This is a genomic window from Amycolatopsis sp. NPDC057786 (assembly GCF_042797905.1).
In the GTDB taxonomy this organism is placed as follows: Bacteria; Actinomycetota; Actinomycetes; order Mycobacteriales; family Pseudonocardiaceae; genus Amycolatopsis.
This window is the reverse complement of record NZ_JBHVKW010000012.1, coordinates 43974-99864: the sequence shown is the minus strand read 5'-3', so window position 1 is coordinate 99864 and position 55891 is coordinate 43974. Positions and strand designations below refer to the sequence as shown.

57 protein-coding genes and 1 riboswitch are annotated in these 55891 nt (G+C 68.8%); of the genes, 42 read left to right on the top strand and 15 right to left on the bottom strand.

Annotated features, from left to right (window positions below; translation table 11 throughout):
• Positions 1 to 113 precede the first annotated feature (113 nt).
• From rsmD to ACFVM3_RS10695, 14 genes are all read left to right on the top strand, one after another.
• The gene (gene rsmD, locus ACFVM3_RS10760) at positions 114 to 668 is read left to right on the top strand and encodes a 16S rRNA (guanine(966)-N(2))-methyltransferase RsmD (RefSeq protein WP_378437592.1); all 555 of its coding nucleotides are present in this window, start codon (positions 114 to 116) and stop codon (positions 666 to 668) included.
• Positions 669 to 720: 52 nt separating this feature from the next.
• Entirely contained in the window at positions 721 to 1203 is a 483-nt protein-coding gene (gene coaD, locus ACFVM3_RS10755) for a pantetheine-phosphate adenylyltransferase (protein WP_378437590.1), read from the top strand.
• Between the two features lie 99 nt (positions 1204 to 1302).
• On the top strand, positions 1303 to 1995 hold the full coding sequence (locus tag ACFVM3_RS10750) for a ribonuclease domain-containing protein (RefSeq protein WP_378437588.1): 693 nt from the start codon (positions 1303 to 1305) through the stop codon (positions 1993 to 1995).
• A gap of 67 nt (positions 1996 to 2062) precedes the next feature.
• Complete coding sequence (locus ACFVM3_RS10745) at positions 2063 to 2578, top strand: SigE family RNA polymerase sigma factor (RefSeq protein WP_378437587.1); 516 nt, start codon at positions 2063 to 2065, stop codon at positions 2576 to 2578.
• Positions 2578 to 3369: a hypothetical protein gene (locus ACFVM3_RS10740; RefSeq protein ID WP_378437585.1), complete on the top strand. Its 792-nt coding sequence runs from the start codon at positions 2578 to 2580 to the stop codon at positions 3367 to 3369. The genes ACFVM3_RS10745 and ACFVM3_RS10740 overlap by 1 nt, the downstream gene beginning before the upstream one ends.
• Before the next feature lie 126 nt (positions 3370 to 3495).
• Positions 3496 to 4221 carry a DivIVA domain-containing protein gene (locus tag ACFVM3_RS10735; protein ID WP_378437583.1) on the top strand — a complete coding sequence of 242 codons (726 nt, stop codon included), beginning with the start codon at positions 3496 to 3498 and terminating at the stop codon, positions 4219 to 4221.
• A gap of 255 nt (positions 4222 to 4476) precedes the next feature.
• The gene (locus tag ACFVM3_RS10730; protein ID WP_378437581.1) at positions 4477 to 5094 is read left to right on the top strand and encodes a YceD family protein; all 618 of its coding nucleotides are present in this window, start codon (positions 4477 to 4479) and stop codon (positions 5092 to 5094) included.
• 72 nt (positions 5095 to 5166) lie between these two features.
• Entirely contained in the window at positions 5167 to 5349 is a 183-nt protein-coding gene (gene rpmF, locus ACFVM3_RS10725; RefSeq protein WP_005160412.1) for a 50S ribosomal protein L32, read from the top strand.
• Between the two features lie 15 nt (positions 5350 to 5364).
• Entirely contained in the window at positions 5365 to 6111 is a 747-nt protein-coding gene (gene rnc / locus ACFVM3_RS10720) for a ribonuclease III (RefSeq protein ID WP_378437579.1), read from the top strand.
• 111 nt (positions 6112 to 6222) lie between these two features.
• Positions 6223 to 7578 carry a polysaccharide lyase 6 family protein gene (locus tag ACFVM3_RS10715; RefSeq protein ID WP_378437577.1) on the top strand — a complete coding sequence of 452 codons (1356 nt, stop codon included), beginning with the start codon at positions 6223 to 6225 and terminating at the stop codon, positions 7576 to 7578.
• Between the two features lie 141 nt (positions 7579 to 7719).
• Positions 7720 to 8580: a bifunctional DNA-formamidopyrimidine glycosylase/DNA-(apurinic or apyrimidinic site) lyase gene (mutM, locus tag ACFVM3_RS10710; protein ID WP_378437575.1), complete on the top strand. Its 861-nt coding sequence runs from the start codon at positions 7720 to 7722 to the stop codon at positions 8578 to 8580.
• A 67-nt stretch (positions 8581 to 8647) separates the two neighbouring features.
• Positions 8648 to 9088 (top strand): XRE family transcriptional regulator, encoded by a 441-nt coding sequence (locus ACFVM3_RS10705; RefSeq protein ID WP_378437574.1) that lies wholly within the window; start codon positions 8648 to 8650, stop codon positions 9086 to 9088.
• On the top strand, positions 9089 to 9646 hold the full coding sequence (locus ACFVM3_RS10700; protein WP_378437572.1) for a hypothetical protein: 558 nt from the start codon (positions 9089 to 9091) through the stop codon (positions 9644 to 9646).
• A complete protein-coding gene (locus ACFVM3_RS10695) occupies positions 9643 to 10827 on the top strand; it encodes an MAB_1171c family putative transporter (RefSeq protein WP_378437570.1) in 1185 nt (394 codons plus the stop codon). Before ACFVM3_RS10700 ends, ACFVM3_RS10695 begins: the two co-directional genes overlap by 4 nt.
• Here ACFVM3_RS10695 and ACFVM3_RS10690 read toward each other — a convergent pair.
• From ACFVM3_RS10690 to ACFVM3_RS10675, 4 genes are read right to left on the bottom strand one after another with little or no spacing between them, the layout of a single operon-like run.
• On the bottom strand, positions 10824 to 11174 hold the full coding sequence (locus ACFVM3_RS10690) for a DoxX family protein (protein ID WP_378437568.1): 351 nt from the start codon (positions 11172 to 11174) through the stop codon (positions 10824 to 10826). The genes ACFVM3_RS10695 and ACFVM3_RS10690 overlap by 4 nt on opposite strands.
• Before the next feature lie 27 nt (positions 11175 to 11201).
• Positions 11202 to 11891, bottom strand: a complete 690-nt coding sequence (locus ACFVM3_RS10685) for an ABC transporter permease (RefSeq protein ID WP_378437567.1) — start codon at positions 11889 to 11891, stop codon at positions 11202 to 11204.
• Complete coding sequence (locus ACFVM3_RS10680; RefSeq protein ID WP_378437565.1) at positions 11888 to 12775, bottom strand: ABC transporter ATP-binding protein; 888 nt, start codon at positions 12773 to 12775, stop codon at positions 11888 to 11890. Before ACFVM3_RS10680 ends, ACFVM3_RS10685 begins: the two co-directional genes overlap by 4 nt.
• Positions 12772 to 13149, bottom strand: a complete 378-nt coding sequence (locus ACFVM3_RS10675) for a GntR family transcriptional regulator (RefSeq protein WP_034323460.1) — start codon at positions 13147 to 13149, stop codon at positions 12772 to 12774. Before ACFVM3_RS10675 ends, ACFVM3_RS10680 begins: the two co-directional genes overlap by 4 nt.
• Positions 13150 to 13311: 162 nt before the next feature.
• Between ACFVM3_RS10675 and ACFVM3_RS10670 the strand changes: the two genes are divergently transcribed.
• The 3 genes from ACFVM3_RS10670 to aspS all read left to right on the top strand — a co-directional run bounded on the left by ACFVM3_RS10670 (position 13312) and on the right by aspS (position 16822).
• Positions 13312 to 13635: a PadR family transcriptional regulator gene (locus ACFVM3_RS10670; protein WP_034323457.1), complete on the top strand. Its 324-nt coding sequence runs from the start codon at positions 13312 to 13314 to the stop codon at positions 13633 to 13635.
• Positions 13632 to 14879 (top strand): DUF1700 domain-containing protein, encoded by a 1248-nt coding sequence (locus tag ACFVM3_RS10665; protein ID WP_378437563.1) that lies wholly within the window; start codon positions 13632 to 13634, stop codon positions 14877 to 14879. The genes ACFVM3_RS10670 and ACFVM3_RS10665 overlap by 4 nt, the downstream gene beginning before the upstream one ends.
• 689 nt (positions 14880 to 15568) lie before the next feature.
• Positions 15569 to 16822: an aspartate--tRNA(Asn) ligase gene (gene aspS, locus ACFVM3_RS10660; RefSeq protein WP_378437561.1), complete on the top strand. Its 1254-nt coding sequence runs from the start codon at positions 15569 to 15571 to the stop codon at positions 16820 to 16822.
• 51 nt (positions 16823 to 16873) lie between these two features.
• Here the strand turns inward: aspS and ACFVM3_RS10655 are convergent, their stop codons facing one another.
• Positions 16874 to 17398, bottom strand: coding sequence for a general stress protein (locus tag ACFVM3_RS10655; RefSeq protein WP_125673321.1), 525 nt, complete (start codon positions 17396 to 17398; stop codon positions 16874 to 16876).
• A gap of 227 nt (positions 17399 to 17625) precedes the next feature.
• On the opposite strand from ACFVM3_RS10655, the gene ACFVM3_RS10650 reads away from it, so the two are divergent.
• The 13 genes from ACFVM3_RS10650 (at position 17626) to ACFVM3_RS10590 (ending at position 33780) form a co-directional block, all read left to right on the top strand.
• On the top strand, positions 17626 to 18990 hold the full coding sequence (locus ACFVM3_RS10650; protein WP_378437559.1) for a glutamine synthetase family protein: 1365 nt from the start codon (positions 17626 to 17628) through the stop codon (positions 18988 to 18990).
• Complete coding sequence (locus tag ACFVM3_RS10645) at positions 18971 to 19684, top strand: gamma-glutamyl-gamma-aminobutyrate hydrolase family protein (RefSeq protein ID WP_378437557.1); 714 nt, start codon at positions 18971 to 18973, stop codon at positions 19682 to 19684. Before ACFVM3_RS10650 ends, ACFVM3_RS10645 begins: the two co-directional genes overlap by 20 nt.
• Positions 19681 to 21045 carry an aldehyde dehydrogenase family protein gene (locus ACFVM3_RS10640; RefSeq protein ID WP_378437555.1) on the top strand — a complete coding sequence of 455 codons (1365 nt, stop codon included), beginning with the start codon at positions 19681 to 19683 and terminating at the stop codon, positions 21043 to 21045. The genes ACFVM3_RS10645 and ACFVM3_RS10640 overlap by 4 nt, the downstream gene beginning before the upstream one ends.
• Positions 21046 to 21813 (top strand): 3-oxoacyl-ACP reductase, encoded by a 768-nt coding sequence (locus ACFVM3_RS10635; RefSeq protein WP_378437554.1) that lies wholly within the window; start codon positions 21046 to 21048, stop codon positions 21811 to 21813. It abuts the gene before it with no gap.
• 294 nt (positions 21814 to 22107) lie between these two features.
• Positions 22108 to 22482, top strand: coding sequence for a hypothetical protein (locus tag ACFVM3_RS10630; protein WP_378437552.1), 375 nt, complete (start codon positions 22108 to 22110; stop codon positions 22480 to 22482).
• A 188-nt stretch (positions 22483 to 22670) separates the two neighbouring features.
• Positions 22671 to 22764: riboswitch (glycine riboswitch) on the top strand.
• A gap of 145 nt (positions 22765 to 22909) precedes the next feature.
• Positions 22910 to 25741, top strand: a complete 2832-nt coding sequence (gene gcvP / locus ACFVM3_RS10625) for an aminomethyl-transferring glycine dehydrogenase (protein ID WP_378437551.1) — start codon at positions 22910 to 22912, stop codon at positions 25739 to 25741.
• 8 nt (positions 25742 to 25749) lie between these two features.
• Positions 25750 to 26841 (top strand): glycine cleavage system aminomethyltransferase GcvT, encoded by a 1092-nt coding sequence (gene gcvT / locus ACFVM3_RS10620; protein WP_378437550.1) that lies wholly within the window; start codon positions 25750 to 25752, stop codon positions 26839 to 26841.
• 16 nt (positions 26842 to 26857) lie between these two features.
• Positions 26858 to 27235, top strand: coding sequence for a glycine cleavage system protein GcvH (gene gcvH, locus ACFVM3_RS10615; protein WP_016336369.1), 378 nt, complete (start codon positions 26858 to 26860; stop codon positions 27233 to 27235).
• Position 27236: 1 nt separating this feature from the next.
• Positions 27237 to 28505 carry a serine hydroxymethyltransferase gene (glyA, locus tag ACFVM3_RS10610; protein ID WP_378437548.1) on the top strand — a complete coding sequence of 423 codons (1269 nt, stop codon included), beginning with the start codon at positions 27237 to 27239 and terminating at the stop codon, positions 28503 to 28505.
• Positions 28502 to 29503 carry a lipoyl synthase gene (lipA, locus tag ACFVM3_RS10605; protein WP_378437546.1) on the top strand — a complete coding sequence of 334 codons (1002 nt, stop codon included), beginning with the start codon at positions 28502 to 28504 and terminating at the stop codon, positions 29501 to 29503. Before glyA ends, lipA begins: the two co-directional genes overlap by 4 nt.
• A 16-nt stretch (positions 29504 to 29519) precedes the next feature.
• Positions 29520 to 30893 carry an L-serine ammonia-lyase gene (locus tag ACFVM3_RS10600; RefSeq protein ID WP_378437544.1) on the top strand — a complete coding sequence of 458 codons (1374 nt, stop codon included), beginning with the start codon at positions 29520 to 29522 and terminating at the stop codon, positions 30891 to 30893.
• A gap of 88 nt (positions 30894 to 30981) precedes the next feature.
• Positions 30982 to 31704, top strand: a complete 723-nt coding sequence (locus ACFVM3_RS10595) for a FadR/GntR family transcriptional regulator (protein WP_378437542.1) — start codon at positions 30982 to 30984, stop codon at positions 31702 to 31704.
• Positions 31705 to 31839: 135 nt separating this feature from the next.
• The gene (locus ACFVM3_RS10590; RefSeq protein ID WP_378437540.1) at positions 31840 to 33780 is read left to right on the top strand and encodes a transglycosylase domain-containing protein; all 1941 of its coding nucleotides are present in this window, start codon (positions 31840 to 31842) and stop codon (positions 33778 to 33780) included.
• 120 nt (positions 33781 to 33900) lie between these two features.
• Here the strand turns inward: ACFVM3_RS10590 and ACFVM3_RS10585 are convergent, their stop codons facing one another.
• Complete coding sequence (locus tag ACFVM3_RS10585) at positions 33901 to 34557, bottom strand: O-methyltransferase (protein WP_378437538.1); 657 nt, start codon at positions 34555 to 34557, stop codon at positions 33901 to 33903.
• Between the two features lie 32 nt (positions 34558 to 34589).
• A complete protein-coding gene (locus tag ACFVM3_RS10580) occupies positions 34590 to 35417 on the bottom strand; it encodes an ABC transporter ATP-binding protein (RefSeq protein WP_126733523.1) in 828 nt (275 codons plus the stop codon).
• Positions 35418 to 35546: 129 nt separating this feature from the next.
• On the opposite strand from ACFVM3_RS10580, the gene ACFVM3_RS10575 reads away from it, so the two are divergent.
• Positions 35547 to 36863 carry a PLP-dependent aminotransferase family protein gene (locus tag ACFVM3_RS10575; RefSeq protein ID WP_378437536.1) on the top strand — a complete coding sequence of 439 codons (1317 nt, stop codon included), beginning with the start codon at positions 35547 to 35549 and terminating at the stop codon, positions 36861 to 36863.
• A 26-nt stretch (positions 36864 to 36889) separates the two neighbouring features.
• On the opposite strand, the gene ACFVM3_RS10570 is transcribed toward ACFVM3_RS10575, so the two are convergent.
• From ACFVM3_RS10570 to ACFVM3_RS10560, 3 genes are all read right to left on the bottom strand, one after another.
• Complete coding sequence (locus tag ACFVM3_RS10570; protein ID WP_378437534.1) at positions 36890 to 38698, bottom strand: hypothetical protein; 1809 nt, start codon at positions 38696 to 38698, stop codon at positions 36890 to 36892.
• Positions 38699 to 38812: 114 nt separating this feature from the next.
• Positions 38813 to 40786: an SDR family oxidoreductase gene (locus tag ACFVM3_RS10565; protein ID WP_378437532.1), complete on the bottom strand. Its 1974-nt coding sequence runs from the start codon at positions 40784 to 40786 to the stop codon at positions 38813 to 38815.
• Positions 40787 to 40844: 58 nt separating this feature from the next.
• A complete protein-coding gene (locus ACFVM3_RS10560; protein ID WP_126733519.1) occupies positions 40845 to 41063 on the bottom strand; it encodes a hypothetical protein in 219 nt (72 codons plus the stop codon).
• Positions 41064 to 41260: 197 nt separating this feature from the next.
• On the opposite strand from ACFVM3_RS10560, the gene ACFVM3_RS10555 reads away from it, so the two are divergent.
• On the top strand, positions 41261 to 42484 hold the full coding sequence (locus ACFVM3_RS10555; protein WP_378437530.1) for an NAD(P)/FAD-dependent oxidoreductase: 1224 nt from the start codon (positions 41261 to 41263) through the stop codon (positions 42482 to 42484).
• A gap of 77 nt (positions 42485 to 42561) precedes the next feature.
• Here ACFVM3_RS10555 and ACFVM3_RS10550 read toward each other — a convergent pair whose 3' ends face one another.
• Positions 42562 to 43806: a Bcr/CflA family multidrug efflux MFS transporter gene (locus ACFVM3_RS10550; RefSeq protein WP_378437528.1), complete on the bottom strand. Its 1245-nt coding sequence runs from the start codon at positions 43804 to 43806 to the stop codon at positions 42562 to 42564.
• Positions 43807 to 44036: 230 nt separating this feature from the next.
• On the opposite strand from ACFVM3_RS10550, the gene ACFVM3_RS10545 reads away from it, so the two are divergent.
• The 6 genes from ACFVM3_RS10545 to ACFVM3_RS10520 are packed head-to-tail and all read left to right on the top strand — an operon-like array spanning position 44037 to position 50547.
• A complete protein-coding gene (locus ACFVM3_RS10545; protein WP_378437527.1) occupies positions 44037 to 44897 on the top strand; it encodes a fumarylacetoacetate hydrolase family protein in 861 nt (286 codons plus the stop codon).
• Entirely contained in the window at positions 44897 to 46198 is a 1302-nt protein-coding gene (locus ACFVM3_RS10540) for an enolase C-terminal domain-like protein (RefSeq protein WP_378437525.1), read from the top strand. Before ACFVM3_RS10545 ends, ACFVM3_RS10540 begins: the two co-directional genes overlap by 1 nt.
• Complete coding sequence (locus ACFVM3_RS10535; RefSeq protein WP_378437523.1) at positions 46195 to 46953, top strand: SDR family NAD(P)-dependent oxidoreductase; 759 nt, start codon at positions 46195 to 46197, stop codon at positions 46951 to 46953. Before ACFVM3_RS10540 ends, ACFVM3_RS10535 begins: the two co-directional genes overlap by 4 nt.
• A gap of 26 nt (positions 46954 to 46979) precedes the next feature.
• Entirely contained in the window at positions 46980 to 48017 is a 1038-nt protein-coding gene (locus tag ACFVM3_RS10530; protein ID WP_378437521.1) for a sugar ABC transporter substrate-binding protein, read from the top strand.
• Positions 48014 to 49534, top strand: coding sequence for a sugar ABC transporter ATP-binding protein (locus ACFVM3_RS10525; RefSeq protein ID WP_378437519.1), 1521 nt, complete (start codon positions 48014 to 48016; stop codon positions 49532 to 49534). Before ACFVM3_RS10530 ends, ACFVM3_RS10525 begins: the two co-directional genes overlap by 4 nt.
• Positions 49531 to 50547: an ABC transporter permease gene (locus ACFVM3_RS10520; protein ID WP_378437517.1), complete on the top strand. Its 1017-nt coding sequence runs from the start codon at positions 49531 to 49533 to the stop codon at positions 50545 to 50547. The genes ACFVM3_RS10525 and ACFVM3_RS10520 overlap by 4 nt, the downstream gene beginning before the upstream one ends.
• A gap of 109 nt (positions 50548 to 50656) precedes the next feature.
• Here the strand turns inward: ACFVM3_RS10520 and ACFVM3_RS10515 are convergent, their stop codons facing one another.
• Entirely contained in the window at positions 50657 to 51367 is a 711-nt protein-coding gene (locus tag ACFVM3_RS10515) for a FadR/GntR family transcriptional regulator (RefSeq protein WP_378437516.1), read from the bottom strand.
• A 106-nt stretch (positions 51368 to 51473) separates the two neighbouring features.
• Between ACFVM3_RS10515 and ACFVM3_RS10510 the strand changes: the two genes are divergently transcribed.
• From ACFVM3_RS10510 to ACFVM3_RS10495, 4 genes are all read left to right on the top strand, one after another.
• A complete protein-coding gene (locus ACFVM3_RS10510; protein WP_378437618.1) occupies positions 51474 to 51776 on the top strand; it encodes an L-rhamnose mutarotase in 303 nt (100 codons plus the stop codon).
• Positions 51773 to 52744 (top strand): aldo/keto reductase, encoded by a 972-nt coding sequence (locus ACFVM3_RS10505; protein ID WP_378437514.1) that lies wholly within the window; start codon positions 51773 to 51775, stop codon positions 52742 to 52744. The genes ACFVM3_RS10510 and ACFVM3_RS10505 overlap by 4 nt, the downstream gene beginning before the upstream one ends.
• On the top strand, positions 52741 to 53580 hold the full coding sequence (locus ACFVM3_RS10500) for an amidohydrolase family protein (RefSeq protein WP_378437512.1): 840 nt from the start codon (positions 52741 to 52743) through the stop codon (positions 53578 to 53580). The genes ACFVM3_RS10505 and ACFVM3_RS10500 overlap by 4 nt, the downstream gene beginning before the upstream one ends.
• 129 nt (positions 53581 to 53709) lie before the next feature.
• Positions 53710 to 53949 (top strand): hypothetical protein, encoded by a 240-nt coding sequence (locus tag ACFVM3_RS10495; RefSeq protein ID WP_378437510.1) that lies wholly within the window; start codon positions 53710 to 53712, stop codon positions 53947 to 53949.
• Positions 53950 to 54030: 81 nt separating this feature from the next.
• Here the strand turns inward: ACFVM3_RS10495 and shbA are convergent, their stop codons facing one another.
• From shbA to ACFVM3_RS10480, 3 genes are all read right to left on the bottom strand, one after another.
• On the bottom strand, positions 54031 to 54687 hold the full coding sequence (shbA, locus tag ACFVM3_RS10490; RefSeq protein WP_378437508.1) for an RNA polymerase sigma factor ShbA: 657 nt from the start codon (positions 54685 to 54687) through the stop codon (positions 54031 to 54033).
• A 250-nt stretch (positions 54688 to 54937) separates the two neighbouring features.
• Positions 54938 to 55240 carry a DUF202 domain-containing protein gene (locus ACFVM3_RS10485; protein WP_378437506.1) on the bottom strand — a complete coding sequence of 101 codons (303 nt, stop codon included), beginning with the start codon at positions 55238 to 55240 and terminating at the stop codon, positions 54938 to 54940.
• The gene (locus tag ACFVM3_RS10480) at positions 55237 to 55587 is read right to left on the bottom strand and encodes a YidH family protein (protein ID WP_378437504.1); all 351 of its coding nucleotides are present in this window, start codon (positions 55585 to 55587) and stop codon (positions 55237 to 55239) included. The genes ACFVM3_RS10485 and ACFVM3_RS10480 overlap by 4 nt, the downstream gene beginning before the upstream one ends.
• Positions 55588 to 55891: the final 304 nt, after the last annotated feature.

Sequence of the window (55891 nt, the reverse complement as noted above, 5' to 3'; positions counted from 1 at the left end):
CTAAACGCTTCTATCGCCTCCGAGGGCGAAGGACGACTCTACGCGAGCTGGGCGGCGGCATCACCAAGTCCCGGCCAACGTCACGGTGGAAGGCGTTGAGGCACGATGCACCCATGACCAGGATCGTGGCGGGGACCGCGGGCGGCAGGCGGCTGAAGGTCCCGCCGAAGGGCACGAGGCCCACGTCGGAACGCGTGCGCGAGGCGCTGTTCAACGCGCTGGAGGTCGCCGGCGAGCTGCAGGGGGCCCAGGTCCTCGACCTTTACGCCGGTTCGGGCGCGCTCGGGCTGGAGGCGTTGTCCCGCGGCGCGTCCGGCGCGCTGTTCGTCGAACACGACAGGCGCGCGGTCGAAGTGCTCAAGGGGAACGTCGCCGCGCTGGGCCTCGGCGGCACGGTCCGGGCCGGGACCGTCGAGTCCGTCGTCGCCGCTCCGGCGCCGGAAACGTTCGACATCGTCCTCGCGGATCCGCCGTACGCTGTCGATTCCACCCGTCTGGGGGAGGTCATGGCCGCGCTCGCGGACGGCCGATGGGTCACGGACGGCGCGCTGGTCGTGATCGAGCGGGCCGCGCGGGACGGCGAGCCGGGCTGGCCGCCGGGGTTCGAGCCGACGCGGACGAAGCGCTACGGCGACACCGCGCTCTACTGGGCCGAATATCAGGTGTGACGCAGAACGCGCAGAACGCGCAGGACGTTCCTCACCTTGGTAGCGTCCGCGCATGCGGCGTGCGGTCTGTCCCGGGTCCTACGACCCGGCCACCAATGGACATCTCGACATCATCGAGCGGGCGGCCAAGCTGTTCGACGAGGTCGTCGTCGCGGTGGGGGTGAACAAGAGCAAGAAGGGCCTGTTCACCACCGAGGAGCGGATGGACATGCTTCGCGAGATCACCGCGAAGCTGCCGAACGTCCGCGTCGATTCGTGGCAAGGACTCCTGGTCGACTACTGCCGCGAGAACGACATCATCGCGGTCGCGAAGGGGCTGCGGTCGGTCAGCGATTTCGACTACGAGCTTCAGATGGCGCAGATGAACCGCGAGCTGACCGGGCTCGAAACGCTGCTGATGGCCAACAATCCGGCGTACGGGTTCGTGTCGAGCTCGCTGGTCAAAGAGGTCGCGGCGCTCGGTGGCGACATCGAGCACCTGGTGCCCCCGATAGTGTTCAAACGCCTCTCGGAGAAGTACTCCGACCGAGGTTGACCCGAACGGCCGAAGCCGTTGGTCTGGTGCCGGTGAGCGGCGATGAAGAGTTCATCTCGGCGCCTTCTGGTGAATACACGATCGGGTTACGGTCCGAAAATGACCAACAAACGATCGCGGATCGCCGCCGCGCTGCTCGTTCTGCTTGTCACCTTCTTCGGCGGGCTGAGCGCCGCGCAGGCCACGGCCGCCCCCGTCTCGATCCAGCAGAACCCGTGCGGGGATCTCACCGGGTTCAAGCACGTGTCGCTCTCGTCGTTGCCCGCCGAGGCGACGACGACCTACGACCTCATCCAGAAGGGTGGCCCGTTCCCGTACCCGGACAAGGACGGCACGGTCTTCTCCAACCGCGAGAACATCCTCCCGAAATGCGCGTCGGGCTATTACCGCGAGTACACGGTCCCGACGGCGGGTTCGCCCGATCGCGGTGCGCGCCGCATCGTCACCGGTAACGCAGGCGAGCACTTCTACACCGCCGACCACTACAAGACCTTCTCCGTGATCGACGCCGACGGCACCCCGGCGCCGTCCTGCGGCGACACCTCGAAGCTGACGAAGATCGGCTACTCGACGCTGTCCTCCGCGGCGAAGTCCGTGGTGGACAAGGCCCGCGGTGGCGCGACCGGCACGGTCTACGAGAACCGCGAAGGTGTGCTGCCGAAGTGTGCCGCCGGCTACTACCAGCTGTTCCCGGTGGGCACGAGCGACCGCGTGATCTCCGGCAAGGGCGGCGAGATCGTCTACACGCCGGACCGCTACGCGACCTTCAAGCTGGTGAATCTCGCCGGCTGACCCGTCCGTGCAACATTCCGTGCCTCCTCGTCCGTGAGATACACCGGAACACGGACGAGGAGGCACGATGCGGTCTGGGGACGATGCGAGCTTCAGGGAGTTCGCCAGGGACAAGGCGCTACCGCTCAGGCGGACGGCGTATCTGCTCTGCGGCGACTGGCATCTCGCGGAGGATCTGGTCCAAACCGCGCTCATCAAGCTCTACCGGGTCTGGCCGAAGGTCCGCCGGAAAGGGCCCGTCGACAACTACACGAGGCAGATCCTGATGCGCTGCTGGCTCGACGAGCGGCGACGACCATGGCGGAGCAGAGAGAACCGCGACGGCGTCGTCCCCGAAGAGCCCGTGGCCCCGGCTGATTCCGGGATCTCGGATTCGCTGCTTCGCGCCCTCGCCGAGGTTCCCCCGAAACAGCGCGCCGCCGTCGTGCTGCGCTACTGCGCCGACCTCCCGGTCGCGGAGGTCGCCGTCGCGCTGCGCTGTTCGGAAGGGACGGTCAGGAGCCAGGCCGCGCGAGGACTCGACGTCCTCCGCGCGGCCCTGCAGAGACAGCACGACGAGGCTGTCTCCGGGAGGAGCGTGTGATGGACGAACTCGAAAACAGGCTGCGCGGGATCACACTGGCCGAGCCCCCGCTCGGCTTCGACCCGGACGAGGTCGCCGGGACGGCGGCGAAGAAGGCCCGGAACCGGCGGGCCGTGGCGATGACCGGGGCGGTCACGCTGGCGGTGATCGCGGCGGCGGTGGTGTTCGTGGCGCCGGGACGGGGGACGGCCCCGGTCTCGCCCGCGGTCGCCCCCGCCTCTTCGGCGCTCCCGCCCCAGATACGGCCGGACGAGAACACGCCGCGAATGGACCTGACACCGCAGAAGGCCCGCAACCTCGAACATCTGAAGAAGGCGGTCACGGCTCTCCTGCCCGGCGCGACCGACCTCACGTTCGGCCCGTTCCAGCAGGACTACCCGGACGACTGGGACCTGATGACCGCGAGCGTGCGTTACCGGGACGCCTCGAAGAAGGAACGAGGGTTCAACGTGACGCTCACCGGCGTGGTCTCCACCAGGAAGGGCTATTCCGACCGGACGGCCTGCCCCGAGGCCAAGGTCACGTTGCCCGATGGGAAACCCCTGCGGTGCGAGGTGCTGCCGCGGCCGGGAGGGGAGCGGGTCGTGATCAACGAGAAGGGTGATCCCGGAACGAATCTGAAGGGAACGACCGTCGAATCGGTCGTCGGCCGGGACGCGATCGGGTTCCGGGCCGACGGCACCGCGGTCACCGTGACGGACCTCGGCACGCTGAACGCGCTGGGCGGTCCTTCGCTGACCGACCAGCAATTGCTGACGCTCGTCCTCGATCCGGAGCTGACGCTGCGGTGATCATGGCGCGCGGTACCGGCGGGGACACGCCCGGTACCGCGCGCTTTCACCCCTTACGGCGGTGATGAGGGCAAACTGATCTCAGGGAATGTGGGGATCGCTGTAGCAGTAGGTAGGGAGTGGGCCGTGTACCGGGTTTTCGAGGCGCTCGACGAGCTCGTCACCATCGTGGAGGAAGCCCGCGGCGTGCCGATGACCTCCAGTTGTGTCGTCCCGCGCGGGGACACCCTGGAACTGCTCGACGACATCCGCGACGCGCTGCCGGGCGAGGTGGACGACGCCCAGGACGTCCTGGACAAACGTGATCAGCTGATCCAGACCGCCCGCACCGAAGCGGCGGAGACGATCACCACGGCGAACACCGAGGCCGACCGCACGGTCGCCGACGCGCAGGCCGAGGCCGAGCGCATCCTCGCCGACGCCCGCGCCCGCGCCGAGCAGATGATGAGCGACGCGCACGCCGAAGCCGAGCGCATGGTCGCCGCCGGGCAGGCCGAGTTCCAGAACCTCACCGACCGCTCGCGCGCCGAGTCGGAGCGGATGATTCAGGCCGGGCGCGACGCCTACGAGCGCGCCATCGAGGAGGGCCGCGCCGAACAGGCCCGGCTCGTCGCCCAGACCGAGGTCGTCCAGGCCGCGCACGGCGAGGCGGCCCGCATCGTCGACGAGGCGCACGTCGAGGCCGACAAGCAGCGCGGCGACTGCGACGCCTACGTCGACGGGAAGCTGGCCGAGTTCTCCGAACTGCTGGCGACCACGCTGCGGACGGTCGACTCCGGACGCAACCACCTGCGGTCCCCGGTCAACCTGCCGGGCAACAGCCGGACGTCGCTGTACGACTACCAGTCCTGATCGCTCGAGTACAGGAAGGGGCCTTCCTGTACTTCCCGGGAGCGCAGGGGAGCAAGGGACCTTTGCTATCACTTCGCAGGTCAGCGCTGCGATAGCCGGCCGGCCGTTCACCTGGCACAGGGGTAGTGAAGGCCTCCTTGCCACCTTGAGGTAGGTAAGGAGGCCTCCACGGACTCTGGGTCCTTCAAGGGCCTTCACGGACTTCACCGACCGCGCCCGAAAGTGAGTGGCGGGGCCTGCGTACCCTGGTGATCGATGTCTGAGAACAAGTCGCCGCAGGCCAGGCCTGCGCAACTGGACGACCGGAGCCCGTGGGTGCTCGACACCCGCGAACTCGGCCGTCACGCCGGCCTGAGCAAGGCCGTCCAACGCTCGATCCCCATCGAGACCGCGCTCGGTGTGCCCGACGTCATCACCATCGACGCCGGTTCCACCCTCGAACTCGACCTGATGCTCGAGTCCGTCGTCGAGGGTGTGCTCGTCAGCGGCACGGCGTCCGCCGTCGCGACGGGGCACTGCTCGCGGTGTCTCGACCCGATCACCGAGGACGTCGAGGTCGACCTGACCGAGCTCTTCGCCTACCCCGGTTCCGCCACCGAGGAGACCACCGACGAGGACGAGATCCCTCGCCTGGTGGACGACCGGATCGACCTCGAGCCGACGGTCCGTGACGCGGTGGTGCTGGCGCTGCCGCTGGCCCCGCTGTGCGCCGAGGACTGCCGGGGACTGTGCATCGAATGCGGTGTCAAGTGGGCCGATCTCGAGCCCGGTCACGGGCATGAGAAGATAGACCCTCGGTGGGCCGCGCTGGTCGATCGTTTCGATGACGAAGCGGGCGATGACCAGGCCGATGGCCCCGGAAAGCAAGCCTGACGAGCACCAGCTCGTTCCGGAGAAGCAAGTTCGCTCGCGACCGCGGGCAGACCGTCTGAAGGAGATCTACTCGTGGCCGTCCCGAAGCGGAAGATGTCGCGATCCAACACCCGCGCGCGCCGCAGCCAGTGGAAGGCGGCTCCGGTTCAGCTGGTGCCCTGCTCCAACCGCGCCTGCAAGCAGCCGAAGCTCCAGCACATCGCGTGCCCGGCCTGCGGCCAGCACAACGGTCGCCAGGTCGTCGAGCCCGCCTGATCGGCAGCCGACGACATGGGGGGCAAATCTGCCGGTGGACCACCCGCGGACCCCGCGCCACTGCTCGAAGCTCTCGGGATCACTATCGAACCCGAGCTGCTGACGCTGTCGCTGACCCACCGTTCTTATGCCTATGAGAACGGTGGGTTGCCGCCGAACGAGCGTTTGGAGTTCCTCGGCGACGCGGTGCTGGGCCTGGTCGTCACCGACCACCTCTACAACACCCATCCCGAACTGGCCGAGGGACAGCTCGCGAAGCTCCGGGCCAGCGTAGTCAACATGCACGCGCTGGCCAGGGTCGCGCGCGGCCTCGGTGAGGGCGGGCTGGGCAAGCACCTGTTGCTGGGCAAGGGCGAAGAGCTCACCGGCGGCCGCGACAAGGCGAGCATCCTCGCCGACGGGCTCGAAGCCGTCATCGGCGCCGCGTACCAGCAGCACGGCATCGACATCGCGCGCAAGCTCGTGCACCACCTGTTCGACGACCTGCTCGCCGAGGCGCCGCTGCGTGGTGCCGGCCTGGACTGGAAGACCAGCCTCCAGGAGCTGACGGCGTCGGCAGGGCTCGGTGTGCCCGAGTACAAGGTCGAGGACACCGGACCCGATCACCGCAAGGAGTTCAGCGCCACCGTCCTCGTCGGCGGGCGTGAACTCGGCTACGGCTCGGGAACGACCAAGAAGGAAGCCGAGCAGAAGGCCGCCGAGACGGCCTGGCGACAGCTTTCGTCCGAACTCGACGTCGAACAGGCGCCGAAGACGACCTGAGTCCTCCTCAGCGGGACGGTTCGTTGACGCACGAACCGGTGAATCAGTAACGTCATCGCAGTCCGCCGCCACTGACGCGACCGTTCAGGTCGCCTGTCGAGAGGTCGGCGGATGCGTCATTTCTGCCTTGTCACAGCCACGGCTTTGGCGCTGGTGACAGGTCCTGCCACCGCTTCGGGTGCTCAGGTCGTCCGGGTGACGTCGCTGAGCGCGTTGCAGTCGGCGATCGACAAAGCCGCTCCCGGCGACGAGATCCGGCTGGCCGATGGCAGCTACTCGGCGGGCTCGGCCATCGCGATCAAACGGTCGGGTACGGCGAACGCTCCGATCACGATCACCGCGGAACACGTCGGCAAGGCCGAGATCAAGGGATCGACGGGGTTCTCGTTCTCCTCCGGGGCCTCGCATGTCGTGCTGCGCGGGTTCAAACTCCGGCACGGTGGATCGCTGAGTGTGCCGGTGGGCAGCACACACAACCGGCTGACCCGGCTCGACGTCCAGCTCACCGGCGGCGGCAACTGGGTCACGCTCAACGGCGACGACACCGAGTTCGACCACAACGTGCTGCAGAATCGCGCCACCCAAGGCGTCTTCCTGCAGGTGCTCGGCCCGGACAAGGACATGGCGAAGCGGGTGCGTGTGCACCACAACTACTTCTCCAACCACGGGTTCACCGGTGCGAACGGTGGCGAGTCGATCCGGTTCGGGCTGAGCCACCACCAGAAGTACAAGGCCGGCGGGATCGTCGAGTACAACCTGTTCGAGAAGGCCGACGGGGATTCCGAGGCGATCTCCGTGAAGTCGTCGGAAAACGTCATCCGGTACAACACGATCCGCGACAGCCGCGGTTTCCTCGTGCTGCGCCACGGCGATCGCAGCGTGGTGGAGGGGAACATCCTGCTGGGCCGGTCCGGGATCCGCTTCCACGGCAACGACCACAAGATCGTCAACAACTACGTGCACACCACGGCGAACCGCGGGATCGTCTTCGGCTCCGGCAAAGAGGCGGACAGCGGGCCGGACAGCAAACTCCACGACCGGCCCGACCGCGTCGTCGTCGCGTACAACACCGTCGTCGGGACCACGGACGTCGTCCACGGCGACGGCGGTGACTTCAAGCCCAAGGACTGCGTACTCGCGAACAACGTCTTGCAGGGGACGGGAAAGCTCGTGAGCATGCCGGGCGGTTCGGTCGTGAAGTACGAGGGGAACATCGCCTGGGGCGGGCCGGCGGGGATGCCGTCCGGGTACAAGGCGGTCGACCCGAAGCTGGTGCGGGACGGGCTGTACCGCCTGTCTTCAGGGAGCCCCGCGGTCGACGCCGGTGTCGGTTCCCACCCGTACGCGGGTACGGATTTCGATCTGCAGAAGCGATCCGGGAAGTACGACGTCGGGGCCGACGAACTGCTGCCGGGCGGGATGCGGAAAGCACTGACGAAGACTGACGTCGGGCCGCTCGCCCCCTGATCCCGGCGGTGGGCTGAAAGCGTCCTTCACCGCATCCGACGCGGTGAAGGACGCTTTCGTCGCATGGCATGCGGGGAAAGTCCCCTTCAGCCACCATACCGGAACCGTCCTCTCACGAGGGCCGGTGGGAGAATCGACGGTATGCCCGAACTCCCCGAGGTCGAGGTGGTCCGTGCCGGGCTCGAGGCGCATGTCTCCGGCCGGACGATCACCGAGGTCGAAGTTCTCCACGCCCGCGCGATCCGCCGCCACGAACTCGGCGCCGAAGATTTCAGCGGACGGCTTTCGGGGGTGAAGATCACCGCCGCCCGCCGCCGAGGCAAGTATCTGTGGCTGGAGCTCTCCGACGGCCAGGCCATGCTCGCGCATCTCGGCATGAGCGGCCAGATGCTCGTCCAGCCCGATGACGCCCCCGACGAGAAGCACCTTCGCGTGCGGTTCAGCTTCGCCGACAACGGGCCGGAGTTGCGCTTCGTCGACCAGCGGACCTTCGGAGGGCTCGCGCTCGCGGAACTCACCGAAGTCGACGGGACGGCGTTGCCGGGCACCATCGCGCATATCGCCCGCGACCCGATGGATCCGCGGTTCGACCTCGACCAGGCCGTCCGCGCGCTGCGGTCGAGGCGGACCGAGCTCAAACGCGCCCTGCTCGACCAGACCCTCGTCTCCGGGATCGGCAACATCTACGCCGACGAGGCACTGTGGCGATCCAAACTCCACTGGGCCCGCCCGACCGACCGGCTCACCGCCGCCCACGGCCGCGCCGTGCTCACCGCCGCCAGCGACGTCATGGCCGAGGCGCTGGTCGCCGGCGGGACGTCGTTCGACGCGCTTTACGTCAACATCAACGGCGAGTCCGGTTACTTCGACAGGTCACTCGACGCCTACGGCCAGGAAGGACTGCCCTGTGGCCGGTGCGGGACGGCCATCCGCCGTGACCCTTTCATGAACCGGTCGTCGTTCTCCTGCCCGCGGTGCCAGCCGAAGCCGCGCGCGAGGTGAAAACTGTCGTGTACGACACGGGCGCCGCGTCAACTAGCATGAACGGGCACGACATGTAGGGAGTGGGATGGTGGCCGCGACCGAGCCCGGTAAGACGACGCTCGCCGAGAAGATCGACAAGCTGTTCCGGATCGTGCTGAGACCCGATCGCGAGCCGTACAGCCATGAGGAGGTCGCCAAGGCCTGCCGCGAGGCGACCGGCGAGAGCTTCTCGACGACGTACCTGTGGCAGTTGCGCACGGGACGTCGCGACAATCCGACGAAACGCCATCTCGAGGCGCTCGCGCAGTTCTTCGGCGTCTCGCCCGCGTACTTCTTCGACGACGAGCAGAGCGCCAAGATCGCGGAGGAACTCGCGCTCCTCGGCGCCCTTCGCGACGCGGGTGTCCGCGACGTCGCGCTGCGGGCCGTAACACTTTCCCCCGACGGACTCGACACCATCAGCGACATGATCGACGCGATCGCCCGCAGGGAAGCCGGACGGGGCGGCCCGAAGAAGGAGTCGTGAGTGGACCGTCGTCGTAAGGAGTTGTGGCGCCGCTGCCGGAGTCTCGCCGACGGCGTCGCCCTTCCCGAGCCCTTCGACGCCGAGTCCTTCATCGCGGATCTGGCGGCCGAGCGCGGCCGTCCCCTTGAATTGATGCAGGTCAGCGTCCCTTCCAGTGGCCCGTGCGGGCTGCTGATGAGCACGGAACGCGCGGACTACATCCTCTATCCGGCCAACACCACCGCCCTGCACCGGCGGCACATCCTGCTGCACGAGGTCGGTCATCTGTTGTGCGGCCACGTCGGTTCGGACGCCGGGGCCGACGGGATCGTGCTCGACGCGGCCGCGGGCAAGACCCTCATGCCGAACCTGTCGCCCGAACTCGTCCGCCGTGTCCTCGGCCGCACGAGTTACAGCGCTGTCGAAGAGCAGGAGGCCGAACTGCTCGCCAGTCTTCTCGCGCACCGTGTCGCGCGGACGGCGGTGCGCGGTGCCGCGCGTCCCGACGAGAGCGATCTCGCCGGTGGGATGGCGAGGGTCGACGACCTTTTCGGCAGCCGGAAACGGCGCCTGCCGTGACCGAAACCATCGCGTACTTCTGCTGCGTGGTGGCTTTCGCGGGCTTCGGCTACAAGCTGATCCAGGCCCGCCACACCCAGCCGGCGCGGCGGATGTGGTTCCTCAGCGCCTTCGGCATGTGCATCGCGGGCGGCATCATGCTGCTCACTCCGGCGATGGAGAACGCCGTCGGCGTCGAAGAACCCATGGGCAGCCTCCTGAACCTCGCGGCCGACCTGCTCAAGATCGGCGCGATGGCGTTCGCGGTCGCGTTCGCGCGTTCGCTGAAACTGGGGGAGGGCAAGCGGATCGGGTGGCACGCGGTGCTTTCCTGGGCCGTGCTGGTCGTCGAAACCGTGCTCTTCTTTTCGTCCGACAGCTACCGGGTAGGCGAACACACCGCCGCCGGGCCTGGCAGGCTCGGCTGGTTCGTCGCGTACAACGTCGTTTTCCTCGTCTACGGCTTGATCAGCCTGCTGACCTTCTCGCTCGTCTTCGCCCGCTTCGCGCGTCATGCCGACCCCGGTCCGCTTCGCATCGGGCTGTGGCTGCTCGTCGGTGGCGGGGTTTCCGCGCTGGGCTGGACTTTCTGGGACGTCGACGACATCCACATCCTCGCCACCACCGGTGCGGTCGACGCCGGTGAGGACTCGTTCTCGGCGATCCTGGCCGCGCTGAGCGTCGGGCTCGCCGGGGCGGGCGCGACGCTCAGCGTGTGGGGGCCCGCGCTGGCCGCGCCGTTCCGGCTGATCGGCGTGTACCGGACGTACCGGCGGATCGAACCATTGTGGACCGCGTTACGCGAAGCCGTCCCGGGAATCGCGCTGGATCCGGGCCCGGGGATGCCGGGCGGCGTCGAATTCGCCTTGTACCGCAGGGTCATCGAGATCCGGGACGGCCATCTCGCGCTGCGGCCGTACTTCGATCCGGACGTCCCTCCGGTCGCGGAAGCGGAAGCACGCAAGGCGAAGATCCCCGAAGCCCGGATCGCCGCGACGATCGAGGCCGCGGCCTTGGCCGCCGCGCTCGTCGCCTCCGAGGCGGGCCGCCGGTACGCCCCCGACGACGTTCCGGCGACCTACCTCGACGAGCCGGACATCGCCACCGAGGCGGCGTGGCTGGCAGAGGTCACGCGCGCTTGGCGACGGTCCCTTGTGGTCGGGCGCATTCGCGACCGGGCGCGGGAAACGCTCGCGGCCTAGGCGACGATCGCGGTGACGGCGGCCGCCGCCGAGACCAGCGCGAGCCAGACCGGTGGGGCGACGTCCTTGACCCCGTCACCCGCCCGCACGTGGGAGACCGCCGCCCCGATCAGCAACGTCACCAGGCCGATCGCCGCGGCGACCCCGAGCGGCCGCCAGAAGAACCCGGCCACCAGGCCCGCCGCCCCCGCGAGTTCGAGCGCGCCGATCCCCTGGATCGCCCGGACCGAGAAGCCGAGCCTCTCGGTCCGGGAGACCAACGCCGGCTGACGCAGGACCTTCGCCACCCCCAGTACGGCGAAGATCGCGGCCAGCAGCACCGACAGCACCACATGAGTCACGGCCATCACGGAACTCCTTGGTGTGGAAGGGTTTCAGACCGTGACGCGGCGCATCGTGGCGAATCCGCCCGCCCCCGCGACACACACCAGCAGGGCGAGTAGTCCGGTCACTCCGCCGACGGTCAGCGTGCTGAAGAACGCGCCGAGCTTCGGCCAGGAATCGGTCCAGCTGAGCAGCAGCACCCCGCCCAGCAGCACCAGGACCTGCGCGGCGCCGAACAGGACGACACCCACCACCGCGGCGCGCCGGTAGATCAGGCCGTACCACATGCCGTAGACGAACATCAGCGTCAGGAACACGAACGACGTGAGCAGAGTGAGGTACCAGGGACCGTCGAGCAGCCAGGGCACCCGGAAGTAGTTCAGCCCGACCCCCCAGCCGCCGGTCGCGTTCTCGATCGCCTGTAACACGACGATTCCCACCGCGTACAGCGCGGACAGCCCGGCGACCAGCAGGATCGTGCCCAGGTAGTACGACCGCCTCGACACGCCCAGCGCGAGCCCGAACGGCAGCGACTTCGTCATGCTCAAGGCGCCGCAGACGAGCATGAACACGTACAGCGTGAACAGGCCGCCGGAGTAGTTCTCGTCCGGTGTTTCGGGGAGCAGCGAGAAGATCGCGAGATTCACCCCGAAGGCGAAGAACGTGATGCCGACCGGGAGGACGACGTACTGGAGGCGGTCCACCAGGTGGTAGCGCGCGACGTTGACCAGGGTGTTCATGCGGACGCCTCCTCTGCGGCCTGTCCGTTGGAGGTGTGCACCATCAGTTGCTGCAAGGAAAGCGGCTCGAGTTTCAGGTGCAGGGCCTTCGCCTTCGCCTTCGAAGCGGCGTCGAGCGCGTCGGCGATGGTGACCGAAGCCCGCGAACCGATCTTGCGGCGATGCAGTACCCGGCGCCCGGTGACGAAGTCGTCCACCGCGAGGGCGGGACCCGAGACCGTGACGGCCGAGCCGCGCAGTTCGTCGGCCGCCGCGTCGAGGACCACGCGGCCCTTGTCGATCATCACGACGTGCTCCAGCAGATCGGCCACTTCGTCGATCAGGTGCGTGGAGAGCAGGATCGTGCGCGGACAAGCCGAATAGTCGTCGAGCAACCGGTCGTAGAACAACTGGCGCGCGACGGCGTCGAGGCCCGCGTACGGCTCGTCGAGCAGCGTGAGTTCCGCTCGCGCCGCGAGCCCGATCGTGATGGACAACGCCGAGCGCATCCCTCGCGAGAGCTTCTTGATCGGGCGCTTCGTCGGCAGGTCGAAGTCGCGGAGCAGCGTGTCGGCGAGTTCCGCGTCCCAGTTCGGATAGAACCACGAAGCGGCCGAAAGTGCGTGCCGCACCTTGAAATCCGGGAACTGCTGGTCTTCGCGGACGAGCACCAGGCGCTTCAGCACCCGCTCGTTCTCGACCGGGCTCTCGCCGAACACGCGGACCGAGCCCGCGCTGGCGAACTCCTGCGCGGTGACGATGCGCAGGAAGGTGCTCTTGCCCGCGCCGTTGCGGCCCAGCAGGCCGGTGATCTTGCCTTCTTCGATGTCGACCGAGACATCGCCGAGCGCGACATGGTCGCCGTAGCGCCGGGTCAGGCCGGTGGTCGAAATGGTCGGCGTCATGCGGCGGGTCCTCCGTTCCGGTGTCCGTTCCCGCGGATGAGCGAGATCAGGGTTTCGTCGTCGATGCCGAGGCGTCGCGCTTCGCTGAGCATCGGGTCGAGGTACTGCTCGGCGAACCGTTGCCGCCGGTCGGTGAGCAGCTTCTGCCGCGCGCCGGCGGCGACGAACATGCCGATACCGCGCCGTTTTTCCAGCAGGCCGTCATCGGCGAGCACGTTGATCCCCTTGGCCGCCGTCGCCGGATTGATCCGGTAGAAGGCGGCGAGTTCGTTGGTTGACGGCACGCGTTCCCCCTCGGCCAGGCTTCCCTCGGCGATGTCGTCGGCGATCTGTTCGGCGATCTGCACGAACAGTGGTGTTCCTTCGTCGAGCACGACACCTCCGTCCCCAGTCTTCGAGCACCTCATGGGTGCGGTGGTGCATTACTGGACTAAGTAACCCACGAACCACCCAGGGGACGCAAGTCGTCTCCGCCGTGCGCACTACTGTGCAATGCGTGGTACCTTCTGTTGCGTAAGACTGGGAGGGACGCGACTGTGGAGATCAGTCAGCTACTCAAGGGCGTGCTGGACCTCGCCGTTCTCGCGGTGCTTCGCGGAGAGGACGGCTACGGCTACGACGTACTCCGAAGACTTCGTATCGCGGGGTTGCAGGAGGTGGGCGACGCGTCGGTGTATGGGACGCTCCGGCGCCTGTACAAGGCGGGCCTGCTGACGTCCTATGTGGTGCCGAGCGAGGAAGGCCCGCACCGCAAGTACTACAGCCTCAACGAGCCGGGCCGCCAGCGGCTCGAAGAGTCGGGGCAGACCTGGCGGACTTTCGCCACGACGATGAACAGCCTGTTGGGAGAGGCAGCATGAGCACGCAGAATCCGACCGCCGTGCGGGTGTATCTGGCGAGGGTCAGGAGCGCGCTCGCCGACCTGCCCGAGAGCGAAGTCGAGGAGATCCTCGAAGACGTCCGGCCGCATCTCGCGGAGATGGAGGCGGAACTGGGGGACAACCCCAAGGTCGACGCCCTGATCGAGCGGCTGGGCAGTCCCGAAAGCTACGCCGCCGAGCTGCGGGCGTCCGGCGGCTACCCGCCGCGTCCGGCCGAGAGCGGTGACAAGACCGCCGTGCTGAAGGTGAAGACCGGGATCGGCGGAGCGCGGTTCGCGTTCTGGGGCCTGGTGTTCTCGGTCGGGGGCTTCGCGCTGTTCGGCTTCGCCGCCGCGGTGTGGGTTCGCGTGGAACCGTTGGTGGGCCTGCTTTTCGTCGCACCCGTGCTCGCGATCAGCGTCGCCTACGTGGTCCGGAAGGGGATCGCCCCGATCGCGGAACTGCCCGAAGTGGTCAAGCTCCGAGAGTTCGCGACCTCGGTGCAGAAGGACCGGAACAGCAAGGGGCTGAACTATCTCCGCTCGCTCAAGCCGGCGTGGTGGGTGCTGTGCGCGGCGGTGCTGGTCGTCTTCGGCCTGCTGCTCGTGCTCCGCGACACCGAAGCCGTGCTGCTCCTGCCGCTGATGCTGCTGGCGGCCGTCGCGGTGGTCTGGGCTGGCCCGAAGCTGAAGGCCGACCGGCGGCTGCTGTGGCTGGCCGTGCCGATTTCGGCGTTCGTCATCGGCAGCATGCTCGGCGGTGCGGGCGCGGCGGTCGACCTGATCGCCAAGCGGTCCTACAGCAATGGTTCCTACAACAGCGGCTACTCGCCGAACTACAACGACAACTACGGCAACCCGCAGCTGATGTACGGCAGCCAGGACGTGGAGAACATCTACGCGTTCGACGCCGAGGGCAAACCGCTGACCGAGATCTACCTCTACGACGAGGACGGCCGTCCGCTCAGCACGACCCGGTACGCCTGCGAGCGGAGCACGGGCGAGAAGCGGAAGGTCGGCGACGACAACCGTTATCCGCGTCCGCGGCTCGAGCGGGGAGTGCAGGACAGCGAGGGAAACCTCGACGGCTACAACGGTTCTCGCGGTTACTGTCTGGAAAGGACGGACGTGCCCTTCGGCGCGGCGATCCCGAAGGCCGTGCCGGTGCCGCCGACTTCGCAGGCCGCCCCGCCGTCGTCCACCTCGGTGGCTCCGCCGTCGACCCCCGCCCAGCCGACGCGCTAGGTGCCCGGGTGGAGGCGGACGTCGGGGGCCGCCTCCACCCGATTTCTCGGGCGGTTTGGGACGGGTAAGGCAAAGGTGGCAGGTTGCGAAAGTGGCTTTCGCAACGTCGAGGGGCAGGGTGCGGTAGCGAGGGGTTTTCGCTGAGCCCATGGGGCGAGATGGGTCGCGAAAGCCACCCGCGAACCCCGCGACCCGGCACCGCGGGACCTCGCCACGAAGGCTCCTTTCGCTGCATCAGACGCGGCGAAGGGAGCCTTCGACCCACCGTGGGCCCGCCCTCGATCACGCCACCTTTGACTTACCCCTCAATAGAACCCCCACTTGCCACTCACGACCACAAAGGCCGCCCCTCTCGTTACCGACCGCCGCATTCAGAGGACGAAATGCGGATGCGGGGGCGGCCCCGGGAGACGTAATCTCTGGGCAACACGCTGACGGAGACGAGTAGCCAAGGGAGCACGCGAGCCCAGAGAGCCGCCGGTAGCTGGGAAGGCGGCCTCGCGCCCTTCGGTGAAGACCCTCCCGAGTGCGGGGAGGAACGGCGTCCGCGCCCTATGCCCCGCCGTCCGGCCCTCGTCACGGGCCTTCGAGGCCGCCGTTCCCTGGCGGCGGCGAAAGTGCGGTGGTACCGCGAGTTCCCTTCTCGCCCGCACTCCCAAGGGGTCGCGCACATCCGTACAGGAGTTGTGATGATCTCGCGTGTCCTCGCCGCCGACCTGCCCCGGTACGTCGGCGGCCGTGTCCGCATCGCCGGCTGGGTGCACCGCCGGCGCCGCCTGAAAACCGTCACCTTCCTGGTGATCCGGGACCGTTCCGGACTCGCCCAGGTGGTCCTCGCCGAATCCGGTGGCCCGCCTGAAGAAACCGTCGTCGAGGTCGAGGGGCTCGTCACCGCGAATCCGCAGGCGCCGGGTGGCCTCGAACTCACCGAGCCGTCCGTCAGACTGCTCTCCGAGACCGCCGCACCACCGCCGTTCGACCTCTACCGGCCGTCGATTCCGGCGACGTTGCCCACGGTGCTGGACAATGCCGCCGTCGCGCTGCGGCATCCGCGCCTGAAGGAGGTGTTCGCGGTCGCGGCGGCGAGCGTCGCCGGGTTCCGGTCGGCACTCGACGGACTCGGGTTCACCGAAACCCATACGCCCAAGATCGTCTCGTCGGCCACGGAATCCGGCGCGAACGTCTTCGGCATCGACTACTTCGGCGAGCGGGCCTTCCTGGCGCAGTCGCCGCAGTTCTACAAACAAGCCCTGGTCGGGGTCTTCGAGCGGGTCTACGAGGTCGGTCCGGTCTTCCGCGCCGAACCGCACGACACCGCGAGGCATTTGGCGCAGTACACCAGCCTCGATGCCGAACTCGGTTTCATCGACGACCACCACGACGTCATGACGGTGCTGCGTGCGGCGATCGCCGGGATGGCCGCCGCGGTTCCGCAGGCGGAAGTCGTGGTGCCGGAGGAGATTCCGGAGATCCACTTCGCGGAAGCCCAGAAGCTGATCGCACGGCGGTCGGAAGAGGACCCGCGTGGCGAGCCCGACCTCGCGCCCGTGCACGAGCGGCTGCTTTCGGACTGGGCGTTGCGCGAACACGGATCGGAATTCCTGTTCGTCACCGGCTATCCGATGGTGAAGCGGCCGTTCTACACGCATCCGGACCCGGAGCGGCCCGCGTACTCCAACAGTTTCGACCTGCTTTTCCGTGGGCTGGAACTGGTGACCGGCGGGCAGCGGCTGCACCGGCACGCGGACTATGTCGCCGCGCTGGCGGCGCGCGGTGAGTCCGCCGAGCCCTACCGGGACTATCTGGCGGTCTTCGCACACGGGATGCCGCCGCACGGTGGTTTCGCGCTCGGTCTCGAACGCTGGACCGCCCGGTTGCTGGGGCTGCCCAACGTGCGTCAGGCGACGCTCTTCCCGCGCGACCTGCACCGCCTGACCCCGTAAAGCCGCGAGCCGGCACCTCGTGTGGAGGTGCCGGCTCGCGTGGGGTGAGGCTCAGTGGGTGAACGCGCTCCTGGCGGCCAGGTCGGCCAGCAGGGCGCGGCCCTTCTCGGCGTTGCGCGGCTGGGCCAGGACGTCGTAACGCCGGGCGACCAGCTGGCTCTGCGAGATGAACCCGCGCTTGTTCTTCGAAGCCGCGTACCCCAGCGCGCCGAACAGCAGGTTGAACCCGATACCGCCGACGAGGCCGACGAGGATCGGCACCAGTCCGGCGCCCGGGTTCAGCAGGCTCAGCACGAGGCCGAGGAACATACCGAACATCGCGCCCGACAGCGCCGAGCTGGTCAGCACCTTGCTCCAGCCCATCCGTCCGGCGATCCGCTCGACCAGGACCGGCTCGACACCGACGATCGTGACGTCCGTGATCGGGAAGTCCGTTCCCGCGAGGTGGTCGACGGCACGCTGCGCTTCGGAGTACGACTCGTACGAGCCGATCGGCCACCCACTGGGCATCGTCGGGAGCTGAGCCCGCCCCTGGGGCTCGGTGAACGTGGTCTGCTGCGTGAATGCCTGTGTCATTCCTTCTCACCTCTCTTGATCCGTACAACGTTCCGGGTGTGCGGATCTCCTCCCGTCCGGCGGGATTCACAGCATCTTCTCAGCCGGGCATCGCAGACAATCCGCCCAGGGATCAACTACGGTGTGCAATGGGTAACGAACCAGACCATTGGTCGAGTTGACCGTGTCGGGCCGACCCGGTAGGAAGAAGCCGCAAAGGTACCGCTTCGAACCTTTAGGTGAGGCTGATGGCGAACAGGCGCGGCATGCTCACGCTGGATCGGCTCCGGGAACTGGTCGAGGACGGCACCGTGGACACGGTGCTGGTGGCGATCACCGACATGCAGGGCAGGCTGCAGGGCAAGCGCTGCGCCGCCGAGTACTTCCTCAACGAGGTCGTCGAACACGCCACCGAAGCGTGCAACTACCTGCTCGCGGTCGACGTGGACATGAACACCGTCGACGGCTACGCGATGTCGTCCTGGGAGACCGGCTACGGCGACTTCGTCATGCGCCCCGACTTCGGCACGCTGCGCCTGCTTCCGTGGCAGGAGGGCACCGCGCTCGTCCTCGCCGACCTCGAACGGGTGGAAGGCGGCGCCGTGGCCCCGTCGCCCCGCCAGATCCTGCGCGGCCAGCTCGACCGGCTCGCCGCCCGTGGTCTCACCGCGTACGTCGGGACCGAACTGGAGTTCATCGTCTTCGACGACACCTTCGAGTCGGCCTGGGACAAGCGGTACCAGGACCTGCGCCCGGCCAACCAGTACAACGTCGACTACTCGATGCTCGGCACCGCGCGGATCGAGCCGCTGCTGCGCCGTATCCGCAACGAGATGGGCGGAGCGGGCCTGTACGTCGAGTCCGCCAAGGGCGAGTGCAACCCCGGCCAGCACGAGATCGCGTTCCGCTACGCCGACGCGCTGACCACCTGCGACAACCACAGCGTCTACAAGACCGGCTCCAAGGAGATCGCCGCGCAGGAGGGCAAGAGCCTCACGTTCATGGCGAAGTACAACGAACGCGAGGGCAACTCCTGTCACATCCACATCAGTCTGTGCTCCGCCGAGGGCGAGCCCGTCCTGGCGGGTGACGGGCCCGGCGGGTTTTCGCCGCTGATGGAGCACTTCCTCGCCGGCCAGCTCGCCGGGCTGCGTGAGCTGACCTACTTCTTCGCACCGAACATCAACTCCTACAAGCGTTTCGTCCCCGGAAGCTTCGCGCCGACGGCCGTCGCGTGGGGCACCGACAACCGCACGTGCGCGCTCCGCGTCGTCGGGCACGGAGACTCGCTGCGCACCGAGAACCGCGTCCCGGGCGGCGACGTGAACCCGTACCTCGCGGTGGCCGCGCTGATCGCGGCCGGACTGCACGGCATCGAGAACGAACTGGAACTCGAACCGGAGTTCCAGGGCAACGCCTACGGTTCCGGCAAGCCGACCGTGCCGACGACTCTGCGGGAAGCCTCGGCGCTGCTGGACAAGAGCGAGCTCGCGAGGGCGGCGTTCGGGGACGAGGTCGTCGACCACTACCTGAACGCGGCGAAGGTCGAACTGACCGCGTACGACGCCGCCGTCACCGACTGGGAGAGGATTCGTGGCTTCGAACGTCTCTGAGCCCCTGATCGGGCTCACCTCCTATCTGGAGCCGGCGAAGTTCCTCGTCTGGGAGACCGAAGCCGCGCTGCTGCACCGGGTCTACGTCGACGGGATCGTCGCGGCGGGCGGCGTCCCGGTCCTGCTGCCGCCGGTGAGCGGAGCACACGATCGGCTGATCTCCGCCGTGGACGGGCTCGTGCTGGTCGGTGGCGCCGACGTCGACCCGGCGCGCTACGGCCAGGAGCAGCACGCGACGACGTACACGAGGCCGAACCGGGACGCCTTCGAGTTCGGCCTGCTGCGGTCCGCCTTGTCCGCCCGTAAGCCGGTGCTCGGTGTGTGCCGGGGGCTGCAGGTGCTCAGCGTCGCGCTGGGCGGCACGCTCGCGCAGCATCTGCCGGACACTTTGGACAGTGCGGATCACCAGCCCGCGCCGGGGACCTTCGGCACCACTACGGTGAGCCTTGCCGAGGGCAGCCGTGTCGCGTCGATCCTCGGCGCCGAGACCAAGGTGCCGTGCTACCACCATCAGGCGATCGACAAGCTCGGCGACGGGCTGGTCCCGGTCGGCTGGGCCGCCGACGGGACCATCGAGGCGGCCGAACTGCCCGGCGACGGGTTCGCCATCGGCGTCCAATGGCATCCCGAACAGAATCCCGACGACATCAGGCTTTTCGAGGCGCTGGTGAAAGCTGCGAAGGAGCACCCATGACCACGTTCGAGGTGATCAACCCCGCCACCGAAGAGGTGGTGAGGTCGGTCGAGCTGACCTCGGCCGAGGAGACCGACGCGGCGATCGCCCGCGCGCACGCGGCGTTCCCCGCGTGGCGCGCGGTGGCTCCGGGCGACCGGGCGCGGCTGCTGCGCCGGTTCGCCGACGCCGTCGACGCCGACATCGAGAACCTCGCCCAGCTGGAGGTCGCCAACGCCGGCCACACGATCGGCAACGCGCGCTGGGAAGCGGGCAACGTCCGCGACGTGCTGACGTACTACTCGGCTTCGCCCGAACGGCTGAGCGGCAAGCAGATCCCCGTGCCCGGCGGCGTGAACATGACGTTCCACGAGCCGCTCGGCGTGGTCGGGGTGATCGTGCCGTGGAACTTCCCGATGCCCATCGCGGGCTGGGGGTTCGCGCCCGCGCTCGCCGCCGGGAACACCGTCGTGCTCAAACCCGCCGAACTCACCCCGCTGACCGCGATCCGGCTCGGCGAACTCGCTCGTGAGTCGGGGATCCCCGAAGACGTCTTCCAGGTGCTTCCCGGCAAGGGAACGGTGGTGGGGCAGCGTTTCGTGGACCACCCGGCGGTGCGGAAGGTGGTGTTCACCGGCTCGACCGAGGTCGGCAAGCAGATCATGGCGGGCTGCGCCGCGCAGGTGAAGCGGGTGACGCTGGAACTCGGCGGCAAGAACGCGAACATCGTGTTCGCCGACGCCGACCTGGACAAGGCCGCGGCCACCGCGCCGTACGGCGTCTTCGACAACGCCGGGCAGGACTGCTGCGCGCGGTCGCTGATCCTGGTGCAGTCGAGCGTGTACGAAAAGTTCATGGAGCTGCTGGAACCCGCGGTGAACGGTGTCGTCGTGGGGGATCCGCGGCTGGAAGTGACCGAGATGGGGCCGCTGATCTCGGCGGGGCACCACGCGAAGGTGTCGTCCTATGTGGACGACGCTGCGCCGGTCGCCTTCCGGGGCAACGCGCCCGTCGGTCCCGGATACTGGTTCGCGCCGACCGTCGTCACCCCGCCGGACCTGCGACATCCGCTGGCGTCGGACGAGATCTTCGGCCCGGTCGTCGCCGTGGTCCCGTTCGACGGCGAGGCGGACGCGGTGACCATGGCCAACCACACCGAGTACGGGCTGTCCGGCTCGATCTGGACCCGCGACGTCGGCCGCGCCTTCCGCGTCGCGCGCGGCGTCGAAGCGGGGAACCTGTCGGTCAACTCGCATTCGTCCGTCCGGTATTGGACGCCGTTCGGTGGGTTCAAGCAGTCCGGGCTGGGCCGGGAACTCGGCCCGGACGCCGTCGACGCCTTCACCGAGACCAAGAATGTCTTCATCAGCACGGAGGGTTAAATGGTTCAGCGTTTCGAAGGCCGCGTCGCGGTCATCACCGGCGGGAGCAGCGGCATCGGTCTCGCCACCGCGCGGCGGCTGGCGAGCGAGGGCGCGAAGGTCGTCATCGGCGACATCTCCGCCGACGCGGGCAAAGCCGCGGCCGACGAGGTCGGCGGTCTGTTCGTGCAGGCCGACGTCACCGACGCCGAGCAGGTCGAGGCCCTGTTCCAGACCACTGTGGACACTTTCGGCTCGGTCGACGTCGCGTTCAACAACGCGGGTATCTCCCCGCCAGAGGACGACTCGATCCTCACCACGGGCATCGACGCGTGGGAGAAGGTGCAGAAGGTCAACCTGACGTCGGTGTACCTGTGCTGCAAGGCGGTACTGCCGCATATGCAGCGGCAGGGCAAGGGCTCGATCATCAACACGGCGTCGTTCGTCGCGGTGATGGGCGCCGCGACGTCGCAGATCTCCTACACCGCGTCCAAGGGCGGGGTGCTGGCGATGAGCCGGGAGCTGGGCGTGCAGTTCGCGCGGGAGAACATCCGGGTGAACGCGCTGTGCCCGGGACCGGTGAACACGCCGCTGCTGAAGGAACTGTTCGCGAAGGACCCCGAGCGGGCGGCGCGGCGGCTGGTGCACGTGCCGGTCGGGCGGTTCGCGGAGCCGGAGGAGATCGCGGCGGCCGTCGCGTTCCTGGCGAGCGACGACGCCTCGTTCATCACGGCTTCGCAGTTCCTGGTGGACGGCGGGATCTCGGGCGCCTACGTCACCCCGCTCTGACCCCGCGCGTTCAGTCCTCTAAATGCGCTGAAGTACATGATGGCCCCCTTCCTTGCGCCTAGGTACAGGAAGGGGGCCTTCATGTACTCGGGCCGGCCCGGCCGTCGCGCTCGGTCCGGGAGCCGAAGGACGCTTTCCCCGCGTCTCGTGCGGTGAAGGGCCCTTTCGCCTCGCGTGGCCAGCCCCCCGTCACTCGTCCCGGTGGCTGGGATGGCGGGCCGCTGACCTGCGCTGTAGTCCTGAGACGCGGGATCGCCCGGTCCCGCGATCCGAACAGCGCGGGAGGCCCGAAGAATGACCCGGCAGATGAGCACCGCCATGCGTGACTGCATCGATCTGTGCAACGAGTGCCACGTCCGGTGCGAGGAGATGATGACGCGCTGCATGGAGCTGGGCGGCGCGAAGCTCGGGATGATGATGGTGACCTGCGCGGACATGTCCCGCATGTCCGCCGACATGATGATGCGCTGCTCCGCCATGGTCGCCGACCTCGAGATGATGCGCATGTGCGCGAAGATGTGCGGCCTCGCCTCCCAGATGATGCGCATGTGCGCCGACGAGTGCGCCAGGACCGGTGACGCCGAGCTCGCCGACGCCGCCGACATGATGATGCGGTGCGCCGAGCTCTGCGGCACCATCACCGCCGAGATGATGATGGAGAACGCGTAACTCGCGTGATCGGGGCCGTCACTCGCGTGATCGGAGGCGTAACTCAAGAGTTCCGTCTCCGATCACGCGAGTCACGACTTGAAGCACGTGAGTGACGGCTCTGGACACGCAAGTGACGTGCTCGGCTGGAAGTAGACGCGCGTTGAACACGCCAGGTACGGTATGCGCACAACTTCAGACAGGGCCGTCGAGCTGGAGCGGGAGAGCCCCCACGAACGTGGTGGGGCACCGAAGGAGCAAACTCCCCGGAATCTCTCAGGTACCCACTACCGCTTCACGCGAGGCCACTCTGGAAAGCAGGCGCGCAAGTGCGTCTCACCCAAGGTGAAAGCCACCCCGTTCACGGGTGGTGAAACTCTCAGGTGCCATGACAGAGGGGGAGTTCCCAGCGCACCGGTCTATCCGGCGCCTGACCCAAGGAGCTCCCTTGACCAGTACGTCCTTCGACGACCGGCACATCGGCCCCTCGGAGTCCGAGCAGGCCAAGATGCTCGCCGAGGTCGGCTACGGCAGTCTCGATGCCCTGGTGCAGGCCGCCGTGCCGTCCGCGATCCGGGTCACCCGCGACCTCGAACTTCCCCCCGCGGCGTCCGAAGAGGACGCCATCGCCGAGCTTCGCGCGCTCGCCGCGCTCAACAAGCCGATGACGCAGATGATCGGTCTCGGCTTCCACGACACGGTCACCCCCGCGGTCATCCGCCGCAACGTGCTGGAGAACCCGGCCTGGTACACGGCGTACACGCCGTATCAGCCGGAGATCTCGCAGGGCCGTCTCGAAGCCCTCCTCAACTTCCAGACCATGGTCTCCGAGCTGGCCGGTCTCGCCACCGCGAACGCCTCGCTGCTCGACGAGTCCACCGCGGTCGCCGAGGCCGTCATGCTGATGCGCCGCGCGTCGAAGGCGAAGTCCAACAAGGTCGTCCTCGACGCCGAGTGCCTGCCGCAGACCATCGCCGTCGTCCGCACCCGCTGCGAAGCCATGGGCGTCGAGGTCGAGGTCCGCGACCTGCTCACCGGCCTGCCGGAGGAGTTCTTCGGCGTCGTCGTCCAGTACCCGGGCGCTTCCGGCGTGCTGCGCGGCGCGGGCTTCTACTCCGCCATCTCCGAGACCGCGAAGGCCGCCGGCGCGCTGTACACCGTCGCCGCCGACCTCCTCGCCCTCACCCTGATCACCGCGCCGGGTGAGTTCGGCGCCGACATCGCCGCCGGTTCCACCCAGCGCTTCGGCGTCCCGCTCGGTTACGGCGGCCCGCACGCCGGGTACATGGCCGTCCGCGCCGGGCTCGAGCGCTCGCTGCCGGGCCGCCTGGTCGGGGTCTCGGTCGACGCCGACGGCAACCCCGCGTACCGCCTCGCCTTGCAGACGCGTGAGCAGCACATCCGCCGTGAGAAGGCGACCTCCAACATCTGCACCGCGCAGGTCCTGCCCGCCGTGCTCGCCGCGATGTACGCGGTCTACCACGGTCCGGACGGCCTCAAGCGCATCGCGACCCGCGTCCACGGGCTCGCCGCGGGACTGGCCGACGCCCTCCGCGCGGCGGGCGTCGAGGTCGTCCACGAGGGCTTCTTCGACACCGTCCTCGCCCGCATGCCCGGGCAGGCCGAAGCGGTCGTCGCGGTCGCGCGCGAGAACGGGATCAACCTCGGCCCGGTCGACGCCGACCACGTCCGCATCGCCGTCGACGAGGTCACCACGCCCGCGATCATCGCCAAGGTGCTCAACGCGTTCGGCATCGACACCGCGGCCGCCGACGCCCACGCGCTGCCCGCCGGCCTCGGCCGCGAGAGCGAGTACCTCACCCACGAGGTCTTCCACTCCCACCGCTCCGAGACCGCGATGCTGCGCTACCTGCGCAGCCTGTCCGACCTCGACTACGCGCTCGACCGCGGCATGATCCCGCTCGGCTCCTGCACGATGAAGCTCAACGCCACCACCGAGATGGAGCCGATCAGCTGGCGCGAGTTCGCGGGGATCCACCCGTTCGCGCCTGCCGACCAGGCCGAGGGCTACCACACGCTGGTCGAGCAGCTGTCGAGCTGGCTGGCCGAGGTCACCGGCTACGACAAGGTGTCGCTGCAGCCGAACGCGGGCAGCCAGGGCGAGCTCGCCGGCCTGCTCGCGATCCGCGCGTACCACCACGCGAACGGGCAGGCCGAACGCGAGGTCTGCCTGATCCCGTCGTCCGCCCACGGCACGAACGCCGCCTCCGCGGTCATGGCCGGGATGCGCGTCGTCGTGGTGAAGTGCACCGCCGAGGGCAACGTCGACCTCGACGACCTGCGCGCCAAGGTCGAGGCCCACCGCGACACGCTGTCCGCGATCATGGTCACGTACCCGTCCACGCACGGCGTGTACGAGCACGGCATCGACGAGCTGGCCAAGATCGTCCACGACGCGGGCGGCCAGGTCTACGTCGACGGCGCGAACCTCAACGCGCTGCTCGGGCTCGCCAAGCCGGGTGAGTTCGGCGGCGACGTCTCGCACCTCAACCTGCACAAGACCTTCTGCATCCCGCACGGTGGCGGCGGCCCCGGCGTCGGCCCGGTCGCGGTCCGCGCGCACCTCGCGCCGTACCTGCCGAACCACCCGATGCTGGAGAAGGCCGGCCCCGAAACCGGGGTCGGCCCGATCAGCGCCGCCCCGTACGGTTCGGCGTCGATCCTGCCGATCTCGTGGGCGTACGTCCGCATGATGGGCGCGGGCGGGCTCACCGCCGCGACGCAGGTCGCGGTCCTCGCGGCGAACTACGTGGCCAAGCGCCTCAACCAGCACTACCCGGTGCTCTACACCGGCCAGGACGGCCTGGTCGCGCACGAGTGCATCCTCGACCTGCGGGGGCTCACCAAGGAGACCGGCGTCAGCGTCGACGACGTCGCGAAGCGCCTGATCGACTACGGCTTCCACGCGCCGACCATGTCGTTCCCGGTCGCGGGCACGCTGATGGTCGAGCCGACCGAATCCGAGGACCTCGGTGAGATCGACCGCTTCATCGCGGCGATGATCGCCATCCGCGCGGAGATCGACGCCGTCGCGCAGGGCAAGTGGGCCGCGGACAACAGCCCGCTGCGCAACGCCCCGCACACCGCCGAAACCCTGGTCGGTGACTGGGACCTGCCGTACGACCGCGAACTGGCGGTGTACCCCGCCGGGGTGAATCGCAAGGCCAAGTACTGGCCTCCGGTGCGCCGCATCGACGGTGCGCGCGGGGACCGTAACCTCGTCTGCTCCTGCCCGCCGCTCAACGCCTACGAGAACTGAGGCACTTGATGTCGAAAGAGACGTCCCTGCACGGAGTCCACAAAGGACTGGGTGCGCTGTTCACCGATTTCGCGGGCTGGTCGATGCCGATCCGCTATTCCAGCGAGCTGGCGGAGCACAAGGCGGTCCGCGAGGCCGCGGGCCTGTTCGACCTCTCCCACATGGCCGAGATCGAGGTGACCGGCCCGCAGGCGGCCGACACCCTCGACTTCGCGCTGGTCGGCAACCTGTCCGGGGTCAAGCCGGGCCGGGCGCGCTACACGATGATCTGCGACGAGAACGGCGGTGTGCTGGACGACCTGGTCGTCTATCGCCTCGCCGACGAGAAGTTCCTGGTCGTGGCCAACGCGGGCAACGCCGACGTGGTCGCGCAGGCGCTGGCCGAGCGGGTCTCCGGGTTCGACGCGGTCGTCGAGAACAAGTCCGAGGACGTCGCGCTGATCGCCGTCCAGGGCCCGAAGGCCGTCGAGATCCTCAGCGCCGTCACCGACGCCGACCTCGGCGCGCTCAAGTACTACGCGAGCGTCCCGGCCGTCGTGAAGGGGCACGACGTCCTGCTCGCCCGCACCGGCTACACCGGCGAGGACGGCTTCGAGCTGTACGTCCCGGCCAGTGAGGCTCCCGCCGTCTGGCGCATCCTGACCGACGCCGGAGAGCCGCACGGCCTGCTCCCGGCCGGTCTCGCCTGCCGCGACACGCTGCGTCTCGAAGCCGGAATGCCGTTGTACGGCAACGAACTCAGCCTCCAGCTGAGCCCGTTCGAGGCCGGTCTCGGCCGCGTGGTCAAGTTCGAGAAGCCGGGCGACTTCGTCGGCAGGGCCGCGCTCGAAGAGCTGTCCAAAAAGGATGTTCCCCGCGTGCGTGTGGGGCTCAAGGGCTCCGGCCGCCGCGCGCCGCGTCACGGCTACACCGTCCTGGCGGGCGAGACCGAGATCGGCGAGGTCACCAGCGGTGCCCTCTCGCCGACACTGGGTTACCCGATCGCCATGGCCTATGTGGACCGGGAACACTCCGAGCCCGGCACCGAGCTTTCCGTCGACATCCGGGGTCGTATCGAGCCCGTCGAGGTCGTCGCCCTGCCCTTCTACTCCCGCGCCTGAAAGGCCCCTGAACACCATGAGCATCCCCCAGGACCTGAAGTACACGAAGGAACACGAGTGGCTGAACGTCGCCGACGGCGTCGCCACCGTGGGCATCACCGCCTTCGCCGCCGAGTCGCTCGGTGACATCGTGTTCGTCCAGCTCCCCTCGGTCGGCGACACCGTCACCGCGGGCGAGGTGTTCGGCGAGGTCGAGTCGACCAAGTCGGTCAGCGAGCTGTACGCACCCGTGGACGGCGAGGTCGTCGAGGTGAACGAGGCCACAACGGACACCCCCGAGCTCATCAACTCGGACCCGTACGCCGAAGGATGGCTCCTGAAGGTGCGTCTGTCCGGCGACGTGCCCGCCCTGCTCGACGCCCAGGCTTACGCCGTCCTGACCCAGGAGAACTGAGATGTTCAACGCTGCCCTGTCCGAAGTGGACCCCGAGGTCGCCACCGCCGTCGCGGCCGAGCTCGACCGGCAGCAGTCGACCCTGGAGATGATCGCCTCGGAGAACTTCGCCCCGGTGGGCGTGCTGGAGGCGCAGGGTTCGGTGCTGACCAACAAGTACGCCGAGGGCTACCCCGGCCGCCGCTACTACGGCGGCTGCGAGCACGTCGACGTCATCGAGCAGCTGGCGATCGACCGCGCGAAGGCCCTGTTCGGCGCCGAGCACGCCAACGTCCAGCCGCATTCGGGCGCGCAGGCCAACGCCGCCGCCATGGTCGCGGTGCTCAACCCCGGCGACACCATCCTCGGTCTCGACCTCGCGCACGGCGGGCACCTGACCCACGGGATGAAGATCAACTTCTCGGGCAAGCTCTACAACGTCGTCGCCTACCACGTCGACAAGGAGACCGGGATCGTCGACGTCGAGGAGATCGAGCGCCTCGCCAAGGAGCACAAGCCGAAGCTGATCATCGCCGGCTGGTCGGCGTACCCGCGTCAGCTCGACTTCGCCGAGTTCCGCCGCATCGCCGACGAGGTCGGCGCGAAGGTCATGGTCGACATGGCGCACTTCGCCGGTCTCGTCGCCGCGGGCCTGCACCCGAGCCCGGTGCCGTACGCGGACATCGTCACCACGACCACGCACAAGACCCTCGGCGGCCCGCGCGGCGGCATCATCCTGTCCCGCCAGGAACTCGCCAAGAAGATCAACTCTGCGGTGTTCCCCGGTCAGCAGGGCGGTCCGCTGGAGCACGTCATCGCCGCCAAGGCCGTCGCGCTCAAGATCGCCGCGAGCGAGGAGTTCCGCGAGCGCCAGCAGCGGGTGCTCGAAGGCGCGAAGATCCTGGCCGACCGCCTTTCGCGCACGGACTGCACCGAAGCCGGTGTCCGCGTGCTGACCGGCGGTACCGACGTGCACCTGGTGCTCGTCGATCTGGTCAACTCCACTTTGGACGGTCAGCAGGCCGAGGACCGGCTGCACTCGGTCGGCATCACGGTCAACCGCAACGCCGTTCCGTTCGACCCGCGTCCGCCGATGGTCACCTCCGGCCTGCGGATCGGCACCCCGGCGCTCGCGACCCGCGGCTTCGGCGCCGAGGACTTCGCCGAGGTCGCCGACATCATCGCCGAGGCGCTGCGCCCGGACTTCGACGAGGACCTGCGCCAGTCGCTGTCCGCCCGTGTCGAGCTGCTGGCCAAGAAGCACCCGCTGTACGCGGACCTCAACCGATGAGCGCGCTCCCCGAGGGGCGCAAACTTCTCCGGCTGGAAGTCCGCAACGCGCAAACCCCGATCGAGAAGAAGCCGTCGTGGATCAAGACACGGGCACGCATGGGTCCGGAGTTCACGGAGCTCAAGGGCCTGGTCAAGCGTGAAGGCCTCCACACCGTGTGTGAGGAAGCCGGCTGTCCCAACATCTACGAATGCTGGGAGGACCGTGAGGCGACGTTCCTGATCGGTGGGGACCAGTGCACGCGGCGTTGCGACTTCTGTCAGATCGATACGGGCAAGCCTGCGGCGTTGGATCGCACCGAGCCGCGCAAGGTGGCGGAGTCGGTGCAGGCCATGGGTTTGCGGTATTCGACGGTGACCGGTGTCGCGCGTGACGATCTGGAAGACGGTGGCGCGTGGCTGTACGCGGAGACGGTGCGTCAGATTCACGCGCTGAATCCGGGTACGGGTGTCGAGCTGCTGATCCCGGATTTCAACGCCGACCCCGACCAGCTGGCCGAAGTCTTCGGCTCCCGCCCCGAGGTGCTGGCGCACAACGTGGAGACGGTGCCGCGGATCTTCAAGCGGATCCGGCCTGGTTTCCGGTACGCGCGGTCGCTGGAGGTCATCACGAACGCTCGTGAGGCGGGTCTGGTGACGAAGTCGAACCTGATCCTGGGCATGGGCGAGACCCCGGAAGAGGTCGCGCCCGCGATGAAGGACCTGGTCGACGCGGGCTGCGAAATCCTCACGATCACCCAGTACCTGCGGCCGTCGCCGAGGCATCATCCGGTGGATCGGTGGGTGAAGCCGGAGGAGTTCGTCGAGCACTCGAACGCCGCCGAGGCGATGGGCTTCGCTGGTGTGATGGCCGGGCCGCTCGTACGCTCGTCGTATCGGGCCGGTCGCCTGTTCGCGCAGACGAAGGCCCACCGCGGCGAAGAGCTGTCGGAGAACTTGGCCCATCTCGCCGCCGAAGGGCCCGCGGCCCAAGAAGCCAGCTCACTGCTGGCCAGATAGGAAGGAGGGCAGATCAATGGCGATCAGCGTCTTCGACCTGTTTTCGATCGGCATCGGCCCCTCCAGCTCCCATACGGTGGGCCCGATGCGCGCCGCACTGACCTTTGTGGACGGTCTGGCCGCCGACGGCGACCTGACGGCCACGACGCGCGTCCAGAGCGAGCTTTTCGGTTCGCTGGGCGCGACCGGGTTCGGCCACGGCAGTGACAAGGCCGTGCTGCTCGGGCTGTCGGGGGAGCGTCCGGAGGACATCGACACCGACACGGTGCCCGGCAAGATCGCGGAGATCCGCGAATCCTGCCTGCTGAAGCTGCGCGGTGAGCACGAGATCGTGTTCACCGAGGACAGCGATCTGACCATGCACCGGCGGAAGTCCTTGCCGGCGCACCCGAACGGGATGATCTTCCGTGCCTTCGACGCCGATGGGAAGGTGCTGCGCGAGCGGACCTACTACTCGGTCGGCGGCGGGTTCGTGCGCGATGAGTCCTACGAGACCGACACTGTCGTCGTCGAGGACTCGACGCGGCTGGAGTTCCCGTTCCGTACCGGCGCGGATCTGCTGAAGCACTGCGAGGACACCGGGCTGCCGATCAGCGAGATCATGCTGCGCAACGAGCTTTCGTGGCGCACGCGTGAGGAAGTTCGCGAAGGGCTGCTGGAGATCTGGCAGGTCATGGCGGAATGCGTGCGCAACGGGTGCGAGCACGAGGGTGTTCTGCCGGGCGGGCTGAAAGTGCCGCGCCGCGCGAAGGCGTTGCACGAGAAGCTGCTCGCCGAGGACGGCGTCGGCGACCCGCTGTACGCGATGGACTGGGTGAGCCTGTACGCGCTGGCGGTCAACGAGGAGAACGCCGCAGGCGGCCGCGTCGTCACCGCGCCGACCAACGGCGCGGCGGGGATCATCCCGGCCGTTCTGCACTACTACCAGCGGTTCATCCGTGGCTCGTCGGACGACGGCATCGTGACGTTCATGCTCACCGCGGGCGCGATCGGCTCGATCCTCAAGCAGACGGGCTCGATCTCGGGTGCCGAGGTCGGCTGCCAGGGTGAGGTCGGTTCGGCCAGCGCCATGGCCGCCGCCGGACTCACCGAGGTCCTCGGTGGTTCACCCGCGCAGGTGGAGAACGCCGCCGAGATCGGCGTCGAGCACCACCTGGGGCTGACCTGCGACCCGGTCGGCGGGCTGGTGCAGATCCCGTGCATCGAGCGCAACGCCGTCGGCGCGTCGAAGGCGATCCACGCCGCGCGGATGGCGATGCGCGGCGACGGTTCGCACATCGTGACGCTGGACAAGGCGATCAAGACGATGCGTGAGACCGGCGCCGACATGAGCGTGAAGTACAAGGAGACCTCGCGCGGCGGCCTCGCCGTGAATGTCATCGAATGCTGACCCCTCGCCTTTAGTCCTCGCGATGCGGTAGTTGCACACGCAAGTACCGCATCCCGAGGACGAATTGCGGGCCGCCTAAACTCGAAGAGTGGAGTCGAGCACGGTCGCGAACGCGGGTGACGCGCTGTTCCGCCCGGTGCGCGCGGGCAACGCCTTCGAGGAGACCGTCGAAAGGCTGCTCCAGGCCATCCGGCTGGGCGTGGTGGGCGCGGGGGAGCGGCTGCCTTCGGAACGCGAACTCGCCGAGCGGCTCGGGGTCAGCCGGGTGACGCTGCGTGAGGCCATCCGCGCGCTGTCCGACGCGGGGTACGTCGAGTCGCGGCGCGGGCGGTACGGCGGCACATTCGTCAACGACGTCCTGCCCGACCCGCCCGCCGCAGAGGGACGCAAGGTCGACAACGCCACCCTGGAGGACGCGCTCGGCCTGCGGCACGTCCTGGAGACCGGCGCCGCCGAGATGGCGGCCTCGCGTTCGCTCAGCCCGGCCGACCGCCAGCATCTGACCAGCACACTCGCCGAGGCCGCGGCGGCCGACGTCGGCGACTACCGCCGCAAGGACTCGCGGCTGCACCTGGCGATCGCCGAGGTCACCGCGTCCGGATCGCTCACCACGGCGATGGCCGACGCGCGGATGCGGGTCAACCAGCTGCTCGACATGATCCCGCTGCTCGAACCGAATCTGGAGCACTCCAACGCCCAGCACGAGGCGATCGTCGACGCGATCCTCGCCGGGGACTCCGAAGCGGCCCGCCGGGCGATGACGGAGCACGTCGAAGGGACCGCTTCGCTGCTTCGCGCGTTCCTCGCCTGACCGGCCCGCATTTCGTCCTCTGAATGCGGTGGTTCGTGATGCCAACTACCGCATTCAGAGGACGAAATGCGGGGGCCGGACGCGATTCGGTGATTTTCCCACAACCTTTTCACTCGTTCGGGCGTCTAACCTGGCGTGGAGAACCCGGATGAGGCAGACGCACCCGAGTCGGAGACCACGGCCACTCCCGAGCCGAAGGGCAAGAAGCGCAGGTGGCGACGGATCGCCGCCTGGACGCTCGGCCTGCTCGTCGGCATCCCCGTCGTCGCGTTCGGGCTCGCGTACCTCCTGCTCGACGTCCGCAGCCCGCAAGAGGTCCTCGCCGACCTCGACAAGACCGTCGTCCTGCAGAACGCCGACGGTTCCGAACTGCTCAAGGTGGTCCCGCCCGGCGGCGACCGGCTGTTCGTGCCGTACGACACCGTCCCCGCGAAACTGCGCGACGCGATCGTCGCGACCGAGGACCCGACCTTCTGGGACAACGAGGGCTTCGACCTCACCGGGCTCGGCCGCGCGCTGGTGACCGGCGTCGGCGGCGGTTCGGGGATCACCCAGCAGTACATCAAGAAGTCCACCGGCAACGAGGACGCCACCCTCACCCGCAAGTTCTCCGAGCTGGTGCTCGCCACGAAGATCACCCAGCAGCAGACCAAGAAGGAGATCTTCGAGAGTTACGTCAACATCATCTCGTTCGGCCGCGGCACCTACGGCCCGGCGTCGGCGATGAACGCCTACTTCGGCCGCAAGCTCGACGACTCGATGACCTGGAGCGAGGCGGCGTTCCTCGCGGGCATGATCCAGTCACCCTCGGTGCACGATCCGTACGCCTCCAGCCACGAGCACGCGAGGAAACGCTGGTCCTACGTGGTGAACAAACTGGTCTCGCGCGGCTACGTGAGCCAGGCCGAAGCGGTCGCCATGACCTATCCGGAGGACGCGATCCAGGCGCCGTCGGAGACCAGGGCCGGTCGCGTGACCTACGAGCAGTACCACATCAAGCAGCAGGTCCTCGCGGAACTGGAACAGGTCGGCTACCCGCTCGACCGGCTCCGCGGCGGCGCGATGAAGGTCGAGACGACCATTGATCCGCGAGCGCAGGCCGAAGCCGAGAAAGCGGTCAAGGAGCGGTTGAAGGGGCAGCCGGAGCACTTCCGCGCGTCGCTGGTCGCCGTCGAACCCGGGACCGGCGCCATCCGCGCCTACAACGGCGGTGGCTGGAGCGTGCACGACTACGCCGGCACCCCGTACGGCACCGGCTCCGCCTTCCAGCCGTTCATCCTCGCCGCCGGTCTCGAACGGGGCGTCGGCGTGGACGAACCGCTCAAGGCGCCCGCGGAGGTCGACTTCCTCGGCGAAAACTTCACATTCGAGGATCAGTGCGGTGAAGCCGGGAAGTGCACGCTGCGCGAGGCGATGGGACGGGGAGCGCAGGGTCCGTTCGTCGACCTGGCGAAGAAACTCGGCGCGGAAGCGGTCCGCGAAGGCGCCCGCGCGGCGGGGATCCCCGAGGCCGTCGACGGCGTGGTGACGTTGCGGGAGAAGGACGGTTTCCTGATCGGCCCGGGGATCGCGGTCGGCCGGTATCCCTTGCGCCCCAGCGACATGGCCGGCGCCTACGCGACCTTCGCCGCCGACGGCCTGCGCGCCACCCCGCATCTGGTGTCGAAGATCCGGGACGAGAACGGCGAAATCGTGTGGGAACGGCCGTCGGACAGGGCGCCCGCGTTCGAGGACGACGAGGCGCTGAGCCGCCGGATCGCGGGCACGATGAACCAGGTGCTCGCCACCGGGCTGAAGGACCGCCCGGCGGCACTGAAGACCGGCGAGTTCCAGTACAACGAGACGGACGACAACGCCGGCGGCTGGGCGGTCGGGTACACGCCGCAACTCGCGACCGCGGTCTGGGTCGGCGCCGACGAGCCGCGCCGGATGCGGGACGCCGCCGGGGAGAAACTGACCGGCCGGACCATCCCGGCCGACCTGTGGCAGCGCTTCATGAACGGCGTGCACCAGGGGATGCCGGTGCGGTGGCCGGAGGGCTCGGGCCCGCGGCCGGTCACGACGGCGCCGCGGTGATCCCCGCGTGATTGAAGGCGTAACTCGCGTGATCAGGGACGTAACTCGCGTGATTGGAGACCGCACACCCGAGTTACGCCTTCAATCACGTGAGGTCTGCGTCTGATCACGCGGGAGTCGTCAGGGCTTCACGAGCACGACGGTGAGTCCGTCGTAGCCCTTGCTTCCGACCGTCTGGATCGCCGTCGCGTCGACGCGGGGTTCGGCGGCGATCATCTCGTGCAGCCGCCTGATCCCCTGGACGTTCGGGTCTTCGCTGGCGGCGTCGGTCACCGCGCCACCGCGGACGACGTTGTCGACCACGATCACGCCGCCGGGCCGGACGAGCTTCAGCGACGCTTCGAAATAGGCCGGGTTGTTGACCTTGTCGGCGTCGATGAACGCCAGATCGATCGGGCCCTCGACCGACGGCAGCAGGTCCAGTGCCTTGCCGACGCGGACGTCGACCAGCTCGCCGAGCCCGGCCGCTTCGATGTTGCCACGCGCGACCTCGGCGTGCTTCGGGTCGAATTCGAGGGTGACCAGCCTGCCTTGCGGCGGCAGGGCACGGGCGAGCCAGATCGTGCTGTACCCGCCGAGCGTGCCGATCTCCAGGATGGAACGGGCGCCGATCATCCTCGCCAGCAGGTTGAGCAGCTTTCCCTGATTCGGCGCGACGGCGATCGACGGCAGCCCGGCCCGATCCGACGCCTCACGCGCGCCTTCGAGGGCGGGATCGGACGGGATGAGCACCCCGGACAAGTAGTCGTCCACTTCGGACCACAGTTGCTGTGACATGGCACCTCCGCCGCCAACCTACTCCGAGTTGATCACGCGGCGCGGCGACCGGCCTTCGGGATCACCAGCGGGGTCCCGGTTTCGGGGCACGGCATGACCCGGCAGGGCAGCTCGAAGATCTTCTCGACGTTGGCCGCGGTCACGACCTCTTCGGGCGAGCCGGTCGCCAAGACCTCTCCGCCGCGCATCGCGATCATGTGCGTCGCGTAGCGGGCGGCGTGGTTGAGGTCGTGCAGCACCGCGACCAGCGTGCGGCCCTGTTCCTGGTGCAGCTGCGCGCACAGGTCGAGGATGTCCATCTGGTGCGCGATGTCCAGGTAGGTCGTCGGCTCGTCGAGCAGCAGGAGATCGGTCTCCTGCGCGAGGGCCATCGCCATCCACACGCGCTGCCGCTGACCGCCGGACAGTTCGTCGACCAGCCGCTCGGCGAGGTCGTCGACCCCGGTGGCGCGCATGGACTCCGCGACCACGGTGGCGTCCTCGCGGGACCACTGGCGCAGCAGGCGCTGGTGCGGGTACCGGCCCCTCGCGACGAGGTCCGCGACGGTGATGCCGTCGGGCGCGATCGAGCTCTGCGGAAGCAGGCCGAGCCGCCGGGCGACCTCCTTGGCGGGAAACGAGCTGATCACCTGTCCGTCGAGGAACACCGAACCCTGGCGGGGTTTGAGCATCCGCGCGAGCGCGCGCAGCAGGGTCGTCTTGCCGCAGGCGTTCGGGCCGACGATGACGGTGAACGACCGGTCGGGGATGACGACCCCGAGGTCTTCGGCCACGGTCCGGCCGTCGTAGGCGAGCGTCAGCGCGTCCGCGTGCAGGCGGGACGTCGTGCTCTGCTCGGTGAGGGTTTCCACGGTCTCCACGCAGGTTAGGCTAACCTAGGAGTCCGCCGTTGTGGTGTTCCGTAGGTCGCAGTCGGCTCACGACGCTCGTCGATGGCATCATCCGCAGTGCAATCCCGCGAGCGGTCTCGGTGCGATCGAAGGACCATCATGGAGGACTACCGGATAGTCGCGGACGAGATCTCCGCCGACGTCGAGGCGGGACGGCTCCGCCCCGGCGACCGGCTGCCCCCGCAGCGGCGGTTCGCCCGCGAACGCGGGATCGCGAACTCGACCGCCGCCAGGGTCTACGGCGAACTCGTCCGGAGAGGTGTCGTGGTCGGCGAGGTCGGCCGGGGCACGTTCGTCCGCGCCGGAAGGCCGCCGCTGGAGACCGCCCTCGCCGAACCCGGTGGCGCGACGGTCGATCTCGAACTCAACTTCGCCGTCCTCCCGGAGCAGTCGGCGCTGGTCGGAAAGGCGCTGGAGCCGTTGCTGCGCGAAGACGTCCTGACGGCGGCGCTGCGGCCGGGAAGCGTCTCCGGCTCGAAGCAGGCGCGTGACGCTGTCGCCGGGCTGCTCGCGAAGGACGGCTGGACGCCGGAGATCCTCTTCGCCGGAAGCGGCCGCCAGGCCATCGCGGCCGCCATCGCCGCCTTCGTGCCGATGGGAGAACGTCTCGCCGTCGAAGCCATCACGTACCCCGTGGTCAAGGCGCTCGCCGGACGGCTCGGTGTCCAGCTGGTGCCCATCGAGACCGACGACATGGGGCTCATTCCCGAGGCACTCGAAGCCGCGTCCGTCCGCGCGCTGTACGTCCAGCCGACGCTGCACAACCCACTTGGGTCCACAATGGACGAAGCGCGGCGCGTCGAGCTGGCCGAAACCGTGCGCCGGATGGACATCCCGGTGATCGAGGACGGTATCTACACCTTCCTCCGGCCCGAGGTCCGTCCGTTCGCGGCGTACGCGCCGGAACGCACGGTGTTCACCGACAGCATGTCCAAACGGCTCGCCCCGGGGCTGACCACCGGCTTCCTCGCCGTCCCGGCGGAATGGAGGGAACGGCTGGCCGCGTCCGTGCGCTCGGGCGGCTGGGTCGCGCCCCGGTTCGCCGTCGAAGCCGCCACCCGGTGGATCACCGGCGGGACACTGGAAACCGTCGAGCGGGCGAAGCGGCTCGACGCCGCGGAACGCCAGCGGGTGACGGCGGCGCGGCTGGCCGGGTTCACCCTGCGCGCCGATCCGCGGGCGTACCACTGCTGGTGGGAACTCCCCGAACACTGGCGCGCCGAAACCTTCGTCGCCGCGGCCGCGCGACGCGGGATCGCGGTCACCCCGGCGGCCGCGTTCGCCGTCGTCCCCGGCCACGCGCCGAACGCGATCCGCCTCGCCGTCTCGTCGCCGCCGCTCGAGACGCTCGGGGCCGCTTTGGACGTCCTCGCCGGACTCGCTTCCGGTCGTCCCGAGGACGCCGGCGTCGACTGACCCCCGCGTTCAGAGGACCAAACGCGTCAGGGGCGCCGCGCCCACTTGCCGATGAAGCTGCCGCAGGTGACGGTCTGCCCGGTGAGCCGCGAGCGCAGCGCGTTCTCCAGCCCGAGGTAGTCGAAGATCGGCGCGTCCCCGGCGACCTCGGCGGGCACCGGCCCGCCCTTGGCCAGCGCGGGCATGCTCACGGTCTGGAACAGCACCAGGTAGTCGCCTTCGCGGTTGAGGAGGTCGGCCGTCGCGAGCATGCGCTCCGGAGCGTCGGCGACGATCTCCAGCGGCAGCGGCCATTCCAGCGGGAACGGGTTGCGCAGGCCGAAGGCGGGATAGGCGAACGGGTTGTCCGGCAGGACGGCCGTGCGCCCCGCGGGGAAGCGCGTGACACAGTCCTGGATCTGCGAGATGTAGGTGAAGGTGCCCGGATTCGTCCGGATCCCGCGCATCGACGGCGTCACCTTGCCGAGGTCGCCCGTCAGCTTCTCGTGAGCCATGTCGAGGTACGCGGCCTCGTCGTGGTGCGCGACCACGGCCCAGCCCGACGCCAGCACCGCGACCAGGCCCATCGCGGTGGCGCCCGCCAGCCTCGACCGGCGGGACGGCTCGGGCAGCGGTGGCAGCGCTTCCGCGAGCAGCAGGATCGCCGTCAGCGCCAGCGTTCCGGTGAACAGCGTCGGCGTGTCGTTCCCCCAGGACAGGCTGGTCATGAAGCCGGTCGCGAAGACCAGCGCGCCCATACGCGGGAACCGCCGCGTCGCCGCCCAGTTCACCAGGAGGGCGACACCGAGGATCCACCAGAGCACGTCCGCCCAGCGAGACGCGCCGGTGAAGTGCCCGTCGACGACGGTGCCGACCACCACCGCCACACCCGCCAGGAGAAACAGCCGCGCGAGGACCGCCCCGGCGAAGCCCGCACGGTCGCGGAAGACCCCGAGCAGGGCCAGGAACACCCCGGCGATCACGAAGAAGGTCAAGCCCCGCACCGGCGGCCGCAGCAGGGACGCGGGATTTTCGAGCCACAGCCCGAGAAGCCGCTCGCCGTACGCGGGCAGACCGCCGGTGAGCTGCTCTGCCATCGCGCCGAGCCCGCCGTCGAGGGTGACGATTCCGAAGTAGAACACCAGAAAAGCGCCCAGCGCCAGCAGATCCCAGGCCAGCCGGGCCCACCAGCGCCCGGCGCGGAACGCGCCCTCCCGCAGCGACGGGTGCAGCAGGAGCCAGCACAGCGCGATCAACGGCACCGGCGCGAAACTCTGTTTGACGAACACCGCGGTGCCCATCAGCACCAGACCGAGCCGCCTCGGCCACGCCTTGCCGTTGCGCAGCCCCGAATCCAGTGCCCAGGCGCCGCAGGCGGTCAGGAAGATCCCGTCGATCGTGTGCCAGGCCATCAGCGGGAAGGCGTTGAGGTTCAGCAGCGAGGCGGCCGCCGTCAGCCCGGTGAGCCCCGGGCCCCAGTCGCGGACGCGGCGCCGGGTGACCAGTACGGCGAACGCGATGGTCGCCAGGATGATCTCCAGCATGCTGAGCACGCTGGAGACGAAGAACAGCGGTCCCGGCAGCACGAAATCGACGATGTGCAGGTACGCCGAACCCAGCGGCCGCGCGGAGATGATGTCGGAATGCGGGACCTCGCCGTGCCGCACCCGCCACGCCTGGGCGAGGATGAAACCCTGGTCCGACGGGTGGAAACCGAAGCGTCCCACCCGGAGTTCGGTGGCGACGGCGAGCGCGAGCACCCACGTCGCGTGCAGGCAAAGGCGCAGCACTGTCCTGGACGGACGTACCACCGCGGCGTCCGGTCCGGTCGGCAGCGGGGGACTGGCGACGTCCACACTGCCCCTTCCCGGTCGTCCTGCCTCGGCCCGTGTCCGCCGAACCCCCCGGCGTATCGGAAACCGATGGTAGCGGCCGGGGGCGTCCCCCGATCGAGCCCCGGCGGCAGGCTCTCAGGGACGGCGGCGCCAGACCAGCCGGGTGACCGCGCCCGCCACCGACGCGAGCGGAGCCTTCCGGGGCAGGCCACGGGATTCCGGCGCGGACTCGGGCATGGCGCGGTAGACGAGGTGGGCGAAGAACCGTGCCGTCCGAGGTGCGACGAGCGTCACCAGTTCGGCGGCCGTGCCCTCGGGCAGGTTCAGGATCTCAGGTCGTTTCTCCAGCGCCTTCACCACCAGCTCGGCGGCGCGTTCGGGAGAACTCGACGGCATACCGCGATAGGACCCGGTCGGCGTGATCATGTCGGTGCGCACCAGCGGCATCCGGACCGAGGTGAAGGTGACGCCGTCGGAAAGCGTTTCCCGTCCCGCGGTCAGCCCGAACTCCTCCAGCGCGGCCTTCGAGGCCAGGTAAGCGGAAAACCTCGGGGTGTCCGTTTGCAGTCCTTGGGTGGTCACGTTGACGACGTGCCCGAATCCGCGCGCGGTCATCGACGGCAGCAGGCCCAGTGTCAGCCGCACGGGGCCGAAGTAGTTGATCGCCATCGTCCGCTCGAAGTCGTGGAACCGTTCGGTGGACAGCGAAAGCGACCGCCGGATCGACCGGCCCGCGTTGTTGACCAGCATGTCGACGGCGCCGTGCGCGGCGAGCACGTCCTTCACCAGAGCGTCGACGGCACCGCCGTCGGTGAGGTCGCACGGATACGCCGACGCCTTCCCGCCCGCCGCGACGATCTGCTCGCGGACCTGTTCGAGTTCGTCGGCGCGCCTGGCCACGAGGATCACGTCGCCGCCTTTCGCGGCGACGGCCAGCGCGGACGCGCGACCGATGCCCGAGGACGCACCGGTGATCAGCACCTTGCGGCCGTCGAGGGGTTCCGGGCCAGGACGGCGGCGGCCGCGGTCGGGATCCAGATGCTCCAGCCAGTACCGGTAGAGCGGGCCGGCGTACTCCTTCAACGGCGGCAAGGTGATCCCGCTGCCTTCGAGCGCGGCCGTCGTCGCGCTCGTGTCGAAGTCGACCTCCATGCTCAGGTGCGGCAGGACCTCCAGTGGGATGCCGAGCTCCGCCAGCACCGCCGCGCGGGCCGAACGGCCGCCGGGGACGCGGTCGAATCTGGCGGCCGCGGATTTCGCCAGCCGGGTTCCGGCTCGCTTCAGCGCTCCGGATGGTCCGGGAGGAAGGACCGCGGAGATCTTCGGCCCGCCCGCGGCCCGTGCGAAGGCGTTGTAGACCTCGTGAAGCGGCTGTGGCCGGGGCGACGCGAGGTGGTAAGTGCTGCCACTGGGCGCGTCGACGTGCATGAGGTGTTCCATCGCTTCGACGACGTAGTCGACCGGAACGATGTTCGTGGCGCCGAGATCCGGGGCGGCGAGAGGGAGGCGGCGCGGCAACGCGGCGAGCCGCGAAATGGCTGGGAGGAAGTAGTACGGGCCGTCGATCTTGTCCATCTCGCCGGTACGCGAATCACCGGCCACGGCGGACGGCCGGTACACGCGGAACGGCGTTTTCCCGTGCTCTCGCACGAGTTTCTCCGCCTCGAACTTCGTCGCGTGGTACGGCGACGCGAAGCTCTGGCCGAGGTCGAAGTCGGCCTCGGTGAACGGCCCGGCGTACTTCCCGGCGACCGCGATCGACGAGACGTGGTGGAAGAGCCCGGCCTTCGCCGCGGCGGCGAACTCCAGGACGTTGCGGGTGCCGTCGACGTTGGCCGCGCGGTTCGCCGCTTCGTCCGCGGTGAGGTCGTAGATCGCGCCGAGATGCACGACGTGGTCAAGGGGCGCCAGCTGGGCGGGATCGATGCCCAGCAGGGGTTCGGTCAGATCGCCGGTGACGGGAACGAGCTTCTCGTGGCTCGGGAGCTTCCCGCGTGAGGTCTCCCTCACGAGAACGTGGACGGCTACGGTCTCAGGTCGCCGTAGTAGGCGTGCGACCAGGCGTTTTCCCAGAAAGCCCGTCGCGCCCGTCACGAAGTAGGTGGTCATGGCCGGCTCCTTCCGAACGGGGCCGACTCTACCTACTCAGAAGTAGGAACGGTAGTTGTCATTCATGGTGGTCCGGATGTTCGGCCACCGCGACCACGGCGTCGCGGAGCGCGGCGCGCAGGCGCCCCACGTCCAGCGGCCCGAGTACGGCGGCCTCTCCGGGCGGTGCCACGAGCACGATCTTGTCGCTGCTCACGAACACCGTCACGTCTCTGCGCCTGCCCGCGAGATCCCGGCAGCCGACCGACCATTCGTCCCGGGGTGCCAACGTCCTCATCCTCCCGTATCCCATGTTCTCCCTTTCTCGTCCGAGGCTGGGACGAGGCGCTTTCGGGGCCGTGACGCGGATAACCCGACATTCCTACTGATGGGTTAACCGAACCTCCGGATCGTGATCGACTTCCGCTTTCGCTAGGCCGGACGGGGAAGAACGGGAGTAGCGTCCGGGGGAGGGACTGCTTGGGAGGTCATGGGATGTCCGAACCCAGGAAGATCGTCATCGTCGGAGCCGGTCTCGCCGGAGCGACGGCGGCCGGAACGCTGCGGGAACGCGGCTACGCGGGAGAAATCCTGCTGCTCGGCACCGACACGCATCGCCCGTACGAATTACCGCCCTTGTCCAAGGGGCTTCTGATGGGCAACACCGATGAACCCGACTGGGTGCACGACGAGGGTTTCTACGCGGAGAAGGACATCGCGTTCTCCAGCGGCGCGACCGCGACCAAGATCGAACTCGGTGCCCGGCTGGTGCACGACGACGCGGGCGGTGAACACCGTTTCGACCGGCTCGTGCTCGCGACCGGCTCGCGGCCGCGATCGCTGCCGGTGCCCGGCGGGGATCTGCCGGGCCTGCGGACCCTGCGCACCCTGGACGACGCGCTGGCGCTGCGCTCGGCGTTCAAGGACGCCGGACGGGTGGTGATCGTCGGCGCGGGCTGGATCGGGACCGAGGCCGCGGCGGCCGCCAGGGAACACGGCGCCGAGGTGACCGTGGTCGACCAGGTCGGCTCACCGCTGCTCGCGGTGCTGGGCGAGCAGGTGTCCGAGGTCTTCAAAGGCCTGCACACCGAGCACGGCGTGAACTGGCGTCTGGGTGAAGGCGTCGCCGGCTTCACCGGCGGCCCGGACGGGGTGACGGGCGTCCGCCTGAGGAGTGGTGACGAGCTCCCCGCGGATGTCGTACTCGTGGCCGTGGGCGCCGCGCCGCGGGTCGACCTCGCGCACGCCGCCGGGCTGGAACTGTCCGACGACGGCGGTGTCTGCGCCGACGCCGGTCTGCGGACCGCGGCGCCCGATGTCTACGCCATCGGCGACATCGCCGCGCATTTCCATCCCCGCTACGGAAAGCGTGTCCGCGTCGAGCACTGGTCGAACGCGAAATGGCAGGGCGAGCACGTCGCCAGGAACCTGCTGGGCGAGAACGAGCCGTACCTGCGGAGTCCTTATTTCTTCTCGGACCAGTACGACCTCGGCTGCGAATACCGGGGGCTCGCCGACCCCGAACGCGACGAGCTCGTGGTGCGGGGCGACCTCGCGTCGCGCGACTTCACGGCGTTCTGGCTGCGGGACGGGCAGGTGGCCGCCGCGATGAACGTCAACCAGTGGGACGACGGGGACGCCTTGAAGGCGCTGGTCGAGGGACGCGCGGCGGTGACCGCGGAGCAGTTGAGGACGGCTGACCTCAAGTCGCTCGTTTGACCCCTCGGGATGCTAGGAAAGGACCTTTCCTTGCAAATTTTGCTAGGAAAGGTCCTTTCCTAGCGTTTGAAGGCGAGTCAGGCCGCCTGGGTGACCAAGGCCCGCGAAGGCCGCGTCATGGTCCCGAAGGCCAGCAGCGCGAGCACGCCGAAGGCCGCCATCACGATCCCCATCGGGACCGCGGTGCCCGCGCCGCCCAGCCCGACCAGTGGCGTCGCCAGCCCGCCGACGACGAACTGCAGCACGCCCAGCAGGGCCGAAGCCGAACCGGCGGACCGAGCCTGCTCGGCGAGCGCCAGCGAACTCGCGTTCGGTGCCACCATGCCGATGCTCGACACCAGGACGAACAGCGGGATCAGCAGCCCGATCAGGCCGAGGTCCAGTACCGCCGCGGCCAGGACGCCGAAGCCGGCCACCGCCGCGATGACGAGACCGACGGTCAGCAGGGTCCGTTCCGGGAAGCGGCCGACGATACGCCCGTTCAGCTGGCCGACGGCCACGATGCCGATGCCGTTGAGCCCGAACACCAGGCTGTACGCCTGCGGGCTGAGCCCGTAGACGCCCTGCAGCGCGAAGGACGAGCCGGAGATGTAGGCGAACAGGCTTCCGAACATCAGCCCGGAGGCCAGCGCGTAGCCGAGGAAGCCGCGGTCGCGGAGCAAGCTCGCGTACTTCCGCAGCACCGAGCCGAACCGCGCGGGGGTGCGGCGTTCCTCGGGCAGCGGTTCCGGCAGCAGGAAGAACACGACGGCGAGCAGGATCGCGCCGAACACGGTCAGGCAGACGAACACGCCGCGCCACGAGGTCCAGTTCAGGATCTGGCCGCCGATGATCGGCGCCAGGATCGGGGCGAGCCCGTTGACCAGCATGAGCAGCGAGAAGAACTTCGTCATCGCGGTGCCGGAGTAGAGGTCGCGCACGGTCGCCCTGGCGATCACGATGCCCGCCGCGGCGCCGAAGGCCTGGACGCCTCGTGCGGCGATGAGCAGTTCCGCGGTCGGGGCGACGGCGCACAGGATCGAGCCGACCATGTAGAGCGCGAGACCCGCCACGAGCGGTTTGCGGCGGCCGATCGCGTCGGACAGCGGTCCGAGGATCAGCTGGCCGATGGCGAGCCCGATGATGAACGCGCTCAGCGTGAGCTGCACGGTCGCGTCCGCCGCGCGCAGTTCGCCCGCCATCTGCGGCAGCGCGGGCAGGTACATGTCGATGGACAGGGGCCCGAAGGCGGACAGGCCGCCGAGGATCAGGACGAATCGGGCGCGGCCGGTCGTGACGGGCCGCGCGACGGGTTCTTCCACTCGCTCGGGCGCGATGGTCATGCTCGTTCCTTCCCCAGTCATGGTTCCGCGAGGAACAACTTGCTTAGAGTAGGTAACTATTCCCGCTGTGAGTCTCGCCACCCGGACTTCGCAAGACTGATCCGATCAATTTTCGGCGGAAATCCGAACGGCCCCTAGATCTTGGCGAAGGTAGTCGGGTATACATCGGATGTCTGTTCGTTGCTGTGGGAGCCGTTGATTGTTGGCGGTTCGGCTTGAAGGGAAGATCCGTGCAGCTGTTGCGACTCGGGGAGCCGGGAAGTGAGCGTCCGTTCGTACGTGCCGGGGACGGCACGCTGCGCGACCTTTCGGGGCTGACCGCCGACATCGATGGCGGCTTCTTCGCGAGTGACGGCGTGGCCAGGGCCGCCGCCGCGCTGGCCGCCGGTGAGCTGCCCGAAGCGGGCCCCGAAGCCGCGCGGGCGAGGGTGGGCGCGCCGATCGCGCGGCCCGGCAAGGTCGTCTGCATCGGCCTCAACTACCGGCAGCACGCCGAGGAGTCCGGCGCCGCCGTCCCGACCGAGCCGGTCGTGTTCATGAAGGCATCCGACGTCGTTGTCGGGCCGGAGGACGACGTGCTCGTGCCGCGCGGCTCGACCAAGACCGACTGGGAGGTCGAGCTCGGCGTCGTCATCGGCAAGACCGCGCGTTACCTCGAAAGCGCTGAAGAAGCCTTGCAGTACGTCGCCGGCTACACCGTCTCGAACGACGTGTCCGAACGCGAGTTCCAGCTCGAACGCGGCGGCACCTGGGACAAGGGCAAGTCGTGCGAGAACTTCAACCCACTCGGCCCGTGGCTGGTCACCGCCGACGAGGTGCCCGACCCGCAGGACCTCGGCCTGCGGTTGTGGGTCAACGGCGAGAAGAAGCAGGACTCGTCGACCAAGGACATGATCTTCTCGGTCGCCGAGATCGTGCGCTACGTGAGTCAGTACATGGTGCTGCGCCCTGGTGACCTCATCAACACCGGCACTCCGCAAGGCGTCGCCCTCGGTCAGCCCGACCCCAAGCCGTACTTGCGCGAAGGTGACGTCATCGAGCTCGAGATCGACGGCCTCGGCCGTCAGCGCCAGAACGTCAGGCAGGCGTGATGGCGAAGATCGTGGGCATGGAGGTGCTCGACGTCCGGTTCCCCACCTCGCGGGAGCTCGACGGTTCGGACGCCATGAATCCGGACCCGGACTACTCGGCCGCGTACGTCGTGCTGCACACCGACGGCGGCCCGGACGGCTACGGGCTCGCCTTCACCATCGGACGCGGCAACGACGTCCAGGCCGCGGCGATCCGCGCGCTGGAGCCGCACGTCGTCGGCAGGGACGTGCCCACCGACGCTGCCGCGCTCGGCGCGTTGTCGCGGACACTGGTCGGCGATTCGCAGCTGCGCTGGCTCGGCCCGGAAAAGGGGGTCGCGCATATGGCGATCGGCGCGGTCGTCAACGCCGCCTGGGATCTCGCGGCGCGCGTCGCCGGGCTCCCGGTCTGGCGATTCGCCGCCGAGATGTCGCCGGAGGACCTGGTCTCCCTCGTCGACTTCCGCTACCTGACCGACGCGCTGACCGAACAGGAGGCGCTCGACATCCTCCGCGCCGCCGAGCCGGGCCGCGCCGAGCGGATCGCCCGGATCGAGCGTGACGGATACCGCGCGTACAGCACTTCTCCCGGCTGGCTCGGCTATTCGGACGCGAAACTGGTCCGGCTCGCCGAACAGGCGGTGGCGGACGGGTTCGAGATGATCAAGCTGAAGGTCGGCGGGAATCTGGAGGACGACGTCCGCCGGATGAAGCTCGCCCGCGAGACCGTCGGCCCGGACATCCGGGTCGCCGTCGACGCGAACCAGCGCTGGGACGTCTCGACCGCGATCACCTGGATGACCGCGCTGGCGCCGTACGACCCGTACTGGATCGAGGAACCCACTTCGCCGGACGACGTCCTCGGGCACGCCGCGATCGCCAAGGCGCTCGCCCCGATCCGGGTGGCCACCGGCGAGCACGTCCAGAACCGCGTGGTGTTCAAGCAGTTGCTCCAGGCGGGCGCGATCTCGGTACTGCAGCTGGACGCCGCCAGGGTCGGCGGGTTCAACGAGAACCTGGCGATCCTGTTGCTGGCGGCCAAGTTCGGGATCCCGGTGTGCCCGCACGCCGGCGGCGTCGGGCTGTGCGAACTCGTCCGGCACCTGTCGATGTTCGATTTCGTCGCGGTGTCCGGCTCCGACACCGACCGGTCCATCGAGTGGGTCGACCACCTCCACGAGCACTTCACCGACCCGGCCGCCGTCGTCGACGGCCGCTACGTCGCCCCGTCCGCGCCGGGTTTCTCGGCCCGGATGCACGACGCGACGCTGCGCCGGTTCACCTTCCCCGACGGTCCGGAATGGACGGAGACAAGCAAGTGAGTGAGTTCGAAGGCCTCGTCGCGGCGGTCACCGGAGGCGCGTCGGGAATCGGCCGGGCCACCGCGGAACTGCTCGCCTCACGCGGGGCGAAGGTCGCGGTCCTCGACCTGAATCCCGGCGACCTTCCCGAAGGCCTCGCCGGATTCCGCTGCGACGTCGGCTCCGACGAAGAGGTCCGGTCGGCGATCGACGCGGTCGCGGAACGCTTCGGCAGGCTCGACATCCTGGTCAACAACGCGGGTATCGGCGCGCAGGGTGACGTCACCGCCAACAGCGACGACGAATGGCACCGCGTGCTCGACATCAACGTCGTCGGCATGGTGCGGCTGGCGAGGGCGGCGTTGCCGCACCTCAAGAACTCGCCGTCGGCCGCGATCGTCAACACCTGTTCGATCGCCGCGTGGGCGGGCCTGCCCAACCGCGCGCTGTACTCGGCGAGCAAGGGCGCGGTGCTCTCGCTGACCCTGGCGATGGCGACCGACCACCTCGCCGACCGGATCAGGGTCAACTGCGTCTGCCCCGGCACCGCGGACACCCCGTGGGTCGGCAGGCTGCTCGACGCGGCGGGCGATCCGGAGGCCGAACGCGCCGCGCTGGCCGCCCGTCAGCCGATGGGCAGGCTGGTCAAGGCGGACGAGGTCGCGAACGCGGTCGTGTACCTGGCCAGCCCGCTGTCGGCTTCGACCACCGGAACGGCGCTCGCTGTCGACGGAGGTATGTACGGGCTGCGTCCGCGCGGCCCGGTCCAGCAGTAGTTTTCGCTGTCATCAAGGAGGATGCGGTGCGTACGAGGGTGATCAAGGTGGCCGCCGCGGCGACCGCGCTCGGGCTGGCACTGTCGGCCTGCGGGTCCACGAAGGACAACGCTCCCCAGCCGGGTGCGGGCGGAGGTGGCAAGGTCGGCGCGACGATCCCGTTGCTGACCTCGCCGTTCTGGCAGGCCTACAACAACTACGTACCGCTGAAGGCCAAGGAACAGGGCGTCGAGGCGCTGCCGACGGTCAACGCGGACAGCGACTCGGCGAAGCAGATCACCGACATCAACACCCTGCTCAACCAGGGAGTCAAGGGCCTGGTCGTGACGCCGCTGGACTCCGCCGCCGTCGTGGCGGGACTCAAGGCGGCGGAGAACAAGGGCGTCCCGGTGGTCGCCGTCGACGTCGCCCCGGAGAGCGGCAAGGTCGCGATGGTGGTGCGCGCGGACAACAAGGCATACGGCACCAAGGCCTGTGAGGCGATCGGCGCGAAGGTGACGTCGGGCAAGGTCGTGCAGGTCATGGGGGATCTGGCCTCGGTCAACGGGCGCGACCGCTCCGAGGCGTTCCGGCAGTGCATGAAGACGAAGTACCCGGACGTCCAGGTGCTGGAGGTCGCCGCCGAGTGGAAGGCGGACAAGGCTTCGTCCGGTTTGGACAGTCTGCTGACCGCCAACCCGGACATCAAGGCCGTGTACATGCAGGCGGGTGGCGTCTACCTGGCGCCGACGCAGCAGGCGCTCAAGCGCAAGAACCTCTACTTCCCGGTCGGCGACCCGAAACATGTCGTGCTGGTCAGCAACGACGGCATCCCGCAGGAACTCGCCGCGATCCGCGCCGGCGAACTCGACGCGACCGTCTCCCAGCCCGCTGACGACTACGCCAAGTACGGCATGTACTGGATCAAGAAGGCCATGGCGGGGGAGACCTTCAAAGCGGGGCCGACCGACCACGGCAGCACCGTCGTCGAGGTCCGCCCTGGCATCCTGGAAGACCAGCTCCCCGCGCCCGTCGTCACCAAGGACAACGTGGACGACAAGGCACTCTGGGGGAACAACCTGTGAGCGCGCTGCCCGCCGGGTCCGCCGCCGTGCCGGTGGTCAGCGCACAGGGCGTCGGAAAACGCTACGGACCGACCGTGGCGCTGTCCGACGTCAGCCTCACCGTGCACCCCGGCGAGTCGCACGCGCTCGTCGGCCGCAACGGTGCCGGGAAATCGACCCTCGTCTCCATCCTCACCGGACTGTCCAAAACGGACACCGGCCACGTCGAGTTCGGTGGCGTCCCCGCACCGCCCTTGTCAAGGCAGGACGACTGGAAACGCGCGGTCGCCTGCGTCTACCAGCACGCGATGGTCGTCCCACAGCTGACCGTCGCGGAGAACCTGTTCCTCAACCGCCAGTCCGGCAAGGGGTTCGCGATCGGCTGGCAGCGGTTGCGCCGCCAGGCACGGGAACTGCTCGACTCCTGGGACGTGCGGGTCGACGTCGACACCCCGGCCGGCGAGCTTTCGGTGGAGGACCGGCAGTTCGTCGAGATCGCGCGCGCGTTGTCCTACGGTGCCCGGTTCATCGTGCTGGACGAGCCGACGGCCCAGCTCGACAGCCAGGCGATCGAACGGCTCTTCGCGCGGATGCGCCAGATGCAGGACAGCGGGGTGACGTTCCTGTTCATCTCGCATCACCTCCACGAGGTCTACGAAGTCTGCCAGGCGGTCACCGTGCTGCGCGACGCCAAGCACATTCTGACCGCGCCGGTCTCCGAGGTCGGCCGTGCCGAGCTGATCGACGCGATGACCGGTGAACAGGGCGGGCTTTCCGTGCGCGACGCCTCCACCCGCGAAGCGCTGGCCGTGGACGCCGACGAGGTGCTGACCGTCGACGGCCTTTCCGGTGACGGCTTCGAGGATGTGACGTTCCGGATCCATCGCGGCGAGGTGATCGGGCTCGCGGGCAGTAACGCCAGCGGCAAGCACCAGGTCGCCGAAACCGTGTACGGTCTGCGTTCGCCGTCCGGCGGCACGATCAAGGTGGACGGGAAGCCGCTGAAACCGGGCGACATCCCGGCCGCCATCCGCGCCGGGATCGGTTGTGTGCCGAGGGACCGGCACCACGAGGGGCTGGTGCTGGAGCACTCCATCGCGGACAACGCCACATTGTCCATTCTGGACCGCATGGGGAAGGGTGGCCTGGCGGCACCGGGTGTGCGCTACGGCCGTGCCGCCCAGGCGTTGAAGGACTACGACATCGTCGCGGCCGACGCGGACCAGCCGGTGTCCGACCTTTCCGGTGGCAACCAGCAGAAAGTCGTCCTCGCCCGCGCGCTGGCCGGGGATCCGCGCCTGGTGGTGCTCATCAACCCGACCGCGGGCGTGGACGTGAAATCGAAGGAAGCGCTGCTCGCGGTCGTCGACCGGGTGCGCGCGGAGGGCAAAGCGGTGCTGATCGTCAGCGACGAGCTCGACGATCTTCGTCTGAGCGACCGGGTGCTGGTGCTGCGCGCCGGCGCCGTGGTCGCCGAACACCGGGCGGGCTGGTCGGACGGCGACCTGGTGGCCGACATCGAAGGAGTCGAACGGTGACCGAACTGATGACCCATCCGAAGACTTCGACGTTCGCGGCCCCGCCGAAGCGCCGGAAGTTCCGCTGGCTGCGCGAACTCGCCCTGGTGCCCGCGCTCGTCGTGGTGCTGATCATCGGAGGACTGATCAGCGACACGTTCCTGACCTTCGGCAGTATCGTCGGGATCCTGTCCGCCTCGGCCGCGCTGTCGATGGTGGTACTGGGTGAATCGCTCGTGCTGCTGACCGGGAAGTTCGACCTGTCACTGGAATCCACCATGGGCATGGCGCCCGCGCTCGGCGCGATGCTGGTCATCCCGGTGGCGTCGTCGGGCTTCGGCACGGAGATCCCCGGCTTCGCGGGCGTCCTCGCCGTGCTGGTTGCCGGTGCCGCGGTCGGCTTCGTGAACGGTTTCCTGATCGTCAAGCTGAAGCTGAACGCCTTCATCGTCACGCTGGCGATGCTGACCGTGCTGCGCGGCACGCAGATCGGGTCCACCCAGGGCAAGACGCTCTTCGATCAGCTGGACGTGTTCACCGCGCTGGCCACGACGACGTTCATCGGGCTGCCGATGTCGGTGTGGCTGGCCGCGGCGCTGTTCACCGTGTTCGGGCTGGCGCTGCGGTACCACCGGATCGGCCGATCGCTCTACGCCATCGGCGGCAACCGGGAGGCCGCGCGGGCCGCCGGTATCCGCGTCGACCGGATCTCGTGGGGAGTCTTCGTGGTGGCCGGTGTGCTGGCCGCGCTCGGCGGGCTCGCGTACACGGGTTACGTCGGCGCGCTCGGCGCGGACCAGGGCGACGGATTGATCCTTCAGGTGTTCGCGGCTGCGGTGATCGGCGGTGTCTCACTGGACGGTGGGAAGGGCACTCTGGTCGGGGCGCTCACCGGCGTGCTGCTCCTGCAGACGGTCACGAACCTGCTGCAGGTGGCGCAGGTGCCGCCGGAATGGCTGAAGGCGATCTACGGCGTGATCATCCTGGTCGCGTTGATCATCTCCCGCTATGCCGGCGGGAAGGCGCAGACCTAGCCCTCGCCGACGCCATGAAAGGTCCTTTCCTTGCAAAATTTGCCAGGAAAGGACCTTTCCTAGCGCGCCGGAGGCCGGTTCGAGGACGTCAGAGGAGGAGAGTGCGGTGTCAGGAAGCTTCGGCTGCCGTGGTGGGGTCGTCGGCGGTGCCGAGCGCGTTGCGGAGCCACTGCTCCACCCCCGCCACGTGCACGGTCGCCCACGAACGCGCGAGTTCGGGCTCGCGGGCCGCGATGGCCTCGTAGATCGCGGCGTGCTGCTCGCGGGTCTTCGCGACCGCGCCTTCCTGGGTGAGCCCGCGCCAGATGCGGGCCCGCGCGGTGGGGCCGGACAGGCTGTCGAGCAGGGAACACAGCACCGGGTTGCCGGAGCCGTCGGCGATCTTGCGGTGGAACTGCAGGTCGTTCGCGACCAGCGCCTCCACCGTCGGCGAGTCGGCCAGTTCGTCGAGCAGGCGGCCTAGTTCCTCGATGTCCTCGTCGCTCATGTGCATCGCGGCCAGCGCCGTCGCCGCCGGTTCGAGGATCCGGCGCACGGCGAGGAAGTCCAGCACGGTGTCGTCGCGGTGGAAGTCCACCACGAACGTCATCGCGTCGAGGAGGAGATTCGGTTCGAGGCTGGTGACGTACGTTCCGTCGCCCTGGCGGACGTCGAGCACGCGGATCAGGCACAACGCCTTCACCGCTTCACGCAGCGAACTGCGGGACAGACCGAGCCGCTGGGCCAGTTCGGCCTCCTTCGGCAGCCTGTCGCCAGGAGCAAGCTCGCCGGAGATGATCATGTCCTTGATCTTGTCGATCGCGACATCGGTGACCGGCATGTTCCACCGCCCTCCCCGAAGACCTCGGATGTTTGAGTGTTAGTTGACAGAGTGCCATGTTTCGAAACGAGGAGGCGCGGTGACCCACGGTGTCGCACTACAAAGAGTGGCGCTCCACACCCGGTTGAAGCCGGGCAAGGAGGCCGAATACGAGTCGGTCCACGCCGTCATCCCGTCTGAGCTGGACGAAGCCCTGCGCGGTGCGGGCGTGCGTTCGTGGCGGATCTGGCGGGACGGGCTCGACCTGTTCCACGTCGTGGAGGTCGAGGACTACGCGAAGATGCGCGCCATCCTGCGCGATCATCCGGCCAACATCCCGTGGCAGGCACGGATGTCGGAACTGCTCGCCGTCGAAGACGACTACTCGGGCAACGATTCGGGGCTCGGCCTCGTCTGGGAGCTTCCGTGAAGCTTCCCCTGTCCCCGCTGGGGCTCGGCTGCGCACAGCTGGGCAACCTGTACCACGCCATCACCGACGAGACGGCCGAAGCGACCGTCCGGCAGGCGTGGGATGAAGGCATCCGCTACTTCGACACCGCCCCGCACTACGGCCTCGGGCTGTCGGAACGGCGGCTGGGCGCGGCGCTTTCGGCGTATCCCCGCGCGGAGTTCGTGGTCTCGACGAAGGTCGGCCGCGTGCTGGAACCCGATCCCGGCGGCGCTTCGCGCACCGACTCGCAGGGTTTCGTCGTTCCCGCCGCGTACAAACGCCGATGGGACTTCAGCCGCGACGGGATCCTCCGGTCGCTTGAGGACAGTCTGGGACGCCTTGGGCTCGACCGCGTCGACGTCGTCTACGTGCACGACCCGGACGAACACTTCGAGGACACCGTCGACGGCGCGTTCCCCGCGCTGCTCGAACTGCGGGAGCAGGGGGTCGTGGCCGCCATCGGGGCAGGGATGAACCAGGCGCCGATGCTCACGGAGTTCGTCCGCCGGTTCGATCTCGACGTGATCCTGCTGGCGGGCCGGTACACTCTGCTCAGCCAGCCCGCGCTCGACGACCTTCTCCCGCTGTGCGCGGAACGCGGCGTGGACGTGGTGGCGGGCGGGGCGTTCAACGCCGGGATCCTCGCCACGGCGTCACCGGGCACGATGTACGACTACGCCGAGGCTCCCGCCGAACTGGTCGAGCGCGCCCAGCGGATCGCCGACGTCTGCGCGCGTCACGGTGTCGAACTCCCGCAAGCCGCGCTGGCGTTGCCCGCCGCGCATCCGTCGGTGGTGTCGGTCGTCGTCGGCGCGCACGATCCCGGCCAGGTCCGGCTCAACGCCGAACGGTTCCGGCGTCCGGTGCCGCGCGAGTTGTGGACGGACCTGATGCGTGCGGGACTGTTGCGTGAGGACACCGTGCTGCGACAGGAGGAACGGCCGTGATCGACGCGCACCATCATCTGTGGGACCCGTCGCGGCGGGACTACCCGTGGATGACCGGTACGGCGCTGGAACCGATCCGTCGTCCGTACACAGTGGACGAACTCCGCGAAGTGACGAAGGCGGCGGGGGTGAAGGGGACGGTACTGGTGCAGACGGTCTCGTCGGAAGAGGAGACGCGCGAATTCCTCGCGGCGGCTCAGGCCGAGCCGCTCATCGCGGGCGTCGTCGGCTGGACCGACCTCACCGCGCCCGACGTCGCCGAGCGCATCGCCTCGTTTTCCGGGCCGCTGGTGGGGATCCGGCATCAGGTCGAAGAAGAGCCGGACCCGTCGTGGCTGGCGCGGCCCGAGGTCCTGCGTGGTCTCGCAGCCCTCGGCGAGGCCGGGCTGGCGTACGACCTGCTGGTGAAGCCACCGCAGCTCCCCGCCGCGCTCGCCGCCGCGAAAGCGTTGCCGGACCAGGTTTTCGTGCTCGACCACGCCGCGAAACCGCCGATCGCCACGGGCGAATGGCAGCCGTGGGCGGACGGTGTCGCGGCCTTGGCGGAGCTGGACAATGTGTACTGCAAGCTTTCGGGACTGGTGACCGAGGCCGACTGGGCACGGTGGAAGGTCGGGGATCTGGCGCGCTGGGCCGAGCATGTACTGGAGTCCTTCGGGGCTTCGCGGCTGATGTTCGGCTCGGACTGGCCGGTCTGCGAACTCGCGGCGGCGTACGAAGTCGTCGTGGACACCGCTTTTTCACTGACGGGCTCGCTGAGCGACGGTGAGCGGCTGGAGTTCTTCGACGGCACCGCGAAGCGTGCTTACCGGCTTCCCGTCGTGGGCCAGGCGTGAATGGAGCTGTGCCGAGTCCCACGCGCCGCGCCGGTTTGGCCGGTGCCGGGGCGGGTATCGGGAGGTCGTGACTGCTTCTATGGAGAAAGTGCCCGGCGCTGGTTCGCCGCCGACGGCCGGTGACCGCGGATGATCGTCGTGGCTCTGGTGATCAGCTCGGTCGCGCTGGTGGTGGCCCTGGTGGCGTTGCGCGTCGCCTTCGTCGCGCAACGCCGGGCGATGGAGTCATGCGCCCAGGCACGGCGGGCCAGCGCCCGCGCCGACTCGCTCAGCGAGCGGTTACGTGAGGAGACACTTCAGGCGGAACCGGATCCTTCGGTGGTTTCGAAGGTGCTCCGGGCGGTCGGCTTCGCCGGACTGTGGCGGTGAACCGCTCCTACCGGAAGAGAGGGCGCGGGGTCCGGGCGCCTGAGAGCCGCCGGTCAACGACCCGCGGCTGGGGAGGAAAGATCAGAACTCGTCCTGCTTGACCATCGTCCGCAGGCGGGCCAGTGCGCGGTGCTGCGTCACGCGCACGTTGCCTGCCGAGATCCCGAGCGCTTCGGCCGTTTCGGCGGCGGAAAGGCCGACGGCGATGCGGAGGGCGAGAATCTCCTGCTGCACCCGCGGGAGGGTGGAGAGCAGGCGGCTGAGCCGGGCGCCGAGGTCCAAGTGCAGGGCGTGCGTTTCGGGTTCGTTGTCGCCGATGAGCCGTTCCGGCAGCTCCGGGACCGGTTCCGACCGGTCACGGGAGACCGCGCGGTAGGCGTCCGCGACCTTGTTGGCGGCGATGGCGTGCACGAGGTAGAGGAACGAGCCGCCGCGATCCTGGTAGCCGGGCAGCGCCTTCAGCACCGCCATGCACACTTCCTGCGCGACGTCGTCCGCCGACAGGTAGGACAGGTCGCGGCCGCCCATTCTGGCGCGGCAGTAGCGGACCACGACGGGGCCGATCATCCGCAGGAGTGACTGGATCGCGGCGGGATTCCCGTCGCCCGCGTCCTTGACGAGGGGATCGAGATCCTCCTTCGTCAGCCGTCCGCCCGGTCGAGGCAGGTTCTCCGGAGTCGTGTATCCGGGGACCGCATCGGGGGTGACGGTTCTGGACGCGCTGGAAGTTGCTTGCATGGTCGTCCTCCCCGGCCGACCCTGCGACCGTCGCTGTCGAGGGGTCAACACTCCGTAACGATTGAGGGCGGCAGATGCTCCGTAAGATCAGATCCATCTGCCGCCGTTGCGACGCAGCGTAATCGTAGGCGTCGATCGGACGGCAGTAAAGATTTCAACTAGAGATAGCCCATTCGCCGGAGTCGGCTTAATGAAACCGAGACTCTGCGCCGGGAAAACGGGCTTCGGTGTCGCTGGATGTGCGCGCCGGTTAGCGTACGGCGATCAGGGAGACCGCCGTCGCTACGACGAGTGCCGATGCCGTGACAGCAACGGCTCTGTTAAGAGGTTTCGGGGTTCCGGGGCGGCGCAGTGCTCGTTCACGGATCGCGCCCGTGACGACCAGGGTGATCACCATGGCGCCCGCGAACGCGACCGGGACGACCGCCGTCCCCCAGCCTTGCCGGGCCGCGGTGTGCAAGAGCAGGAGTGTGCAGGCAGTAGCCGCGAGCGCGGTCCGGCGCCACGCCAGCCCGGTCCGTTCCGCTTGCGCTCCGTGATCACGCTGGCTCACGAAAAGACCACCAGTGCCGCCGCCGTCAGGGTGATCGCGAGGATCCCCGCGGTCAGCAGGACCAGCATCCCGCTCTTCGGCAGCGGCCGTCCCGCGCGCATCGCGCTCTGCACCTGCCGCCAGCGTGGATAGGCGCTGGCCGCGACGACGGCGGCCAGCAGGACGCACAGTCCCGCCAGGACGGTGCTCAGCGCGCTCGGGTCGGGAACCAGCTGATGGACGGCGACGCCGCCGGCCAGCAGGCCGAGCGCCGTCCGGAGCCAGGCGAGGAAGGTCCGTTCGTTGGCGAGCGTGAATCGGTAATCGGGTTCGGTGCCGCCGTCGTGCGGGCCGTTGCTCTCTGCCACTTGAAGGAGACTAGGCGCTGTCCTGCAAGTCCGCGCCTTTCCTCAAACGTCCACAAAGGACGATCTTGGCGGCCTGATGTCCGCTTGATGCTTATATGTGCGGTTTCATGCGGGGTCGTGAGGGGTAACGATGGTTCGATCGAGGGGCAGGTCAAACGTGTCGTGCTCGTGGGCGGGGTTGGTGGCGGGGTGAAGGCTCCCTTCGTTTCGTCTGATGCGGTGATGGGAGCCTTCGGCCCTGGTCGTGGGTGGGGGTGTTGGGGGGGTGGGCGAACCCTTACCCCCCCACACACAGCCCGGCCAC

What these genes read in the sequence shown, in the direction of transcription:
- lipA (WP_378437546.1), top strand. Translation starts at nt 28,502, where the DNA reads ATGAGCGCGCTCCCCGAGGGGCGCAAACTTCTCCGGCTGGAAGTCCGC.
- ACFVM3_RS10640 (WP_378437555.1), top strand. Translation starts at nt 19,681, where the DNA reads ATGACCACGTTCGAGGTGATCAACCCCGCCACCGAAGAGGTGGTGAGG.
- rsmD (WP_378437592.1), top strand. Translation starts at nt 114, where the DNA reads ATGACCAGGATCGTGGCGGGGACCGCGGGCGGCAGGCGGCTGAAGGTC.
- gcvH (WP_016336369.1), top strand. Translation starts at nt 26,858, where the DNA reads ATGAGCATCCCCCAGGACCTGAAGTACACGAAGGAACACGAGTGGCTG.
- rnc (WP_378437579.1), top strand. Translation starts at nt 5,365, where the DNA reads ATGGGGGGCAAATCTGCCGGTGGACCACCCGCGGACCCCGCGCCACTG.
- ACFVM3_RS10685 (WP_378437567.1), bottom strand. Translation starts at nt 11,891, where the DNA reads ATGAACACCCTGGTCAACGTCGCGCGCTACCACCTGGTGGACCGCCTC.
- ACFVM3_RS10495 (WP_378437510.1), top strand. Translation starts at nt 53,710, where the DNA reads ATGATCGTCGTGGCTCTGGTGATCAGCTCGGTCGCGCTGGTGGTGGCC.
- ACFVM3_RS10655 (WP_125673321.1), bottom strand. Translation starts at nt 17,398, where the DNA reads ATGACACAGGCATTCACGCAGCAGACCACGTTCACCGAGCCCCAGGGG.
- ACFVM3_RS10555 (WP_378437530.1), top strand. Translation starts at nt 41,261, where the DNA reads ATGTCCGAACCCAGGAAGATCGTCATCGTCGGAGCCGGTCTCGCCGGA.
- ACFVM3_RS10540 (WP_378437525.1), top strand. Translation starts at nt 44,897, where the DNA reads ATGGCGAAGATCGTGGGCATGGAGGTGCTCGACGTCCGGTTCCCCACC.
- coaD (WP_378437590.1), top strand. Translation starts at nt 721, where the DNA reads ATGCGGCGTGCGGTCTGTCCCGGGTCCTACGACCCGGCCACCAATGGA.
- ACFVM3_RS10665 (WP_378437563.1), top strand. Translation starts at nt 13,632, where the DNA reads ATGAGCACGCAGAATCCGACCGCCGTGCGGGTGTATCTGGCGAGGGTC.
- ACFVM3_RS10730 (WP_378437581.1), top strand. Translation starts at nt 4,477, where the DNA reads ATGTCTGAGAACAAGTCGCCGCAGGCCAGGCCTGCGCAACTGGACGAC.
- ACFVM3_RS10715 (WP_378437577.1), top strand. Translation starts at nt 6,223, where the DNA reads ATGCGTCATTTCTGCCTTGTCACAGCCACGGCTTTGGCGCTGGTGACA.
- ACFVM3_RS10565 (WP_378437532.1), bottom strand. Translation starts at nt 40,786, where the DNA reads ATGACCACCTACTTCGTGACGGGCGCGACGGGCTTTCTGGGAAAACGC.
- ACFVM3_RS10650 (WP_378437559.1), top strand. Translation starts at nt 17,626, where the DNA reads ATGGCGAACAGGCGCGGCATGCTCACGCTGGATCGGCTCCGGGAACTG.
- gcvT (WP_378437550.1), top strand. Translation starts at nt 25,750, where the DNA reads ATGTCGAAAGAGACGTCCCTGCACGGAGTCCACAAAGGACTGGGTGCG.
- glyA (WP_378437548.1), top strand. Translation starts at nt 27,237, where the DNA reads ATGTTCAACGCTGCCCTGTCCGAAGTGGACCCCGAGGTCGCCACCGCC.
- ACFVM3_RS10560 (WP_126733519.1), bottom strand. Translation starts at nt 41,063, where the DNA reads ATGAGGACGTTGGCACCCCGGGACGAATGGTCGGTCGGCTGCCGGGAT.
- ACFVM3_RS10750 (WP_378437588.1), top strand. Translation starts at nt 1,303, where the DNA reads ATGACCAACAAACGATCGCGGATCGCCGCCGCGCTGCTCGTTCTGCTT.
- ACFVM3_RS10635 (WP_378437554.1), top strand. Translation starts at nt 21,046, where the DNA reads ATGGTTCAGCGTTTCGAAGGCCGCGTCGCGGTCATCACCGGCGGGAGC.
- ACFVM3_RS10575 (WP_378437536.1), top strand. Translation starts at nt 35,547, where the DNA reads ATGGAGGACTACCGGATAGTCGCGGACGAGATCTCCGCCGACGTCGAG.
- ACFVM3_RS10740 (WP_378437585.1), top strand. Translation starts at nt 2,578, where the DNA reads ATGGACGAACTCGAAAACAGGCTGCGCGGGATCACACTGGCCGAGCCC.
- ACFVM3_RS10585 (WP_378437538.1), bottom strand. Translation starts at nt 34,557, where the DNA reads ATGTCACAGCAACTGTGGTCCGAAGTGGACGACTACTTGTCCGGGGTG.
- ACFVM3_RS10630 (WP_378437552.1), top strand. Translation starts at nt 22,108, where the DNA reads ATGACCCGGCAGATGAGCACCGCCATGCGTGACTGCATCGATCTGTGC.
- ACFVM3_RS10680 (WP_378437565.1), bottom strand. Translation starts at nt 12,775, where the DNA reads ATGACGCCGACCATTTCGACCACCGGCCTGACCCGGCGCTACGGCGAC.
- ACFVM3_RS10705 (WP_378437574.1), top strand. Translation starts at nt 8,648, where the DNA reads ATGGTGGCCGCGACCGAGCCCGGTAAGACGACGCTCGCCGAGAAGATC.
- ACFVM3_RS10550 (WP_378437528.1), bottom strand. Translation starts at nt 43,806, where the DNA reads ATGACCATCGCGCCCGAGCGAGTGGAAGAACCCGTCGCGCGGCCCGTC.
- ACFVM3_RS10690 (WP_378437568.1), bottom strand. Translation starts at nt 11,174, where the DNA reads ATGGCCGTGACTCATGTGGTGCTGTCGGTGCTGCTGGCCGCGATCTTC.
- ACFVM3_RS10600 (WP_378437544.1), top strand. Translation starts at nt 29,520, where the DNA reads ATGGCGATCAGCGTCTTCGACCTGTTTTCGATCGGCATCGGCCCCTCC.
- ACFVM3_RS10745 (WP_378437587.1), top strand. Translation starts at nt 2,063, where the DNA reads ATGCGGTCTGGGGACGATGCGAGCTTCAGGGAGTTCGCCAGGGACAAG.
- ACFVM3_RS10515 (WP_378437516.1), bottom strand. Translation starts at nt 51,367, where the DNA reads ATGCCGGTCACCGATGTCGCGATCGACAAGATCAAGGACATGATCATC.
- mutM (WP_378437575.1), top strand. Translation starts at nt 7,720, where the DNA reads ATGCCCGAACTCCCCGAGGTCGAGGTGGTCCGTGCCGGGCTCGAGGCG.
- aspS (WP_378437561.1), top strand. Translation starts at nt 15,569, where the DNA reads ATGATCTCGCGTGTCCTCGCCGCCGACCTGCCCCGGTACGTCGGCGGC.
- shbA (WP_378437508.1), bottom strand. Translation starts at nt 54,687, where the DNA reads ATGCAAGCAACTTCCAGCGCGTCCAGAACCGTCACCCCCGATGCGGTC.